This window comes from Collinsella sp. TM05-37 (genome assembly GCF_003436455.1).
GTDB lineage: Bacteria > Actinomycetota > Coriobacteriia > Coriobacteriales > Coriobacteriaceae > Collinsella.
Map to the genome: position 1 here is coordinate 20,381 of NZ_QSPN01000010.1, position 57,671 is coordinate 78,051.

The 57,671-nt window shown below is 61.2% G+C and carries 39 protein-coding genes (1 of these 39 cut by a window edge); 11 read left to right on the plus strand and 28 right to left on the minus strand.

Annotated elements, in window-relative coordinates:
* Positions 1–20: 20 nt before the first annotated feature.
* From queA to DXD48_RS06480, 3 genes are all read right to left on the minus strand, one after another.
* Positions 21–1,232 carry a tRNA preQ1(34) S-adenosylmethionine ribosyltransferase-isomerase QueA gene (gene queA / locus DXD48_RS06470; RefSeq protein WP_117564472.1) on the minus strand — a complete coding sequence of 404 codons (1,212 nt, stop codon included), beginning with the start codon at positions 1,230–1,232 and terminating at the stop codon, positions 21–23.
* Between the two features lie 70 nt (positions 1,233–1,302).
* Positions 1,303–1,878, minus strand: coding sequence for an epoxyqueuosine reductase QueH (locus tag DXD48_RS06475; protein WP_117564473.1), 576 nt, complete (start codon positions 1,876–1,878; stop codon positions 1,303–1,305).
* Between the two features lie 67 nt (positions 1,879–1,945).
* Positions 1,946–2,515, minus strand: coding sequence for a DUF3267 domain-containing protein (locus tag DXD48_RS06480; RefSeq protein WP_117564474.1), 570 nt, complete (start codon positions 2,513–2,515; stop codon positions 1,946–1,948).
* A 133-nt stretch (positions 2,516–2,648) separates the two neighbouring features.
* On the opposite strand from DXD48_RS06480, the gene DXD48_RS06485 reads away from it, so the two are divergent.
* Both DXD48_RS06485 and DXD48_RS06490 read left to right on the plus strand, forming a co-directional pair.
* Complete coding sequence (locus DXD48_RS06485) at positions 2,649–4,799, plus strand: methionine--tRNA ligase (protein WP_117564475.1); 2,151 nt, start codon at positions 2,649–2,651, stop codon at positions 4,797–4,799.
* A gap of 151 nt (positions 4,800–4,950) precedes the next feature.
* Positions 4,951–6,054 (plus strand): RsmB/NOP family class I SAM-dependent RNA methyltransferase, encoded by a 1,104-nt coding sequence (locus DXD48_RS06490; protein ID WP_117564476.1) that lies wholly within the window; start codon positions 4,951–4,953, stop codon positions 6,052–6,054.
* 24 nt (positions 6,055–6,078) lie between these two features.
* On the opposite strand, the gene DXD48_RS10100 is transcribed toward DXD48_RS06490, so the two are convergent.
* Positions 6,079–6,249, minus strand: coding sequence for a hypothetical protein (locus tag DXD48_RS10100; protein ID WP_158548946.1), 171 nt, complete (start codon positions 6,247–6,249; stop codon positions 6,079–6,081).
* A gap of 191 nt (positions 6,250–6,440) precedes the next feature.
* Here DXD48_RS10100 and DXD48_RS06495 point away from each other — a divergent pair, with 191 nt between their 5' ends.
* Positions 6,441–7,532, plus strand: coding sequence for a hypothetical protein (locus DXD48_RS06495; RefSeq protein WP_099431937.1), 1,092 nt, complete (start codon positions 6,441–6,443; stop codon positions 7,530–7,532).
* 81 nt (positions 7,533–7,613) lie between these two features.
* On the opposite strand, the gene DXD48_RS06500 is transcribed toward DXD48_RS06495, so the two are convergent.
* Entirely contained in the window at positions 7,614–8,504 is an 891-nt protein-coding gene (locus DXD48_RS06500) for a DegV family protein (RefSeq protein WP_117564477.1), read from the minus strand.
* Positions 8,505–8,822: 318 nt separating this feature from the next.
* Between DXD48_RS06500 and DXD48_RS06505 the strand changes: the two genes are divergently transcribed.
* From DXD48_RS06505 to DXD48_RS06515, 3 genes are all read left to right on the plus strand, one after another.
* Complete coding sequence (locus DXD48_RS06505) at positions 8,823–10,739, plus strand: fructose-1,6-bisphosphatase (protein ID WP_117564478.1); 1,917 nt, start codon at positions 8,823–8,825, stop codon at positions 10,737–10,739.
* A 78-nt stretch (positions 10,740–10,817) separates the two neighbouring features.
* Positions 10,818–11,213 carry a GtrA family protein gene (locus tag DXD48_RS06510; protein ID WP_117564479.1) on the plus strand — a complete coding sequence of 132 codons (396 nt, stop codon included), beginning with the start codon at positions 10,818–10,820 and terminating at the stop codon, positions 11,211–11,213.
* A 218-nt stretch (positions 11,214–11,431) separates the two neighbouring features.
* Entirely contained in the window at positions 11,432–11,839 is a 408-nt protein-coding gene (locus DXD48_RS06515) for a GtrA family protein (RefSeq protein WP_055250894.1), read from the plus strand.
* A 158-nt stretch (positions 11,840–11,997) separates the two neighbouring features.
* On the opposite strand, the gene DXD48_RS06520 is transcribed toward DXD48_RS06515, so the two are convergent.
* From DXD48_RS06520 to DXD48_RS06550, 7 genes are all read right to left on the minus strand, one after another.
* The gene (locus DXD48_RS06520; protein WP_233502362.1) at positions 11,998–12,885 is read right to left on the minus strand and encodes a DUF4430 domain-containing protein; all 888 of its coding nucleotides are present in this window, start codon (positions 12,883–12,885) and stop codon (positions 11,998–12,000) included.
* A gap of 9 nt (positions 12,886–12,894) precedes the next feature.
* Positions 12,895–16,689, minus strand: a complete 3,795-nt coding sequence (locus DXD48_RS06525) for a DUF4430 domain-containing protein (protein ID WP_158548947.1) — start codon at positions 16,687–16,689, stop codon at positions 12,895–12,897.
* A 428-nt stretch (positions 16,690–17,117) separates the two neighbouring features.
* Positions 17,118–18,881, minus strand: a complete 1,764-nt coding sequence (locus tag DXD48_RS06530) for an AarF/ABC1/UbiB kinase family protein (RefSeq protein ID WP_117564481.1) — start codon at positions 18,879–18,881, stop codon at positions 17,118–17,120.
* Between the two features lie 8 nt (positions 18,882–18,889).
* Positions 18,890–19,306 (minus strand): hypothetical protein, encoded by a 417-nt coding sequence (locus DXD48_RS06535; RefSeq protein WP_117564482.1) that lies wholly within the window; start codon positions 19,304–19,306, stop codon positions 18,890–18,892.
* Positions 19,307–19,405: 99 nt separating this feature from the next.
* Entirely contained in the window at positions 19,406–20,929 is a 1,524-nt protein-coding gene (locus DXD48_RS06540; RefSeq protein WP_117564483.1) for a C69 family dipeptidase, read from the minus strand.
* A 99-nt stretch (positions 20,930–21,028) separates the two neighbouring features.
* A complete protein-coding gene (locus tag DXD48_RS06545) occupies positions 21,029–21,883 on the minus strand; it encodes a bifunctional 5,10-methylenetetrahydrofolate dehydrogenase/5,10-methenyltetrahydrofolate cyclohydrolase (protein ID WP_117564484.1) in 855 nt (284 codons plus the stop codon).
* 2 nt (positions 21,884–21,885) lie between these two features.
* Positions 21,886–22,518 carry a cyclodeaminase/cyclohydrolase family protein gene (locus DXD48_RS06550; RefSeq protein ID WP_055250908.1) on the minus strand — a complete coding sequence of 211 codons (633 nt, stop codon included), beginning with the start codon at positions 22,516–22,518 and terminating at the stop codon, positions 21,886–21,888.
* Between the two features lie 377 nt (positions 22,519–22,895).
* Here DXD48_RS06550 and DXD48_RS06555 point away from each other — a divergent pair, with 377 nt between their 5' ends.
* The 3 genes from DXD48_RS06555 (at position 22,896) to DXD48_RS06565 (ending at position 27,138) form a co-directional block, all read left to right on the plus strand.
* The gene (locus DXD48_RS06555) at positions 22,896–23,498 is read left to right on the plus strand and encodes a hypothetical protein (RefSeq protein WP_147324152.1); all 603 of its coding nucleotides are present in this window, start codon (positions 22,896–22,898) and stop codon (positions 23,496–23,498) included.
* Positions 23,499–23,741: 243 nt separating this feature from the next.
* Positions 23,742–24,335: a hypothetical protein gene (locus DXD48_RS06560; RefSeq protein ID WP_117564486.1), complete on the plus strand. Its 594-nt coding sequence runs from the start codon at positions 23,742–23,744 to the stop codon at positions 24,333–24,335.
* 304 nt (positions 24,336–24,639) lie between these two features.
* Complete coding sequence (locus DXD48_RS06565) at positions 24,640–27,138, plus strand: phosphatidylinositol-specific phospholipase C (RefSeq protein WP_117564487.1); 2,499 nt, start codon at positions 24,640–24,642, stop codon at positions 27,136–27,138.
* A 94-nt stretch (positions 27,139–27,232) separates the two neighbouring features.
* On the opposite strand, the gene DXD48_RS06570 is transcribed toward DXD48_RS06565, so the two are convergent.
* Positions 27,233–27,502 (minus strand): hypothetical protein, encoded by a 270-nt coding sequence (locus tag DXD48_RS06570; protein ID WP_117564488.1) that lies wholly within the window; start codon positions 27,500–27,502, stop codon positions 27,233–27,235.
* A gap of 168 nt (positions 27,503–27,670) precedes the next feature.
* On the opposite strand from DXD48_RS06570, the gene DXD48_RS06575 reads away from it, so the two are divergent.
* Complete coding sequence (locus tag DXD48_RS06575; protein ID WP_117564489.1) at positions 27,671–28,720, plus strand: YhcG family protein; 1,050 nt, start codon at positions 27,671–27,673, stop codon at positions 28,718–28,720.
* A gap of 57 nt (positions 28,721–28,777) precedes the next feature.
* Here the strand turns inward: DXD48_RS06575 and DXD48_RS06580 are convergent, their stop codons facing one another.
* A complete protein-coding gene (locus DXD48_RS06580; protein ID WP_117564490.1) occupies positions 28,778–30,115 on the minus strand; it encodes a hypothetical protein in 1,338 nt (445 codons plus the stop codon).
* Between the two features lie 218 nt (positions 30,116–30,333).
* Between DXD48_RS06580 and DXD48_RS06585 the strand changes: the two genes are divergently transcribed.
* Complete coding sequence (locus DXD48_RS06585; RefSeq protein WP_117564491.1) at positions 30,334–31,530, plus strand: cation diffusion facilitator family transporter; 1,197 nt, start codon at positions 30,334–30,336, stop codon at positions 31,528–31,530.
* On the opposite strand, the gene DXD48_RS06590 is transcribed toward DXD48_RS06585, so the two are convergent.
* From DXD48_RS06590 to DXD48_RS06655, 14 genes are all read right to left on the minus strand, one after another.
* Entirely contained in the window at positions 31,527–32,516 is a 990-nt protein-coding gene (locus DXD48_RS06590; RefSeq protein WP_089572154.1) for a hypothetical protein, read from the minus strand. The genes DXD48_RS06585 and DXD48_RS06590 overlap by 4 nt on opposite strands.
* Positions 32,517–32,695: 179 nt before the next feature.
* Entirely contained in the window at positions 32,696–34,363 is a 1,668-nt protein-coding gene (locus DXD48_RS06595; protein ID WP_117564492.1) for a formate--tetrahydrofolate ligase, read from the minus strand.
* A 144-nt stretch (positions 34,364–34,507) separates the two neighbouring features.
* A complete protein-coding gene (gene ruvB / locus DXD48_RS06600; protein WP_022095140.1) occupies positions 34,508–35,575 on the minus strand; it encodes a Holliday junction branch migration DNA helicase RuvB in 1,068 nt (355 codons plus the stop codon).
* Entirely contained in the window at positions 35,575–36,195 is a 621-nt protein-coding gene (ruvA, locus tag DXD48_RS06605; protein ID WP_117564493.1) for a Holliday junction branch migration protein RuvA, read from the minus strand. Before ruvA ends, ruvB begins: the two co-directional genes overlap by 1 nt.
* Positions 36,195–36,716 carry a crossover junction endodeoxyribonuclease RuvC gene (gene ruvC, locus DXD48_RS06610; RefSeq protein WP_022095142.1) on the minus strand — a complete coding sequence of 174 codons (522 nt, stop codon included), beginning with the start codon at positions 36,714–36,716 and terminating at the stop codon, positions 36,195–36,197. Before ruvC ends, ruvA begins: the two co-directional genes overlap by 1 nt.
* Positions 36,717–37,010: 294 nt before the next feature.
* Positions 37,011–38,984, minus strand: a complete 1,974-nt coding sequence (locus tag DXD48_RS06615; RefSeq protein WP_117564494.1) for a hypothetical protein — start codon at positions 38,982–38,984, stop codon at positions 37,011–37,013.
* Between the two features lie 117 nt (positions 38,985–39,101).
* Positions 39,102–39,464 (minus strand): desulfoferrodoxin family protein, encoded by a 363-nt coding sequence (locus tag DXD48_RS06620; RefSeq protein WP_089572163.1) that lies wholly within the window; start codon positions 39,462–39,464, stop codon positions 39,102–39,104.
* Between the two features lie 150 nt (positions 39,465–39,614).
* Complete coding sequence (locus DXD48_RS06625; RefSeq protein WP_117564495.1) at positions 39,615–43,079, minus strand: SNF2-related protein; 3,465 nt, start codon at positions 43,077–43,079, stop codon at positions 39,615–39,617.
* A 28-nt stretch (positions 43,080–43,107) separates the two neighbouring features.
* Positions 43,108–46,911 carry a DNA polymerase III subunit alpha gene (gene dnaE / locus DXD48_RS06630; RefSeq protein WP_117564496.1) on the minus strand — a complete coding sequence of 1,268 codons (3,804 nt, stop codon included), beginning with the start codon at positions 46,909–46,911 and terminating at the stop codon, positions 43,108–43,110.
* A 198-nt stretch (positions 46,912–47,109) separates the two neighbouring features.
* Positions 47,110–48,531 (minus strand): 6-phospho-beta-glucosidase, encoded by a 1,422-nt coding sequence (locus DXD48_RS06635; protein ID WP_117564497.1) that lies wholly within the window; start codon positions 48,529–48,531, stop codon positions 47,110–47,112.
* Between the two features lie 127 nt (positions 48,532–48,658).
* Positions 48,659–50,089, minus strand: a complete 1,431-nt coding sequence (locus DXD48_RS06640; RefSeq protein ID WP_117564498.1) for a PTS transporter subunit EIIC — start codon at positions 50,087–50,089, stop codon at positions 48,659–48,661.
* A gap of 106 nt (positions 50,090–50,195) precedes the next feature.
* Positions 50,196–51,050, minus strand: a complete 855-nt coding sequence (locus DXD48_RS06645) for a PRD domain-containing protein (protein WP_117564499.1) — start codon at positions 51,048–51,050, stop codon at positions 50,196–50,198.
* Positions 51,051–51,448: 398 nt separating this feature from the next.
* On the minus strand, positions 51,449–55,072 hold the full coding sequence (locus tag DXD48_RS06650) for a UvrD-helicase domain-containing protein (protein WP_117564500.1): 3,624 nt from the start codon (positions 55,070–55,072) through the stop codon (positions 51,449–51,451).
* A 3-nt stretch (positions 55,073–55,075) separates the two neighbouring features.
* Positions 55,076–57,671: the 3' portion of a PD-(D/E)XK nuclease family protein gene (locus DXD48_RS06655; RefSeq protein WP_117564501.1), read on the minus strand. Its footprint extends 593 nt past the window's final position; 2,596 of the gene's 3,189 nt are visible here — the last part of the coding sequence; the start codon falls outside the window, past its right edge; the stop codon is at positions 55,076–55,078.

Sequence of the window (57,671 nt, forward strand, 5' to 3'; positions counted from 1 at the left end):
CGGTTCGTAGAACCGCGTAACTAACAAATGAGCATGGCGTCGCCAAAGCTGAAGAAGCGGTAGCGCTCCTCGATGGCGGCGGCATAGGCATCCATGATCTGGTCGCGGGTGGCAAGTGCGCTCACGAGCATCATGAGCGTGGAGCGCGGCACGTGGAAGTTCGTGATCAGCGCGTCGACCACGTGATAGGTCGAGCCGGGCATGAGGTAGAGCTGCGTCGTCGCGTTCTCGCGCACCACGATGTCGCCGCGGCCGAGCGTGTCGGCCCCATCCTCGCGGCCCTCAAAATAGCGCGCCGTCACGGCCGGATCAGACACCGGTGCCTCAGCGTCAAAGGCGCTCTCGAGCGAGCGTACTGCGGTGGTGCCGACGGCGATCACGCGGTGCCCCTCGGCCTTCGCCTTATGCACGGCGTCGACAACCTCCTGTGACACGTGGTAGCGCTCGGTGTGCATGACGTGCTGCGTGGGGTCGTCCTCCTCCACCAGACGGAAGGTATCAATACCCACCTCGAGCTCGACGGCGGCAAACTTCGCGCCCTTGGCCTCGATAGCGGCCATGAGCTCGGGGGTAAAGTGCAGACCCGCCGTAGGAGCGGCAGCCGAGTGCTCCTCCTTCATGGCGTAGACGGTCTGGTACTTCTCGGGATCGCCCTCGTAATCGGTAATGTAGGGCGGCAGCGGCACGTGACCGGCAGCATGAATGGCCTCGTCGAGCGTGCGCGGCTCGCCGGCGGCATTGCAGCCGGCCGGCTCAAAGCGCACCAGACGGCCTCCGCGGCTATCGGTGACAAAGTCGATGACCTCGGCCGTCAGCACCACGGGAGCCCCCTCGGGCGCATGGGCGCCACCGGCGCGATACTCAATCTGAGCACCGGGCTTCAGGCGCTTACCCGGCTTGACCAGGCACTCCCAAACGTGGCCCAGCGGGTCAACATCCTCACGGCGCTTGAGCAGCAGCGTCTCGACCACGCCACCCGAGCCGGCTTTGCGACCGATCAGGCGGGCCGGCATCACACGCGTCTTGTTGATGACGAGCACATCGCCCGGCTCGATATAGTCGATGATGTCGCGGAAGATGCGGTGCTCAACGGTACCGCCGTGCTCCAGCGGCTTCCCCGCCTGGGAGCCTTTGCGATCCACCACCAGCAGGCGGCAGGAGTCGCGCGGCTCGGCAGGAGCCTGGGCAATCAGTTCCTCAGGAAGGTTGTAGTCAAAATCATCGGTACGCATAGACACGTCGGATACTCCTTATATAGCTAAAGTCCGCTCTACATCCTAGCAGGCTGACGTCCCAAACGAACTACTTTTTGGCGGCTTTGCGCTCGTCGCGGATGCGGGCGCGGTCCATGGCCGCCTCGACAGCAGAAAAGCGGCAGCCGCAGTAGTTCTGTCGATACATGCCCAGTTCGCGCGAACGGCGCGTAGCCTCGGGATAATACGGGCGAAAATCGCGAATCACCGGGGTGAGCCCATGGGCGGCCGCCAAACGCTCAAGCACGTCATTGCAGGTGTCGAACAGCTGATACGGCGAGACGGCGAGCGTCGTACCCACATATTCAAACCTGCGCTCCTGGGCAACGCGGCATGCCTCGGCCAAGCGCAAGGCATAGCACGAGCGACAGCGACGGGGCCGATCGGCACCCAGCGGGGCCACGCCGGCCTCCCAGCGCTCGCGGTCCTCCCCCGCCTCGATGAGCTCGATGTCGCCATCGGCACACCACCGGCGCAGCTCGTCCAGACGCCGCCGCCATTCATCGCGCGGTTGAATATTGGGATTGGTCCAGCAAATCGTGGGCTCAAACCCCTCCTCGCGCAGCAGGCGAACCGGCTCAAGCGAGCATGGTGCACAGCACGCATGCAGCAACAACGACTTCATCGACATCCCCGTCCCAGAAAACTCACACCGACATCATGGCAGCTAAAATAGCCCCGTCCCAAAAAGACTACTTTGCGAAAAAGCGCACGCCAAAGGACGTATCCTCGCAGGCGACGATACGGCGGTCGCGCAGAATGGTCCGCACGTAATACCAATCACCCACACAGCCCGACAAGTGCAGACCAGCCGCCAGGTAGCACAGCAGCGGATAGTCCGAGAACGCAAACCCCAGGGCAAATGCTGTCGTCACAACAACCGTCGGCGCCAGGCAAACCGCCATGTACCGCCGGCGCGAATACACAACGCCCTCGGCGCAGGCATAGATCATCGCCGTCTCGCGATTCGCCCCAAAGGTCACCTGCGCGCCCGCAGGCGCCAGCAGCTTAAAAAACACCGCATGCACCAGCTCGTGCACGGCAAACGATGCCATTGAGACCGCAGCCAAGCCGACTATCCAGCCCACGACAGCCATCCAGCCGCCCGCCTCAGCCGCGTCCAAGTCCGCAGGCCCGCCCAACAGCATAAACACCGGCACCAGGCACACGGCAAACACCGCGATCACGGCCATCCCCCACACGAAGCAAGCGTGTAGAAAATCCTCGTCCTCAAACGCATGTATGTTGGAAATCTCATTCATAGCATCTTAGGATAGCGCCCCTGCCACGCACCCGCCCGCATGTGCGATAATGTCGAACGATATGCACGAATTGACCACCGCGCCGCCGAACCCCGTGCCCGGCCGCGCTCTTACCTATATGCGAAGGAGTCCCATGGCATCCAAATACTCCATGAACGACCGTCCCAGCTGGCCGCGCCGCGCCATCGTTACCGCCGGCGAGCCCTACGGCAACAAGGGTCTGCACTTTGGCCACGTCGGCGGCGTCTTTGTCCCGGCCGACTTCTTCGCCCGCTTCCTGCGCGACCGCCTGGGCCGCGAAAACGTCATCTTCACCTCGGGCACCGACTGCTACGGTTCGCCCATCATGGAGAGCTACCGCAAGCTCAAGGAGAACGAGGGCTACGACAAGTCCATCGGCGAGTATGTCGAGTCCAATCACTCCCGCCAGGCCGCGACCCTCAACAACTACAACATCAGCTGCGACATCTACGGCGGCTCGGGCCTTGAGCCGGCGGCCCAGATCCACAACGAGGTGACTGCCGAGATTATCGAGCGCCTGCACGAGCAGGGCACCATCTCCAAGCGCTCCACGCTGCAGTTCTACGATGCCAAGGCCGGCACGTTCCTCAACGGCCGCCAGGTCATCGGCCGCTGCCCCATCCAGGGCTGCAAGTCCGAGAAGGCTTATGCCGACGAGTGCGATCTGGGCCACCAGTTTGAGCCCGAGGAGCTCATCGCGCCCAAGAGCCAGCTCACCGGCGAGGTGCCCGAGCTGCGCCCGGTCGACAATCTCTACTTTGACCTGCCGGCCTACCTCGACTTTATGAAGACCTACACCGCCAAGCTCGCCCAGAACCCGCAGGTTCGCTCCGTGGTCTCCAAGACCATGGAGGAGTGGCTGCTGCCGGCTCAGCTCTACATCCAGAACAAGTTCCGCGAGGCCTTCGATGCCGTCGAGGACCAGCTCCCCGAGCACACCGTGCTGGAGCCCGAGGGCAACAAGAGCAGCTTTACCGTCACCTTCCCCAGCTGGAAGGAGCGCGACGACGCCCACGCGGTGCTCGCCAACGGTGGCGTGCGCTTCCGCAGCGGCAAGGCACTCGTGCCCTTCCGCATCACCGGCAACATCGACTGGGGCGTTCCGGTGCCCGAGGTCGACGGCGTGAACGACGTCACTTGCTGGTGCTGGCCCGAGAGCCTGTGGGCGCCCATCAGCTATACGCGTACCGTGCTCGCACGCGATGCCAAGGCAGCCGGCGTGACCGAGGGCGTCGCCGCCCAGGATGCCGCCCTCATGGGCGAGCCCGCCGCCGATTCCACGCAGGTCCCCGCGCCCACCTACCAGCACAGCTCGCTCGACTGGCGCGACTGGTGGTGCTCGGACGACGCGCAGATCTACCAGTTCATCGGTCAGGACAACATCTATTTCTACTGCATCGCGCAAACCGCCATGTGGGAGGCCCTGGGTTGGGACCTTACGCAGAGCACCGTCAGCGCCTGCTATCACCTGCTCTACATGGGCAAAAAGGCGAGCTCGTCCTCGCAGACCCCTCCCCCGCCGGCAGACGACCTGCTCAACCACTACACCTGCGAGCAGATGCGCGCGCACTGGCTGTCGCTCGGCCTATCCGAGAAGCCGGTGAGCTTTAGCCCCAAGGCATACGACACGCGTGTGACCGGCAAGGACAAGGACGGCAACGAGGTGCGTGCCTGCGACGACAAGCGCGTTATCGATCCGGCCCTTAAGGAGAGCGCCCTTTTGACCGGCGTCTTCAACCGCCTGGCCCGCAGCTGCTTCTACGGCGTCGCCATCAAGGAGGGCGACGAGAGCCCCTACCGCAACGGCTGCATCCCCGCCGGTGCCGCTTCTGACACCGTGGTCGAAGCCGCCGAGCAGGCAGCTCTCGCCTTTGAGCAAGCCATGTACAAGTTCGAGACGCACCGCGCGCTCGCCGTGTGCGACGACTACCTGCGTGCCGCCAACAAGCGCTGGAGCGACGCCTCTAAGGCCGCCAACAAGCTCGAGGGCGAGCCGGCAAACGCCGCAATGACGCAGGCCCTCGTCGACGCCTTTACCGAGCTGCGCGTGGCGACCGTGCTCATGCACGGCATCGTCCCTGCCGGCTGCGAGCTCATCTGCGAGTACTTCGACGTTGACCCGGTCGCCTTCTTTAGCTGGGATAACATCTTCGCCTCCACGGATGAGTTTGTGGAGAGCCTGGGCGAGAAGCCCGGCGAGCACCGCGTGAAGCCGCTACCCCCGCGCTTCGACTTCTTCAGCAAGCACGAGAGCCAGTACTAGGCAACAGCAACGCGCCCGGGAATGATTATTCTGGGACGGGGATTAAAAAATCATTCCCGGGCGACGCAAAGTAGTCTTTTTGGGACGGGGATCATTAAATGATTTTTTAATCCCCGTCCCAGAATAATCATTTAGGTGGAAGGAAAGACGGATGTCCAAGCCGCGTCGTCGTAAGCAGAAAAAGCAGGTCAAGGCCGAGCTCAAGCTCAGGCAGTTTGCCGCCACCGAGCTTTCCGACCAGCTTGCCGCCCTTCCCTGCGCCGCCGACCTGCCGCGCTTTATGGTCGACACGGTCGCCGGCGCCTATGCGCCCGCCGATGCCGAGCTTATGATCGAGGGCTTCGGCGCCGCGGCCACACGCCCGGTCACGCTGCGCGCCAACACGCTCAAGGCAACCGCCGAGGACATCGCCGCGGCGCTCGATGCCGCCGGCATCGCCCACCGCCCCGTCGCATGGTACCCGGACGCTTCCATCCTGCCCGAGGCCCAGGTTTCCGACCTGTGGGACCTCGACATCTACCGCGACGGCAAGATCTACTTGCAAAGTCTGTCGTCCATGATGCCGCCGTTGGTCTTGGGCGCCCAGGCCGGCGAGGACATCCTGGACATGTGCGCGGCCCCCGGCGGCAAGACGACGCAGATCGCCGCCCTCACCCAGGGCCAGGCACACCTCACCGCCTGCGAGATGAGCATTCCCCGCGCCGAGAAGCTCGAAGCCAACCTCCACCGCCAAGGCGCAAAAAACGTGCCCGTCATGCGCATCGACGCACGCGAGCTCGACGAGTTCTTCCGCTTTGACCGTATCCTGCTCGACGCTCCCTGCACCGGCACGGGCACAGTCGTCAGCGGCAACGAGAAGAGCCTGCGCGGCCTCACCGAGCAGTTGCTGAGCAGGTGCGCCCGCTCGCAGCGAGCACTTCTGGACCGCGCCATGGGAGCCCTCAAACCGGGCGGCACGCTCGTCTATTCGACTTGTTCGATCTTGCCGCAGGAAAACGAGGACGCCCTGCAAGAGGCCCTCGACAAGCACATGGACTGCGAGCTTATCCCCCTCGATGGCACGCCGAGCGAAAGTGAGGCACGCCGCGCCCAGGAAGCTGGTGAGGAGCCGCGCATCGAGTCCAACGCCCTGACCGAAGCCATTGCCGCGGGTCAGGTATCGGCCATCGCCAACGGCCTGCCCGGCACGCTCACCATTCCGCCCAGCCGCGACTTTGAGGGCTTCTACATTGCCCTGATCCGAAAACGCAGTTAGCGCACGGATCCAAAACTCAACAAGCTATCTCCGTGCGCGTTTGCCCTGCTGGTCGCGATGCTGTTTAGGCATCGTGCGCTCCTTGCGTTCGGCCCTTTTGCCCTTAATGGCCGTGACCACAAAGTAGATGACCGCGGCGGCAACAATTGCGCCCACACACAGGCCAATCGAGCCAAACATTGCTGTCAATTCCATACCGCGTCACCTCTCTTTTAAACGGGACTTTCAAGATAGCACCTCGATCCCCGCCACCACAGCTCCTTCACGTTCGCCGGCCCTTCGGTCTAACGAATTGCGTGGCGGGGAAAAATCAACTCGTCAAACGATTTAGCATTCGCAATTCCGGCTGCATCGCGCCGGCCGTCATCACATAGAATCGAGCTTCCATGGATACCCTCAACGATCTAAATGAGCGCGTCGACGCCTTCGTCGGCACCAGCTCTTTCGACACGCCTGCCGCGGCAAACGACCAAGCCCCCATCGATGTGCCCGCCGAGGTTCACGAGGACATTGTCGCCTCGGTCGATTTCTCCGAGGTCGAGCTCGCAGACGAGTTCACCGAGCCCCAGGTAGCCGTCACGCCCAACGGCCTGCTCCCTATGGAGCCCCTGCCCATCGACGGACGTCTGCGCAAGGCTGCCCTTCGCATGCCCGACGAGATCGAGGAGGCCAGCGGCTTCACGCTCTTCGGCCGCCGCATCAAGTCGCTCATTTACACCACCGATGTCGCGGTTATCCGCAACTCCAACGCCGATGCCGTCTTTGCCGTTTACCCCTTCACGCCGCAGCCCGCCATTACGCAGGCGCTGCTGACCGTCGCCGAGTGCCCGGTCTTTGTAGGTGTGGGCGGTGGCACCACCACCGGTAAGCGCTCCGTGCAGATGGCAGCCGTCTCCGAGATGCAGGGCGCGGCGGGATGCGTGGTCAACTCCCCCGCCACCGCCGAGATGGTCGAGCACATCACCAACATCGCCGACATCCCCGTCATCGCTACGGTCGTTCGCTGCGACGACGATGCCCACGCCAAGGTGCGCGCTGGAGCCAAGATTCTCAACATCGCCGCCGGCAAGAACACGCCCCAGGTCCTACGCGAGCTGCGCAAGCACTATCCCAACCTGCCGCTCATCGCGCCGGGCGGCAAGACGCCAGAGAGCATCCGTGAAACCATCGCCGCCGGCGCCAACGCCATCATCTGGACGCCGCCTTCGGCCCAGCAGCTACAGACCGACATGATGCAGCGTTATCGCAAGATGAAGGAAGACGCCACACCTGTCATCTCGCACGACGATGTGCCCATTATCGACCAGGTCTCCGCCGCCGAGGTCAGCCAGGTCGAGAACATGAATCCCGACGTGCCGATTCCCGACGAAGTCATCGAGCGCGTCGCTTCGATCCACGAGCGCGTCGAGGAGCATCGCGCCAACCGCGGCCTCAAGCCGTCACTGCACGGCTTCTTCTTCCGCGGAAAGAAACGCTAACCCCAACAGCAAGGCCCGCCCCACAAACGTGAGGCGGGCCGTTTTCGTTTGAGCAATCATGCAGCGATGTGATGGGGCAAACTAATCCACGCGCTTGTCGCCCATAAAGAAGAGCGCCACCGTACCAGGTCCGGTATGCGAGCCAATCAGAGTACCGATGTTATTGATCTCAATCTTGCCTTTAAGCTGCGGAATCTGTTCCTCGATCAGCGCCGCAACTGCCTCGGCATCCTCGCGGCACGCCGAGTGCGACATGACGCACTTACCCGAATAATCCGCACCGTCCTGCACGTGTGCCATCATGGTCTTGGCCATCTCGGAAATCGCGCGCTTCTTAGTGCGAATCTTCTCACGTGGCGACAGCTTGCCGTCGCAATCGACCGTCATAAGCGGGCAAATCTTAAGCGCCGTGCCGATGATCGCACTCGCAGCCGAAATGCGACCGCCGCGCAGGTAGCTCGACAGATCGGTCGAGAAGAACCAGTGGTGCAGGTTGAGCTTGTGCTCCTCGATCCAGGCAGCCGTCTCGTCGAGTGAAGCCCCGCTATCGCGCACATCGGCGGCATATTCCAGCAACAGGCCAAAGCCCGAAGACGCCCCCAGCGAATCGATGACGCGCACCTTGCCGCCCTGGGGATAGCGATCCGCGAGCATCTGCGCCGCAACGCAGGCCGATCCATACGTGCCCGAAATACCCGACGACAACGTCAGGTGCAGCACGTCTTTGCCCTCGGCAACAAGCGGCTCCCAAAACTCTTCGTACTCACCCACGCTCACCTGAGACGTCTTGGGCATGGCGCCCGCGGATATCTGGGCAAAAAACTCGTCCGGCGTAATCGACTGATACAGATCGTCCGTATAGACAACATCGTCGATCTCGTAATGAAAACACACGACAGGGATATTGCGCGATTCAAAGAACTCCCGAGTTCGATCGGCGGCGGATTCACAGGTCAGGACAAAATCACTCATATGAGGCTCCTTACGTATAGTTATAAAAATTATCGCACAGCAAGCATAAATACGGTACAAATGTCCACTATTTACCAAATAGAGCCAAAGGTGGTGAACATCTTTACCGTCATCATCTCTATCGATCCCGGAGGCATACGTCTGCAAAAACGACCCTACGTCTCCACTCAACCGCCATATCTACCTCAACTAAATCGATTTACCAAACCGTTCAGCCGACAATTCAGCCGCTGGCGCAAAATCGAAACAAAAGCGGCGCATACTGATAAACGTTTGACGCTGTTTATCAGTTTTACCAGCTCCATCGGAAGGTGTTTCATGGTCGCATTCGATCGCAATCCGCAAGACTTCAAGTATCTGCGTCTGCTGTCGAAACAATTTCCCACCGAGCAATCCGCGTTTACCGAGATCATCAATCTCTCGGCCATCCTCAACCTGCCCAAAGGCACCGAGCATTTTATGAGCGACGTGCATGGCGAGTACGAGGCCTTTATGCACATCCTCAACAACTGCTCGGGCGTCGTGCGCGAGCATGTCGACGAGATTTTTGGCGACACGCTCACCTTTGACGAAAAGGGCGAGCTGTGCACGCTCATCTACTACCCGCACGAGAAGATCGAGCTGGTCCGCAGCCAGCGCGAGGACTCGCCCACCTGGTACAAAACGATGCTTGACCAGCTCATCATGGTCGCTCGTTCGCTTTCAAGCCGCTACACCCGCTCCAAGGTTCGTAAGGCCATCCCACGCGATTACGCCTACATCATCGACGAGCTGCTACACACGCATCCGGATGAGAACAACTATCGTGTGCGCTATCACGAGCGCATCGTGGAGTCCATCCTGGAGACCGCAAGCGCCGACGACTTTATCGAGTCGCTCGCCTCGCTCATCAAGCGCCTGGCCGTCGACCACCTGCACCTGGTGGGCGACATCTTCGACCGCGGCGGCGGCGCGGCCAAGATTATGGACCGTCTGCTCACCTACCATTCACTCGACATCCAGTGGGGCAACCACGACCTGCTGTGGATGGGCGCTGCGGCCGGTGAGCCCGCCTGCATCGCCACGGTGCTGCGCAACAACCTACGCTACGACAACTACGAGATCCTGGAGAACGACTACGGCATCTCGCTGCGTGAGCTTGTCGCCTTTGCCGATGCCACCTACACCGCCGGTGAGTCCATCACCCCGCTGATCAAGGCCATCAACGTGCTGCTCTTTAAGCTCGAGGGCCAGATTATCCAGCGCCACCCCGAGTTCGATATGACCGACCGCCTGTTACTCGACAAAATCGATCACGACACCGGCACGGTCACGCTCGCCGACGGCAGCGTGTGGCCGCTCACGACCAATGACTTCCCCACCGTCGACCCGGCGGACCCCTATTCGCTCACGCCCCAAGAGCAGCACATCATCGACAAGCTCGTGTCCGAGTTTGTCACCGCCGATCACCTGCATCGCCATATCGATTTCCTCTATTCCCACGGCTCGATGTACAAGGTCGCCAACGGCAACCTGCTGTTCCATGGCTGCGTGCCGCTCAACGAAGACGGCACCTTTAGCAGCATGAACTGCCTGGGCACCTGGCACGCTGGCCGCGATTATCTCGATTTTTGCGACCACATCGCCCGCCGCGCCTGGCGCGTGGGCGACCGCGACGCTCTCGACTGGATGTGGTACCTGTGGATTGGCTTTAACTCACCCGCCAGCGGACGCCTGGTGCGTACCTTTGAGCGCGCCTATATCGCCGATAAGAGCACCTGGGTCGAGCCGATGGACCCGTACTTTACGCTTACCAAGTCGCCCTCGGTCTGCGACGACATCATGCGCGAGTTTGGCGTCGCGCCCATGGCATGCTCACCGACCGGTCACATCATCAACGGCCACACGCCCGTTAAAACCACCAAGGGCGAGCAGCCCATCCGCGCCGAGGGCAAGCTGCTGGTCATCGATGGCGGATTCTGCCGCGCTTACCATCCCAAGACGGGCATCGCCGGCTACACGCTTATCTCGAGCTCGCGAGGGTGCCGCCTCAAGTCGCACCAGGCCTTTACCACCGTTGCCGAGGCGCTCACCCGCAACATCGATATCGAAAGCGAGACCAACCGCTTTGACGAGGCCGACCGCCGCCGCATGGTGAGCGACACCGATACCGGCGCCCAGATCCGCAGCCAGATCCAGGACCTGCGCCAGCTGCTCGATGCATATAGAAACGGTGCTATCGAGGAGCGCGCCTAGCACCACCCGTGGGGATTGGCTAAACTTGCTGAGTTTGTCATCCCCGCGGCGCCCCGGCGCCACCATAAGGCAGGTACCATGCAAAAGCTCCTTGCGCAGATCATGAAGTTTGGCGTCGTCGGCGTCATTGCCACGGTCATCGACTTTGGCATTATGAATCTGCTCCACTACGGTCTGGGCCTCAACATCCTAATCGCCAACACCAGCGGCTTTATCATCTCACTCATCTTTAACTACCTCGCTAGCATGAAGTACGTGTTTGCGCACAAGGAGGGCATGAGCCGCCGCCGCGAGTTCATTATCTTTGTCGTGCTGTCTGTGATCGGTTTGGGACTCAACGACGGCATCGTGCTGGCGCTCAACGCCGGCCTGGGGCTCGAGGCCAATATCGCCAAGATTTGCGCCACCGCGCTTGTCATGGTCTACAACTTTGTGACCCGAAAGATCTTCCTGGAAGGCGACGAGACCAAGTAACTCGCAACCTTACAGCTTTACAATGCCCACAGATGACGCGCGTCGAGCGCTGTGTTGTTCGTGGGCATTGCTCGTTTACGGGCAAATTTTCAACGTTTGCGGATTAGCACTTGATAATTTGGCGAGTTCGTATAGTTCTTGGCAAAGACCTTACGTTTCCCTTGCAAAAGCTCTAAAGTATTCTCTGCTCGATTCATCAACGCATTGGATGTGATTACGTGCGCAAGGCACTGGCACAACCTCATACCAAGCAGTTCCTCAAGTTCGCTGTCGTGGGTCTTATCTCCTTTGGCATCGACTGGGGTATGCTCATTGCGCTCGTCGAGCTGTTTCACCTCGACTTTTTGATGAGCACCACGGTCTCGTTTACCACGTCCGTCGTGGTCAACTACTGGCTCAGCATGAAGTATGTGTTCGACCACCGCGAGGGCATGAGCCGCAAGCGCGAGTTCACGATCTTCACCATCCTGTCGGTGATCGGCCTGGGCCTCAACGACCTATACATGTTTGTGGGCGTCACGTTTTTGAGCATCGGCTACCAGGCCATGAAGGCCATCGCCACATTCCTCGTCACCTGGTACAACTACTTCAGCCGTCGCTTCTTCCTCGAGGGCGCACGGTCGTAGTCGATTCGCTATTTGCTTGAATGTATAACCGGTTGGAATTCCCATTCCAACCGGTTTTTTGTTTGCCGAGAGACCGGGCGGCCCGGTCCCATTCGCATGAAAACGGGCGGCCCGGATGTTTGTCCGAACCGCCCGTCTGGCGCGCTATGTCGAGGCCTCTAGCCTGTAACGTAATACCAGACCACGTTGTCGCCGTTGGAGAGAACGTAGTTGCTGCAGGCCGTCATGGGCGTTGTGCCGTTGACGGAGTACATCCAGCCGCTCGTACCGCCGTACTGTTTCTCCGCCAAACCACCAATCGCGGAGACATACGTGCCGTACGACGAGCCATGTGCGTTGACAGAAAGGCCCAGCGCGCACAGGGCATCGTAGACGGTAGCGCCTTCGTTAAAGGTAAAGGTGCCACCAGAAGACACAGGATTGCCCACAGCGCTCGATGTGACCGAAACCGTCACTGTTATGTAGCTGGACTCCTGCGAGCCGCTCTGGCCGCCCGAGGAGGCGTTTCCACCATTAGAGGATGAGGCTCCATCAGACGACTGGCCACCGCCAGACGCATTGGAAGTATCGCCGACTCCCGTATTTTGGGCAGCGGATTTATCGCCAGACTTCTTGCCGTCCTGACCATCGGACTTCTTGCTATCCGAGCTTTTATCCGATTCCTTGTCCGAAGACTCGGAATCGTCCTTGCCGTCGTTCGAACCCTTGGACTCGTCTTTTGCATCATTCGATGACTTGGAGTCCTCGGAACTGGCCTCGCCCGAAGCCATAGTCGAGCCAGACGCCTTGGTGTCCTTGGTGACGACGCTCTCCCCCGTCACGGCCTGAATGATCCAGTCGATGGACCAGGCGCCGCTCTCGGAAGGATGGACGAAGCCCAGCGAGACGACGATCAGAATGGTGCACGCGGCAGTCAAAACGCCAAGGAGCGCCTTGCGACGAGGGGCGGACGCCGCCGAAGCGGCGCCCTGTTGCTTTGTATCGTCGAACTGAATGAACGAGGAATCTGGTTGCTTGGGGTCAGCGTCCTTGGATTTATTGGACACAGCCCTCACCTACCGACGTTTGGTGAACACGAACACGCCGACGATGGCGAGACCGATGACGCCGGCGGCAACGCCAACAATGGCGAGCGGGTTGGTGCCAGCCTCCTGCTCGGAGGCACTAGAGGACTTCTTAGCAGTGGTCGTGGAAGCAGCACCCGTATCGGACTTGGAATCGGACTTCTTGTCGGACTTGCTGTCCTTCTTGTCAGACTTCTTGTCAGACTTCTTCTCGTCCTTCTTATCGGACTTATCGGAGTCCTTCTTGTCGGACTTGTTGTCCTTGGTCTCGGTCTTGGTCGACACCGTCGTCTTGGTCGCCGGCTTATGACCCGGGGCGACAACGCCGCCAGCCTGCTGGCCCTTCGTGCCAGAGCCGGAACCCGTGCCAGTGCCGGCACCAGCACCAGAACCGTTGCCAGCGCCACCGTTACCACCATTAGTGCCAGAACCGCCATTACCGCCAGGGTTAACAGCATTCTTGGTCCACTTGGCATACAGCGTCAGATCGGCCGTCACCGGCGTACTGAAGTCATACGCCTGCGTGCAAGCCTCATCGGTGAACCAACCGCCGAAAGTGTAGCCATCGCGCGTCGGATCGGCCGGCTTGACCAGCTTGCCGTCGGCCGTAGCAACGAACTTAGCGTCGCAAGCAGACCCGCCGTTGGAATTAAAGGCAACCGTCCAAGACTCGACAGCCCCCAGCTTGAACAGAGTACCCGAATCATTGATGTAGTAGAGGTTGCCAGAAGCATCGGCAATGACCGGAGAGTCACAGTACTGGTAATGGCCAGCCGCATCATAAATCTGCGTCGCCTCTGCGTCGCCAAGCGTATAGCGATACACGCCACCGCCAGCAGAGTAGTTGACGTAATCCTTGCTATCCGCGCTGTTCACGGTGAAGTACACATAGGTCTTGCCGCCCTGAACACTCACCAGCGGAGTAGCAGCAATACCGTTGAGGCCAGCCGGCAGCGCCTTGCCGTCGGCAGCAGCGACCATCGTGGTCTTACCCGTCTTCAGGTTATAGAGAACCAGAGCAGAGCCCGTAGCCGTCTGTCCGCCGACAATCAGATTGTCACCAGACACCGCTGGGGCGCTCAGATTATTCGTAAGGCCCAGATCAACCGTCTTCTGTTCACTCAGCACACCCTTCGCCGAAAGCGAAATCACATGGAGCTTTCCGTCGTGCGTCATCTGATAGAAGGTCGAACCATTGGACGGATCGGCAATGCAATCGGCATTTGCGACAGCGCCGAGCTTCATGGTCGAAACGACATCGCCCGTCGTCTTATCAATGCACTTAAGCGTGCCCGCGCTCGTAGGAACAATGGTGTACTTATCCGTCAGCGCAGCGCCAGTCCAATAATAGCCCTCGGAAGGGTCAATGTTCTGCCAAGAGACTTCGCCCGTGGCAATCTTGATACGCTTCAGGGAGCCGTTGCCGTAGGTCGCGTTGTAGTTCTCGTCATACGAAATATCGACCGTACCAACATAGACATACTCGCCGTCCGAAACGACGGTGCAGGAGCTCTGCGTCAAGTCCGTCAAACCAGGCGTCAGCCACTTGCAGATCAGCTTGTCTGCAGTAATCGCCTGGACCGCACCGCCGTTGAGCGGAACGATGATAAGGCCGTTGGTATAGATCGGACGAGAGGTATAGCTCACCTTGGAGGCAAGCGGCGCAGAGGCAACCTTTTTGCCCGTGGACGAATCGATCTTAATGAGCTCGTTCTCGGTCGCGATGTACACAAAGCCGTTAGCGATGACAGGTTCGCTGCAGTTGGCATACTGCTGACCAGACTCGGCCTTCCAATCGAAGGCCCACTTAAGACCGGCGGCCTGCGCAGGTGTCTTGGCATCCGTTACGGTCGAACCGTTGCCACCGTTGCCGTAGCCGGCCCACTCGGCATCCCAATCAGGAGTCGTTGCACTCGGGTCCACGACAATCTTGTCGGGATCGGGCATGGGCGATTTATCGGTGGTGTAGGCAAACGTAGCCTTGTCGCCGCTCTTGAGCGTGACCTGGTTGGCGCAGAGAGATGAGGGCTCTCCGTTGATAAACAGACGCCAATATTTCTTGGTCGCACCATCCCAGCCATACGGCTTGTGATCGAACGGCGAAGTAATGGAATTCAGGAACCAGTACTCACCACTCTGGGAGCCGTTGTACGTAACGCCCTTCGCCTTCAGAACCGTCTCAATAAGGTCCTGGGCCGTAGAGCCTTCGGGCAGGGAAACATTGCTTGCCGAGCCCCAGCGAGTATTGTTGCCGTTGACATCGGGACCGATAACATCGACGGACCCAAGAACCTGACCGGGGAGGGCATCGGCGTCAGCACCATACATAAAGGTGACGGCGTCACCCTCTTGGAGTTCGTAGTTGCCGGCCCCGACTTGGGCGAACTTGCCATTTACATAGAACTGCCAATAACTTTTGGTCGCAGGATCATACTCATAGGTCTTACCGTCAAGCGGCGAGGTAATGCCGCTGAGGTACCAACCCCAAGACTCTTCTTTAGCATCGAGGGTAAGACCAGTCTGCTCCAGCAAATCCTTAGCAGTGGAACCAGCCTTGAGACTCGTCTGGCCCGTCGAGGCCCAAACCTGCTGCTTGCCGTCCTTGTCCTTACCGAGGACCTGAACGGAGGCACGGACGGAATCAGAGGGCAACTGGTCGCCCCAGCCACCGTAGAACCACGTAACGGTATCGCCAGCATGAATGGTGACATTGTCTGCCGTGTAGTCGCTCGACTTGCCGTTGATGAACAGCTGCCAATAGGTCGAATAATCGAGCGGCGTACCCAGCTCAACGCCGTTGTACTTAAGGCTCAGAATGAAGGAGCCCGCAGCAACGGCGTCGATGTCATTCGCCTCGAGCGCGACCTTCGTAAGGTCAAGTGCGCTCGAGCCGGACGTCACCACATACTGCGCGTTATCGACCCAAGTCTGAGTCTTGCCCTGGGCATCGCGACCAATGACGGTCACATTTGCGGCAACCTGGTCCTTAACGACAGGGGACGCGCTACCAGCCGTATAGGCAAACTCAATCTTCTGCCCCTGGGTGAGCTTGATGCTGCTCGCGCCAACCGAGGAAGACGCGCCATCGACGAACAGCTGCCAGAAGGCATAAGTCGTCGGATCGTAGACAAGCGTGCGGCCATCGCTCGGGGATGTGATGCTTTTGAGGTAGAACCCGTATGCCGTGTTCGGATCGTAGTCCGCCTTGAAGCCCGTCTTCTCCTGCAGCTTAATAAAGGCATCCGCAGCCGTCGCGCCCTCGTCGAGCTTGAGCTGCGTAGGTGCCACCCAGGTCTGAGCCTTGCCGTCGGCATCGGTGCCGATAATCGAGAACGAGACCTCGACTTGCTTCTTGGCGACATCGCCAGTTTCCGTCGGGTTCTCTGCCTGGACGGCAGCCACGGCGGCAGATCCTGCTTGGCCAGCGGATGCCGTCGAAGACTGCTCGCTCGCGGCAGGGTTCTCCCCCGTCGCCGAGCCTTCGTCGCCAGCTGCCGCCCCTGTTGTGGCGGTACTAGCTGCAGGCGCGCTCCCAGAATCTGAAACCTCAACGTTGCCCTGGTCGGCAGCACCATCCGCAGGCGCTGCGTCCTCACTCGGCGTCGCAGCCTGAGCCACAGCCTCGGCAATGCCCTCGGCGCCCTCGGCCCACAGCTGAGCCGGCGTGGTGCCAAAGGCCATCGCGAAGGCCAGGAATGCCACCAGACCGCGCTTAGCTACACCGCGTGCAATCGCGCCACGGCGATGCAACGAGGCGCACTCACGCTCGTCCTCAAACATATCCATTTGTCCCCCATTGTCTGTACTTGGAGCGTTGCCTTGAGGCTGCCCCACGTCATCGCGCATGTTGCGCTCGAGTTCCCCCATCGGGGTCCCCCTTCCCTCCAGAGCCCTATGCACGCCGGCGGCATACGCCGCAGCCGCATGCAAGATGGGAGGCGATCCGACTTAACCTTAACGACTCGGGCACGTCGTCCGATCTGCGACGCGAACATCCCGAGCCAAGAGGAATTACGGTTACTGGTACAGCCGGGGACTTGCACCCCGATTCTCCCAAACGCGCAGGAAAACCGCGCATTCGTGCGTCTCCGCACCACCATCTATGCCATCGATTATTACCGTCAGTATGGTATCACGCAAAAGGGCCTCGCACGCAGGCGAAGCCCAAGGTAAAAGCTATTATTTGCGATAGGAAAATACGGTGACCGCAGCCCCTAGTGCTTGCCGCCGTGACTGTTGAGCCAGATATTGCGGCCCAGCATAAGCGCCAGCACCAACGCGCTCACGTAGCCCAAAAAGCCAATGACCGGAATGCCAAACACAACCGGCTCGATGCGCGCGTAGTACACCACCGACGAACCGATAAACAGACCGGCGATCACAATTGCCATCGACATGCGGTCGATAATTCCACCCAGCTGTCGCAGCGCCTTATCGCTGCTCATGATCTGCGTGTTCACCTTAAGCTGGCCGCGCGTGAGCATGCGCGAAGCCAGGCCCAGATACTCGGCCGCCTCGAGCGAGCCCTTCGCCGCGCGATAGCTGCTCGCGGCAAGATCGCGTCCCATGTCGCGCACGCGCGCATAGGTGCTCTTCTCGTTTTTGATGTGCGTCTGGATGATCTGGATCATGTTGACGTTGGGCATATACTCAGTCAGCAGGCCCTCGAGCGTCACCATGCCGCGGGCGAACATCGTTACCACGCTCGGCAGCTCAACGTCGTTTTTGCGCGCCAGGTTTAACAGCGAGGTCAAAAACTCGCCGATATCCAGATCCTTCAGGTCAAGGCCCGCAAAGTCTGCGACGATAAAGTCCAAATCGGACAAAAAGGCCGAATGATCGAGCTCAGCCGAGTCGCCGCGCGTCACGGCAAAGCGCATGAGCGAATCCTTGAGCTTGGGCACGTCACCCTCGGCCACGGCGAAAATCATGTCCTTGACGATACCGCGATCGTGACTCGACATGCGTCCGACCATGCCCAAGTCGATAAAGTAAACGATGCCGTCCTTGAGAATAATGTTTCCCGCATGCGGGTCGGCATGGAAAAAGCCGTCATCGAGCACCTGCGTCGAGTAATCCTCGACGATTGCGGCACCGATCTTTTCCAAGTCATAGCCCTCGGCCACCAAGCGTTCAGGATCGGCGATCGAAATGCCGTCGACGTAGTCCATAACCACCACGTGCTCGGTGCACAGGTCCAGATAGGATTTAGGGCACGTCACGCCATGAACGCTCTTATGGAACTCGTAGAAGTCGTTGAGGTTTTTGGCCTCGGCCAAAAAGTTGGTCTCCTCGCGAAACGAGGTCCACAGCTCCTCGACTACGCCGTGCAGGTCAACGAATTGATCGGTGTTGACGAACTTGGAAACGATACGCACCACCGAGCGGATGATATCGATGTCCTGTGCCATAACCTGCTGCGCACCGGGGCGCTGCACCTTGACGGCCACGTCCTCGCCCGTCACCAGACGAGCGCGGTGCACCTGCGCGAGCGATGCGCTACCAAGCGGATTGGGGTCGATCGCATCGAACATCTCTCCCAGGCGCAGGCCGTATTCTTCTTCCAGACAACTGAGTACGACCTCGTACGGCACCGGCTCCACGTCGGACCGCAGACGACGCAGCTCGTCGCAAAAGCGTTGCGGCAGAATCTCGGACCGGTTGGCCAGAATCTGCCCCATCTTGACGAACATGGGGCCGAGTTCCTCGAGCAGGCGGCGCAAACGAACCGGCGTGAGGTTATCCCACACGCGGTACTTTTTGACCAGGCGAACAATCTGCCCGATGCGCTCGCGGCGACCCGCCGGCGTGAGCTGGTATTCTTCATCCGGCGCCATCGCGTCGGGCTCCTCGGGGACCATATCGACAGCGCGCGGCTTCTTGCGAGCGCCCGAGACGGCGGCATCGACCTCATCGACAACCGCCGCCTCGTCACCCAAGGGGTCTAGATTGTTGTAATCGGTGGTGGAATCTGCCATCTGCGCTGCTACTCGGCCTCTTCGGTATCCTTCGCATCGTCGGGCTCAACGGACTCGACGGGCACCGAGGTCACGTTGTCCTCGACCGAATCGACGATGTCGCGCACATGGGCCAGGAAGGCCGTGCGCTCGAGGGCTGTCATGACGCGGACGCGAGCCAGAATGAGCTCGTCGAGCACGCGCTGGGCCGCGGTCTCGCCCTGCATGCCCAAGCGCTCGGTCAGATCGGAGATGGTACCGCCGGCCTGTTCGAACATGTCGGACACACTGCGGGCGATACCGGGGGCGCCTGCGTCCTTGCGCACCTGCTCGCCCTTGGTGTTAAGGTCGTCGAGAACCTTCTTGCTGCCCTCGACGGCAACGGCGGCGGCGCCGAAGCCCACGTTGATGGCGCCGTTAACAAGCTGATCGAGTTTCATAACCATGGTTGTCTCCAATCACAAACAACTGCATTGGCGTTCTTGTACCCAAGATTGAGTGAAAGCGACAAAGCGTTTAAGCGCTATTCGATCGACGGGAAATCCCTATCTCACGTTGTCGTTCATCGCGAAAGAGTTCTTCATGGCGCAGCTCGTGGTGTAGAGCACCTTGCCCAACAGGGCATCGGTCTCCACGCGCACGAGCTCGGCAAACTCCTCGTTGGCGCGTGCAAGCTCGGCAGGCACCTCGGCCTCGGGCAGAACGGCTACGGCAGCGTCGACGTCATGAATCTGCTTGTGGCCCATGCCGCCGACCTTCTCCTGATAATCCTCGACTGCGCGGCCGCACTCATGGAAGCGGACGTCGGCCAGCGCGCCGATCAGGCGGTTGGCCCAGTAGAAGTTTTCGGACGTCACGCGAGCCTGCGTGTCGGCAAAGTACTCGGGCATGGTCTCGACGTTGGCGTACAGCGGAACCAGCGCGTTAAACGAGTTGGAGCCAAAGGCCATCCACTGCACGGCGCGGTAGGCCGGATGCGCATAGGGGCGCAGCTGCAGCACAGCGAGCTGGCTGTTGCGGTTGATGCCGATGGGGCGATAGGCGCCACGCGTGGCGGGCGTGCCCTTGCTGCCGTAGCAGTCGTACTCCGTGCCCTGGTAGTGGCTCGAGAGTACGTACTTGATGTCCTCGATGGTCACCTTGCGCTCGGGCACGCGGCTCCAGGGAATATCGTCGCTCTCGGGCGTGTAGTCGGCCTCGGGACCGTCCCACACATCGCTGGGGTTAAGGCAGCGCTGCATATACCAGGCGCGCGGCGTGTTGTAAACGTGGTCGCTGTCGCTGTGCGAGCCAAAGGCCTCGCGCGGGTTAAAGACCGCGGCCGGACCGTCGCCCTCAACGCCCAGCGTCAAGTCCAGATGCCACTCGGCCATCCAAGCGCGCAGGTCGGCGGAGCACATGTGATCGGCCTGGGCGCCCTCGGCGTCATCCAGGTCAAAGCTGTCGATACCCAGCTGGTTGGGCATGGTCACATAGGCGTCATCGGGCACGCGCTTGGCGATCCAGTGGTGACCGCCGATGGTCTCGAGCCACCAGATCTCGTCCACGTCGCTAAAGGCGATGCCGTTGTTCTCGTAGGTGCCATAGCGCTCGAGCAGGTCACCCAGAATGCGTACGCCGTCGCGGGCGGATTTGGCATATGGCAGCACCAGGGTCACCATGTCCTCCTCGCCCAGACCGCCGGGCTGCGCCGGAACATAGCCGTCCTCGTCCTCGTTGCCCTTGGCGGGCACGTAGTCGACGAGCGGGTCGGCGCCGCGAACGCGCTCGTTGGTGGTGAGCGTCTCGGTTGCGGACATGCCCACATTGAGCTCGTTGAAACCGGCCTCGGCCCAGATGCCGTGGCCCGGGACAACATCGGGGACGCTCGTGTAGCGCATGGGGTTATCGGGCAGTTCAACGGTCAGGTGACTCAGGACGCTCGTGTAGACGCGCGGCTGCTCGTCGGGATGCACCACGCGCATACGCTTGGGCTCAAACACCCCGTTGGACGAGTCCTCGTTGCGGGCAACCAACGTCGACCCGTCGTAGCTCGCGTTCTTACCAACCAAAATCGTTGTGCACGGCATGCGCATCCTCCTTGAGCGAAGAAATCAAACGATAACAGTGTATCGCTTCGGCGCAAAAAGGGCGAAACCACGGCCTCGGCAGCCCTTGTGGTCAAAAACCTATTTCGATGCGCGCTCGGCCGCCTCGATCACGTGTTTGGCGAGGATCGCCGTCGTCACAGCGCCCACGCCGCCCGGCACGGGCGTGATGGCGTTAACGACCGGCTCCGCAGCATCAGAATCGACGTCACCCACCAACTTGCCAGCGGCCTCGTCCCAATTAATGCCAACATCAATGATCGTCTGGCCCTCTCGAACCGCATCCACGTCAATCGTACGCGCGCGTCCAACGGCGGCAACCACAATGTCGGCAGCACGGCACTCGGCAGCAAGGTCGTGCGTATGCGTATGGCACGTCGTCACTGTGGCATTGCGAGCCGTAAGCATGGCGGCAACGGGACGGCCAATCACCAGCGACCGACCAACGACCGCGACCTTGGCCCCATCCAGCTCAACGCCGTAATGATCCAGCAAAGCAAGCACGGCTTCGGCTGTGCAGGGGGCAAAACCCTCGCCGCGCCCCGAAAGCGTGGTGAGCAGCGAAGCCGGCGTCATGGAGTCAACGTCCTTGGCAGGATCGAGTGCCGCGGCAACCGCGTCCTCGTCAAGGCCGGCGGGCAGCGGGCGGAACATCAGGCAGCCATGAACAGACGAATCGGTATTGATGTCCTCGATGGCCGCCAACAGCTCGTCCTGCGAAACATCGGCGGGAAGCAAAACGCGGCGAGCCTCAATGCCAACCTTTTCGCAGCGCTTGAGCGCACCGCGCTCGTAGGATAGGTCGTCCTCGCGTTCACCCACGCGCACGATAGCCAGCGTCGGCACAACGCCGCGCTCGCGCAAAGCCACGCAGCGAGCAGCAAGTTCCTCAGTCAAAGCGCGAGCAACGGGGGCACCCTTCAGCAGTTCAGCCATGGCTATCCCCTCTTCCTTGCGGCGTCGGCGGCGCGGCGCGCCAGCGCATCGGCGCGCGGCAACCACATGTCGAGCAACTCATCACACGCCGTCTCGAGCTCCTCAGCACGAGCGCGATCCTTCATAGACGTGGTGTTCGCAAAGAGCGTCAAGCTCGCGCCCTGCATAGCGGAACGGCAGAACACGGCGCCGCACGCCACATCGGACAGCAGCTGACGCGAACCCTTGTCGGCCATGTCCTCGAGCAGCGCCAGTGCACGCCCGCAGGCATCCATAATGCGATACGGCGGCATAGCGGCCACATGCAGCGCATCCTGAATCGCGGTCGCTCGAGCCGGATCGCCACGCGGAATACCGTACGCCGCGGACACCTGCCCATATGCACGAACGTCCTCGGCAACCAACTCGACAAGCTCCTGGGCCAACTCATCTGCCTGGGCAAATGCGCGCGTCAGGTCATCCGCGCGATCGGCAAGCGCAGGATTGGTCGCACCATAACGAGCGACCATTCCACAAAGCGAGGCGCCCAGCGCGCCCACAAAGGCGCTCGCGCTGCCACCGCCGGGAACCGGCTCGCGTGCGGCAAGTGCCTCGGCAAACTCTCGACAGGTTTTATCCATCATCTCTTGGCTCATACGCACGCACCTTCAAGTCATATACATCGGTCAGGCGGCAACCGCCGACCAACCGCATCGAACACGTAATGGTGCTAAGTCTAGCCCATAAGCACATGGGCGTCAGCGCACCTGGCCATCGCGGATTTCTATGACGAACGATAGGCCATGCCAACGCAAACATGGGACACATGGCCCACGTTTCGAGACTCCCGGGCAGCGGCAACTGGGGCATACATATAGGTAAGGAGCCCCATGTTGGGGCAACGCTCATCACGGCACCGGACGACGAATGGAGGAATCACCGCACAGCAAACAAAGTCATCATGTGCACGCGCAACCGCCGCCCCAGCGATCCGCGGCACACGATGTCCCTGGCAGACAAGGAGGACGCCACCATGAAGAAAAAGACCCTATCAATCCTTTCCCTTTGCATCGCCCTCTTTGCCGCATTTGCCCTTGTCGGCTGCGGCGGGAACGCATCGGGCGGGGGCAGCAGCGCATCCAAGAGCGAGGGCAAGGAAAAGGCCCCCGTCGCCAAGAAGACCGACTTTATCTGGTTTAAGGTCGAGATGCCCGAGGGCGTCGGCGTAAGCGACTCCGCCGGCAAGAATGCCGACAGGGTCCAGCTCACCTTCCCCGAAGACGAGAACGCCTCGGCCGATCGCTTTATCCCCGTTTGGAAAAAAGCGATGACAGCCGAGGAATCCCACGCCGACCAGGCAGAAAAGAAGGGGGATACGTTCCAGTGGAAGGATGGCGGGTCCGTCGAGTATAACGGCAGGACGTGGCTCGTCGGAACATACGAGGACAACAGCGGCATCTCAACCATGCTTTTTACCGACGTTGAGCCGGGAAGCGTCTACGTCCTCATCTCGAACTTCGACCAGCACAAGAAAGAAGCCGAGACGCTCCTCAACTCCATCGAGTTCCCCGATGACATGGCAGAGGCAGTTTCCGAGGCGCGCGAAGTCGAGATTTCGAGCATCGAGCTCAAGTAACGGGACACCCGCACGCGCCTACGCGCACCTGCGCACATGCGCCCCATTAAAGCAACGGGCACCCAACCCCGGGGAGGGCCGACAGGCATCGGCCCTCCCCTCTTTTGGACCCGCGCATATTGCCACTTGTCGGCGCAAATCCGGCCCTCAGAATGGGACACATGGCCCACCCTAGCGAGCCGTCCACGCGTACAGTAAAGGCAGGTAATCCATGGGCGGTTACAGATCGAGGAGGACACGACCATGAAAAAGAAGGCCTTTGCGATTCTCACACTCTGCATCAGTCTCCTTGCCGCGGTTGCCCTGGTGGGTTGCGGCGGAAGCGGCGGCGCTACCGGCAGTGGCGGTGGCGGCGGCGCAGAAAAGCCAGCCGTGGATATGAGGACCGACTTCATTTGGTTTAAGGTCGAGGTGCCCGAGGGCGTCGAGATCACCGACGTTGCCGGCGACACCGCCGACAGGGCCCAGTTTAAGTTCACCGAGAGCGAGCACGCCAGCGATCGCTTCATCCCTGTCTTCGACTCTGACAAGAACGCTGACGAGCTGTTCGGCTACGAGGCCAAATGGAAGGCCAACTTTGAGTGGACCGAGAATGATCCCGTCAAGTACAACGGCAAGACTTGGCGCAACGCTTCCTATACACACTCGGGCGGCGTAACGACTGAGTACTTCACCGAAGCAGGCGGCGGCAGCGTTTACGTGAGCATCGACAATGTCGAGGAGCACAAGGACGCCGTCGAGACCATGATGAAGTCTCTGGAGTTTGCCGATGACATTGCCAAGGCCAAGACCGAGGCCATGGACGTCAAGCTCGACGATATCGAGATCAAGCGCTAAGCGACTGGCGAGCGCAACGGGAAACACGGTCGCAGAGCAAACAAGCGACGGTACCCCAGCGCTTCGTACCCAGGGAGGGCCGGTAAACCGACCCTCCTTTTCTTATGCCGATAGCCGGCGAACGCGAGGGTGCCGGGCGGCAAAACCACCCCCAGCGCGGTAGCAGCACAAATAGACAAGCGCCCCAACGCGTCCGCCCGCCGATTTATGGCGCCACGCAGACAATTAAGCCAACACGTTTAGACATCCGGGCAGTATAGTGAACAAAATGAGTGCATAACCGCACCCTGCGAACGGAGGAGTTATGACCGAACACCACGCCATCAGCCGTCGAGCATTCACGTTGGGCCTAGGACTCGCAGCATTGTCGCCATTTGTAAGCCTGCCCGAAACCGCGGGATTGGGCCTTCCCGTGCGCGCGGCATTTGCAGAAGACGCTGCCACAGCGTCAGTCAGCCTCGACAATTTCGTCATTCGCCTTCGCCCCGCGGGCTATTTTCGCACCGCGAGCGTCAACCAAGACGGCAACGTTCGCGGCAACGTCTGCCACCTGTTTAACGACGGCACGTCCAGCAAGCTCATCCTTGAGAACGTAACGACCAAGAATGACGATACAAACTGGTATGCTATCCGCACCTTGCTCAATTTCGAAGAGCATAAAAAGACGGGCTACAGCATTTGGTCGGTCGACGACGACTCTGACAAAGATGGAAAGGTCATCCACGTATGGGGCGGCGAGTATGACAACAAGCCCAGCCGCGCTTTTGCGTTCGAGCGTCAATCAAACGGAACCTATATCATCCGAGACCGCACGGTCGAGAAAGAAACCGAGAAAAAAGACATTAAGTACCTGGCAATAGAATCGAACGGCGAAGACCAGGACAACAATAAGATCTGCCATAAGAGTAAGAGCATTCCGTGGGAGCTCGAACTTATCGGTTACGACATGAAAAAGAACGATGCCACGGTTAGCAGCCTCGACTGGATCACGTACAGCAGCTACGTCGATGGGCCATGTTGGATGAAATACGTCGACGACAACAAGTTCCTCGACGAGCTGAGCATCCCGGGTACGCACGATTCGGGCACCTGCAGCGTGGACAACGACACTGAGCCCCAATCCTCGCAAGTAAAATGCCAGCAGGATTACATTCCCACGCAGTTGCTCGAAGGCATTCGCTATTTTGATATCCGGCTCGGAAAGGGCGACGACCCCGGTATCGACCACGGGGATTACTACCTGCTCAAAAAAGACGCGTACTTTATGCATCTTTCCGATGTCATAGGCTACTTCAAAACGTTTTTGAACGAAAACCCGACAGAAGCGCTCATCATGCTTGTATCACGAGGCAACGACGAGGCTACCGACGAAAGTGTTACGACGGCTTTCGCCAAGGTTTTGGACGACAACCCCAAACTGTTCTATACGTCGAGCCGAATCCCCGCGCTACACGAGGTGCGCGGAAAGATCGTTCTGCTGCGTCGATTTAGGCTCGCCGGCAACAGTGTAAGCGGCCACACGTGGGGCCTCGACCTTACCGAATGGGATGACAAGATCAAGGCTCACTCCGACAGCGCCACTATGTGTCTCGTCCAAGACGCGCGGGGCTTTGAAGCCGCGGGGGAAACAGGCGACAAAGAGCCCTATTGCACCAAGGTATACGCCCAGGACAAGTACAAACTCACGGGAACCGACAAGCTCAGCTGGGTCGATAATGCGCTGAAGGAAACGACCGGGCGCACGCGCAACGAGGTAGATGTCGAGGACGATAACGGGGCCAAGGAGCAAGTCCTGGAGCGCTGCTGGTCTATCAACTACACCAGCTGCACGGGCTTGTCGCACGGAGGCAATCCTTTTACCTCGGCACGAGTAGTCAACGAGCATCCGTATAAGAGCCCGTACATCAACCCCAGCGGCACCGAGGATACAAAGTCAGATTACCTCAAGCACATTGGCATCATCGCATCCGACTTTGTTGATGCGGCGCTGGCCCGGAGCATCTACCAGCGCAATTACGATACGGAGCACAAGCAGACGGCTTCGTACTATCTCCCGTACTATCTCCCGACCCGCATGCGCATGACGTACGGCGACTCGCTGAGCGATGCCTCATTCCAGGATGGCAAGACCGTTGGCGAGGGTCATTTCCGCCTTGCTGACAGCAGCAACGCGCTCAACGCGACAGCTTCGGGCCATGCGTTTGCCATTGAATACGTGGATGTCGACGCCCTGGGCAACGAGACCGTTACGGGGCTGCAGGGCTCTGTGCCCATCGATATCGATCCACGCGCGCTGACGCCCCATTTTGAGGGACTCGAAGGCCTTAAGGCCGGCGAAGACGTGCGCGCCAAGATTGCGGCATCACTCGAGGGCAAGCTCGAAACCGATGCCTGCACGGCCCAGCTCGAGTTTGTGCACGACGCGGACGGCGCTCCGGGCACGGCAATGGCCGAGGGCGAAACATTTGCCGCAGGAACGTACTGGGTGCGCGTGAACGGTCTCTTGGGCGACGCGGCGCAGAACTACACGCTCGCCAGCGACGGAGCCGCAAGCTTTACCGTAGCGGCCTCGGGCAGTGCGGGCGGCACCGGCAGCGACACGGGTTCCAACGCAGGCGGCGCCGACAAGAACGGCAAGAGCAACAAGAGAGGCCAGGGCAAGGGCTCGGGCGGAAAGCTCGCCGACACGGGCGACAGCTCTGGCGTTGCCGCCGGGCTCGCTGCCGCCGCCGTGGCGACAACGGTCGCAGGTGCAGCAATGCTTGCCAGTGACCGCGACAACGCTGGGGACGACAGCGAGTAGGCAAGCCCGCCTTTTAGACACATCGACTCAATCGGGGGCGCAGGACACCGTTCTGTGCCCCCGATTTTTACCTTGGCCCGAACGCCGCCATGGGCTACATCACCATGTTCAGCGCGTTAACAAACTCCTGGGCCTTCGCACGACTGCTCAGACTAAAGACGCAAGCGGTTAACAGTCGATTGCGCAGGAAAACGTCGCGACCCTTGATCCTGTTGACCCCAGTGATGTCCTTAAGGTAAACAATCTCGGTGTGCTTGCCACCAAACGTGCCCTTCTTGAGCACCTCAATACGGTTAGGGTAGATCTTGACGTCTTTAAACCTACCCGAACCTTTATCCTGGAATAGCAGCGTGTTCTTGTCCATGCATGTCACTCCCGTGGGGTTCGCTAAAACTGCCTTTATGGTCACATTTTAGTCACCGCAAGGCTCCCATGCGAAGGTGCCAGACAGCACAGCAATTCGTGTCCGCGCGAGGCTTTAAACTAGATGCGATAAAGATGCATTCCACAAGAGGAAAGTGGGGCGACAGTGATGGGCGAACTGGTAAACCGTGGAGAATCGGCAATCGTGCCCGAAGGTTTTTACAAGCAGGTTTCCTCGATTCTCAACGCCGCTCGCGACAAGGCCTATACCGCCGTTAACTTTGCGATGGTTGAGGCGTATTGGGAGATCGGCAAGAGCATAGTTGATGAGCAGGGCGGAGAGGAGCGCGCCAAGTATGGAGAGGCGCTGCTCAAGGCCCTCGCAATCAGACTTACCAAGGATTTTGGTAAAGGTTTTGGAGCAAGAGAGCTGCGCAAAATGCGTCAGTTCTATCTTGCATTTCCAATTCGGGACTCACTGCGTCCCGAATTGAGCTGGACACATTACCGCAGGTTAATACGCATTCCTGACCCCGAAGCTCGCACCTGGTACATGAACGAATGCGCCGACTCTCGCTGGAGCACGCGCCAGCTCGAACGCCAGATCAACACCATGTTCCGCGAGCGCCTACTTGCCAGCAAAGACAAGGAGGCTGTCACCCAAGAAATCCAAAAGAGCGCCCCAGCTCGTCGCCCCGAGGATATCATCCGCGATCCATATGTACTGGAGTTTTTAGGTTTCTCGGACGATACTGCGTTTCGCGAGAGCGATCTAGAGCAGGCGCTCATCACACATCTTCAGAAGTTCCTGCTGGAGCTTGGCCGTGGCTTCGCTTTCGAGGCGCGCCAAAAGCGCATCACCTTTGATGGGCGCCATTTCTATATTGACCTTGTTTTTTACAACTATCTGATGCGCTGCTTCGTGCTCATCGACCTTAAGACCGATGACCTTACGCATCAGGACCTGGGCCAGATGCAAATGTATGTGAACTACTACACGCGTGAGCTCATGAACGAAGGCGACAATCCGCCCATAGGCATCGTGCTCTGCGCGGACAAAAGCGATTCGATCGTCGAGTACACGCTGCCCGAAGACAACGACCAAGTGTTTGCCGCCAAATACCTGCCGTATCTTCCAAGCAAGGAAGAGCTGGCGCGCGAGCTGAGTGCCGAGTACCGCGCCATCAACGAAGCGACCAATGGCGAAACGCAAGGGTAGCAGCACGTTGCGACCGAAACGCCCGCACGCCTGTGAGCCGTCCCGCGCTGCGCTTCCCTACTTCCCAAAGATCGCAGCGAGCAAGCCCTTGCGTTTGGGCTTTTCTTCTCGGTAGGAACCCTCGACGGCGGCTGCAACCTGGCGCGGTTGCTCGCCGCCTCCACGGCGCACGATCTGGTACAGAAACGGCGACTTAACGTATTTGACCTCGATGGGCGTGGCGTGCACGGTGCTCTCGCCGGACAGATGAAGGCTCAGGTTGAGCGGCGCCACGATATGCGTCTCGCGCTTGTCGCTAAACACCACCGCGGCCGCGCGGCCCGTCTGGCCGTTCACGGCGATGCGCACCTGCTCGCCGTCGCGGCTATCCGTCGCCGGACGATCGACAAAGTAGACCGGCACCATCACCAGACCGTCCTTTTGCTTGCGGGCCTTGCGCGCCCACATGCGAATGCTCTTTTTATTGAGCCCCAGTACCGCCTCGGCATCGTTGCCGGCAATGTCGAGCGCCAGCTTATCAATGACCACCTGGTCCTTGGTAGATGCATCGACGGAGACAACGCGAAAGTCGCCCTCCTGCATGGCAGGATCGAACGGCCCCACCTTGCCAAAGTCCCACGGCTCCAAAATGCCCATAAGACGAACGTCCAGGTAGTTTGCCCGCGGATACGCCCAATCGAGTACCTCGTAGTACACCAAGGTCTCCTTGCTCAGGCCCTTGCCCGGGAAGCTCGCCATCATACGCAGGTCCGCCAGCGCCATGGGGAAATAGAAGAGCATCATGTCGTTTTGGATCGCGTCTTCCACGTCGTGCCCGGCAAAGGCATCCGGGTACTGGCGCACCAGCTGCAGCGCGTTGGCACGTGCCTGCTGCGGTGAGATTTCGCAGGGAATACCCTGCTCCGGCACATACTCCGCACCCACGCCCATGGTCAGACGTTTGCTAAACGTACCGGGCTTGAGCAGGTCGGCAATGCCGATCTTGTTGCCGCAGGACGGGCACTCAAACACACGCTGCGTTGACTCGCCCTCAAAGGACGCGCCGCAGAAGGGGCAGGGAATGCTCACGTGCGTGGCTTCTTGGAACTCCTGCGCCGTGCCGCGGTCTTCCCACAGCAGATGCTCCAGAACCGACTGATTGCGCCAGTGCTCATTAAAGAAATACCAGTCGGGGTCCACCGGGCGCTCGAGCTGCGACACATGCGTGAGCTTAAGCAGCCCATCGACAACCGTCAGTGGCGTATGGCGAATGCCCAGGGCGCTCTTGGGCTCCCCCGCATCGGCCTGCCACGGAACGACCGTGCCGCAATAGGCGCACTCAAAGCTGCGTTTAGCCTGGTGTGAGTACATAGGGCCGCCGCAGTTTTGGCATTTAATGGCAAACATCTCGTCCATGAATACGTCCTCCTTTGCACTGGGGCTGTCGACATTAAGTATGTTGGGCAGGTAAGCACGTGCCCATACCCATGTGGCCCAAAATGGACCACCCAGGCAGACGAGAAGGCTCGCTCGTTAGCACCGGCAGACTATTGCTGCATTTTCTGAGTATCGGTGCACGGCGCCCCCGCGCGAGCTACACTATCCCCTTAAACATGATTGTGAGGACGACCGCTATGCTATTTGTAAATCGGCTGGTACATACGCTTGTTCCCGGCAGCGAGGGCGAGCCGGTCGATACCTCCCGCCGCACCAACGCGGGCTTCGCCGCAAGCCTCATCTGCATTGGCCTCAACATCACCTTGTGCCTGGCCAAGGGCATCGCGGGCCTGCTCGCTGGCTCCGTCTCCCTCATCGCCGACGCTTTCAACAACCTCTCCGATGCCTCGAGCAACATCGTGAGCCTGCTCGGGTTCCGCCTCGCCAGCCGCCCGGCAGACGAAGGCCACCCCTATGGCCACGGCCGCTACGAGTACCTCGCCGGCTTGTTTGTCGCCGTCCTGGTTTGCGCCGTCGGCATCAACCTGATCCTCGAGTCGGTCACCAAGATCATCAAGCCTTCCCCCACCGCTTACACGCTCGTTTCCCTTGCGGCACTGGCTACATCCATGCTCGTTAAGCTCTGGATGGCCGCATTCAACCGCGCGCTGGGCAACCGTATCGATTCCGAAACACTCATTGCCACAGCACAGGACTCCAAAAACGACGTCATCACCTCGGGCTCGGTCTTGGTGGCGGCGCTTATTTCGCAGACGACCGGCTTTGACCTCGATGGCTGGGCAGGCCTGGGTGTGGGCATCTTCATCTGCATCAGCGGCATGGGCCTAGTGCGCGACGCCATCAGCCCGTTGCTGGGGCAAGCGCCCGACCCCAAGCTCGTCCAGGCAATCCGCGACAAGATCATGTCCTATCCGCAGGTCTTGGGCACACACGACCTGATGGTGCACGACTACGGCCCCGGTCGTCAGTTTGCCAGCGCTCACGTGGAGATGCCCGGCGAGGGCGACGCATTTGAGCACCACGAGATCCTGGACACCATCGAGCACGACATCAAGCGCCAGATGGGCATTGGCATCACGCTGCACTGCGACCCCATCGCGACAACCGGCGATGATTTGCGCGGCTGGGTCAAGCGCGGCGTTATGCAGATCGACCCCGCGCTCTCCATCCACGACCTGCACGAGCACGACGGGTTCGTTTCGTTTGACCTGGTGCGCCCCGACGGCTTTGACATATCCGACGAGGAGCTGCTGGAGCTCGTCACGCGCATCGTGCACGAGCGCCGACCCAATGCCTCATGCGTCGTTACGTTTGACTCGGGCTTTAGCTCGCCCGACCGTCGGCTGAACAGCTGTAGCCCGCTTAACAGCTAGTTTCCCTGCGCGCCCGAGATGCCGTTTTGCAGTGCATTCCAGGCACCCGTCGCCATGTCGCCCAAGTTCTGCGCGGTGTCGCCCAGGTTTTGTGCCGTATCGCCCAGCTCTTGCGCCTTGTCTCCCAACTCCTGTGCCTTGTTGCTCAAGTCCTCCAGCGTATTGGAACTCGAGCTGTCGGTACCGCTTTGGCCGTCGGGCGAGTTGCCCGAGCTATTCTTGTGCGTGAGTTGAATTTCGAGGTTGCCGCTGTCGTTATAGTAAGCAGAAGTAACGACCCAGTTGGCATCGATGACGGGCGTTGAGCCATCATCAGTCAGGACCACGGCATTCGAAAGATTGGCGCCGCGCGACTTGAGAAGTTTCTTGGCGTTGGACCAGTACTGCCCCGGGATATCGCTCAGATCGACGGTGCTAGACGAGGCGGACTCGGTTTGCTCGGCAGCGGTATCGGCCGTTGAACTCCCTCGCTTGTTGAGCATGCCCGACACAATGGCAAACACAACCGACAGCGCAAAGAAGATCGCCAGCACGATGAGGATCTTCTTGATCACGCTCGACGAACGCGACGGCTTCTTCTCCTCGTCCTCGCCATATTGCGGAATCGACTTGGGGTACTCGCGATACGGCTCGCGCGACTCGTAGCGAGACTGCGCCGTGCGAGGCATATACGTCGTCTGCTGAGGCTGCGGAATGGGATTTTGCGGCAGGTCATCATAGGGATTCGGCGTCGAGGCGGCATAAGAATCCTGCGGCGCGTAATCAAACGGGTCCGGAGCTGCGTTGCCATAGGGGCCTTGCGAAGATACAGCATAAGAATCCCGCGCTGTGTCGCCATAGCCCATAACCCGGGTTGGCTCGGCAGAAGGCTGCGTCGCGGCGGGGTCGGTATAACCGGGGTTGGGAACAACGCGGGTCGCATCGGCGCTATCGCCAGCCTGCGCAGAACCGTAGCCGCCCATCACGGTTGTCTTGTCCTGATCCATGCAACGATTCCTTTCCGTCGCGCGTGAGCCTCAAGTTATCCATGCATTCTACCCGCGCAAAAGCCTATGATGGGCAGAGCCCGTCGGTATCTACAAGACATGCGCGGGCCTAAGGATAAAAAAGCCACGCCGGGCCTTGCGGGCACGGCGGGGCGGGCTAGCAGCTATGGACAGCAGACTTAGAACAGGCCGGTAATGTTGCCGTCGTTGTCGACGTCGATGTTCTCGGCCGCGGGGACCTTGGGCAGGCCCGGCATGGTCAGAACACTGCCAGTCAGCGCGACCACAAAGTGGGCACCGGCGGAAACCTTGAGCTCACGCACCGTGATGCGGAAGTTCTCGGGAGCGCCCAGGGCCTTGGCGTTGTCGCTAAAGCTGTACTGCGTCTTGGCCACGCACACCGGCAGGTTGCCAAAGCCGTTCTCGCGCAGCTCGGCGAGCTGGCGCTTGGCGGCCGGCGTAAAGTCAACGCCGTCGGCGCGGTAGACCTTGGTGGCAATGGCCTCAAGAGCGTCGGCCACATCGGCGCCGTCCTCATAGGCAAACTTGAGCTCGCTCGGCTGCTCAATCAGACGCATGACCTCATCGGCAAGCTCGAGCGCGCCCTCGCCGCCCTTGGCCCAGACCTCGGAAAGCTTAACGTTGACACCGAGCTTCTGACACTCGGACTCGATGAGCGCAAGCTCGGCCTCGGTGTCCGTCGGGAAGCGGTTGATGGCGACTACGCAGGGCAGACCATAAACGTTCTGGATGTTGTCGACGTGACGCAGCAGGTTGGGCATGCCGGCCTTGAGTGCCTCGAGGTTCTCCTCGTTGAGGTCGGCCTTGGCGACGCCACCGTTGTACTTCAGCGCACGAGCGGTGGCGACGACCACGACGGCGCTGGGGCGAACGCCCGTCATGCGGCACTTGATGTCGAGGAACTTCTCGGCACCCAGATCGGCACCGAAGCCGGCCTCGGTAATGGCGACATCGCCAAAGCGCATCGCCATACGCGTGGCCATGATGGAGTTGCAGCCGTGGGCAATATTGGCGAAGGGACCGCCGTGGACAAACGCGGGCGTGCCCTCGAGCGTCTGCACCAGATTGGGCTTGAGCGCATCCTTGAGCAGGGCCGCCATGGCACCCTGAGCCTTAAGGTCACGGGCGCGAACGGGCTCGCCGGCATAGCTGTAGCCGACAACAATCTCGCCCAGGCGCTCCTTGAGGTCATTGATGCTCGTGGACAGGCACAGGATTGCCATGACCTCGGAGGCAACGGTGATATCGAAGCCGTCCTCGCGCGGCACGCCCTGGGCCTTGCCGCCAATACCGTCGATGACATGGCGCAGCTGACGGTCGTTCATGTCGACGACGCGCTTCCAGGTGATGCGCTTAACATCGATACCGAGCTGGTTGCCCTGCTGAATATGGTTGTCGAGCATGGCGGCCAGCAGGTTGTTGGCAGCACCGATGGCATGGAAGTCGCCGGTAAAGTGCAGGTTGATATCCTCCATGGGGATCACCTGAGCCCAGCCGCCGCCGGCAGCACCGCCCTTAACACCAAAGACGGGGCCGAGCGAAGGCTCGCGCAGGGCCACGGCACTCTTGACGCCGCGACGACGCAGGCCATCGGCCAGACCGATGGTCGTGGTGGTCTTGCCCTCGCCCGCAGGCGTTGGGTTGATAGCGGTCACGAGGACGAGCTTGGCCTGGTGATCGGTCGGCTCGTTGAGCAGCGAATAGTCGACCTTAGCCTTGTCGAAGCCGTACGGAATAAGGTGCTTAACGTCGACGCCGGCGTTCTTGGCCACCTCGGTAATAGGCAGCGGCGTGACAGAACGTGCGATTTCGATGTCAGTAGGCATGGGCGGTCCTTTCGTTACCGAATGAGAAAAAGACCAATTCAGCATAGCACGGGCGCGCAATAGTAAAACACCCATAACCGATGAACGGCGATATGTTTACCCGATGCCCAGCGATAGCCCAACAGCCCGCCAAAACAAAGCGCCCTAAACGGTAGGTTCAATCCCCAGGTGCTCAAAGGTGCGAAGGGTTGCCTGACGGCCCTGCGGCGTACGAATCATCAACCCGCACTGCAGCAGATACGGCTCATAGACATCCTCGAGCGTGCCCGGGTCCTCGCCCACCGCGCTGGCAAGGGTCGTAAGTCCCACGGCACGACCGGAGAACGTCTTAGCGAGCGTCTCCAAAATGCGAATATCCATCCAGTCCAGACCGAGCTCATCGATCTCGAAGAACTCGAGCGCCTGGCGACAGATATCGAGCTCGATGGGGCCGTTGCCGCGCACCTGTGCGTAATCGCGCACGCGCTTGAGCAGGCGGTTGGCAAGACGTGGCGTGCCGCGCGAACGCGAGCCGATCTCGAGTGCACTGGGATGGTCGATCGTCACGCCCAGGATAGTCGCCGAGCGCGTAACAATCTGCGCGAGTTCCTCGACCGTGTAGTAATCCAGGCGATATGAAATGCCAAAGCGGTCGCGCAACGGGCCGGTCAACATGCCTGAGCGGGTCGTTGCCGCCACCAGCGTAAACTTGGGAATATCCAGGCGAATCGAGCGCGCCGCCGGACCCTTGCCAATCACGATATCGAGGGCAAAGTCCTCCATCGCGGGGTACAGGACCTCCTCGACCGAACGGTTGAGGCGGTGGATCTCGTCGATAAACAGCACATCACCCGGCTGCAAGTTAGTAAGGATGGCTGCCAGGTCGCCGGTGCGCGCGATGGCAGGGCCACTCGTGGTCTTGATCTGAGCGCCCAGCTCGTTGGCGATAACCGTAGCCAGCGTGGTCTTGCCCAGACCCGGAGGGCCCGAGAAGATCACGTGGTCGAGCGTCTCGCCACGGCTCTGCGCCGCTTCGATCAACACGCGCAGGCTCTGCTTGATATGCTCCTGGCCGCAGTAATCGTCCAGGCGCTGGGGGCGCAAAGTGCGATCGACATCGAGGTCCTCGGCCGTCAGCTCCGAGCCCACCATGCGCTCGCCGTGCGCCATGGATGCCGCCGGCGAGTTGCCGGGCGTCGCCCACAGGTCCTGAGAGTCATCGGCTTCCCACATCACGCATCCATTCCGAGTCGCTTAAGCGCCGCGCCGAGCAAATCCTCGACACGCATATCCTGCCCATCATACCCGCTCAGAGCGACATCGGTCTCCTGCGGGCTAAAGCCCATGGAAAGGAGTGCCGCACGGGCGTCATCGATCGCCGAAGGAGCGGCGGCGGGCACGGGCATCGCAACCTGACCGGGGATCGCATCGACCGGCACAAAGCCCTTGTCCTTGGCAAAGGTGCTCTTGAGCTCCAAGATGAGGCGCTGGGCGGTCTTTTTGCCCACGCCGGGCACCTTGGCCATGCCCTTGTCGTCCTCGGCCATCACCAGGGAATACAGCTGTCCCACGGTATAGGTGGAAAGTACGGCGAGCGCCAAGCGCGGGCCAACGCCCGAGACGGACACGAGCCGGTCGAACATCGTGCGCTCATCCTTTGAAGAAAAACCGAAAAGTGTCATGGCGTCCTCGCGCACCTGCATACGCGTGTAGAGGCGGACCTCGCCGCCGGGCGTCGGCAACGTGGCCGCAGTGCTGCCCGAGATGCCGAGTTCAAAGCCAACGCCCGACACGTCGACGACGGCCGAGCTCATCGTGGCCTCGACAAGCGTTCCATGGAGCTGGGAAATCATCAGTATCCGGTTCCTCTCTGTTGATAGAACTCGCCACCGGTAAGGGCACGGGTGCGGCTGAGGTTTACGTGGCAGATGGCGCAAGCCAGGGCATCGGCGGCATGGTCGGGATGCGGGTCGTGGTCGAGCTGCGTGAGCGTACGAACCATATACGCGACCTGCCGTTTGTCCGCGGCTCCGGTGCCCACAACAGCCTGCTTAATCTGCATAGGCGTGTACTCGCCGATCTCGAGCGCGCACTCCGAAAGCGCCACAAGCGCAGCGCCGCGGGCATGTGCCGTGGGGATGGCCGAACGAACGTTGGCGCCAAAGTAGATGCTCTCGACAGCAGCCGTGTCGGGTCGATAACGCTCGACGACATCCTTAAGGTCATGGGCGATATGCGACAGGCGCACCGCGAGCGGGCTGCCCGCGCTGGTCTCGATACAACCGTAGGCACGGCAGCGAACCTCGCCACGTCGCTCCTCGATAATCCCCCAGCCCGTATGGGCCAAACCGGGGTCGATACCCAAAATGACCAAGCCAACCTCCCCTCGTCACAAATACAGCACAAGGCAAGGCCCCGAGCATCATTCACGAACGTCTGTTCTAGAATAACACAACAGAGACCGTATCTAGCAAGCAAGGTTGAACCATAGGTTGAGCATAAGTCAGCGAGCGAGTCCCTGCCGTGGCAAGGTGTCGCGAAAGAGGAGCGCCGCGTACTTCTGTACGCAAGCGACGGTTTGAGCGGCAGATTGACCGGCAGGGGCTCGCGCAGCGTCGACTCGTTACGCGGTTTGGCAAAACCGCGTAACCTTGCCCCTATCCCATAGTTAATTTTGAGAGAAAAAGGGGAACTGTCGGGGATCAACCGGCGGATGCGGCATCGGGCCACCCTGCGGGCCACCCTGGCCGCCCATCATCTTATCGATGGCGTCCTGGACCTCGCCCTCAAACTTCTTCATACCCTCGTGCAGGCGGCGCTGGCCGTCCTCGGAGCGCAGCTCCTCCATCTGCTCGGGCGAAATACCCAGTAGCTCGCCCAGCACGCCCATCATCTCGTTTCGCACGCGCTCGCTCGTATCCTCGTCAGCAAAACGGCGCACCTCGGCGCGCGCCAGCGAATCGACCGTCATACGCTCCTTGCCGTTAAGCCCCAGGTCGGACCACGCGAGCATGTACGGCCAGGCGCGCTCGACAAACGAACGGGCTGAGACGATCGACGCCGTCGGCAGCATGCGGCGGGCGGCCTCGCCCTGACGCACGAGCATCAGCAGCAGCGAGCAGGCCTCAGGCTTGCCAGCGGCCATCGGGATGTCGTCGAAAGATCGATTGCGGTCCACGTGCGCCTCGAGCGCGCCATCGACCTCACCCGGCTCAAGCCCGCCGAGCAGCTGTGCCGCGCGGTCGAGCATATCGACCGGACCGTCGAGCGTCGAGAGCGCCTGCGCCAGCACTCGCTCCATACAATCTTCCACCGCGTTGAGCGTCACGAGCTCTTGGGGCACCACGGCAGACGTGCGGTTGCGCACACGCGCCACAAACTCAAGCGTCGACAGGTACACATCGCCAAAGGGCGCGTAATCGCCCTGGTAGCCGCCGCAAAGCGCCGGCGCCGCCAGCGCGTACTCGGTTTTGGACAGCGGGCTCAGCGCCATCGCACCCAGCTCGAGCGCCGTGTCCTCCAGCATGAGGCCCAGCGTGCGCGAGCGCAGACGCTCGGCATCGCCCGCCGACACGTCGCGATCGAGCACACGCGCCGCATCCGGTGCATCGCGCTCGACGGTGCGAATGTGCAGACGCTCGGCGATGGCGCGGACGGCGGCACAGCGGGCAGCCTCGGCCTCTTCCTGCGCCGGCGTAAAGATACGGTTGCGCCCCAGCACCAGGCCAATCACATTACGCGGGCCCAGAGCGTCGACGGTCAGCGCCGCCAGCAGGGACGACGGCAAGTCGCCCTCGAGTGCCACCACAGCACGCGACGCACCGTGGGCTCGGGCGTTGTCGCGCACGGCGAGCACCAGCGCCTGCCACAGCCACTCCTCGGAACGGAACTCGGGCAGTTCGTGATCTTCCAGGGCATCGAGCATCACGCCGCGCTGAATCTCCTGAACCAGCAGGCTCTCCTCAAAACACGGCGCCTGGGCCACCACGCGACCACAGTCGTCGAGCACAAACGAACCGCCGGTATACACCGACTCGTCATAGGCACCGACCGGCGCCATGCAGGCAAACCACACGCTGCGCTTGGATGCGATCTTGCGGTAGGCGCCGCTGCGTACGGCGGCAATGGCGGCAGTCTCGCGGTCGGTCATGTCAAACGCGTTGAATTGGAAATACGCAATGAGGTCAACACCGGTCGGCAACATCTCGAGTTCGCGGTCCAAGTCAAAAATCACGGCGATGCGCACGCCGTCCACGTCGAACACCGGCGGCGCCCAACGCGTGTCGTTGTTCTCACCACGCTGCAGGGCAATGCTCGAACGCGCCGGCACCACATGACCGTCCTTGAGCATCATGTAGTCGAGCAGCGGCTGGCCCTCAAACGAAACCGCCGCGGGCACGATGCAAATCATGTCAAGCTCCTGGATACGCTCGGCGACACCAGTCAAGCCGGCAAGCATGTCGTGCTCAAAGTCGGCAGTGCCCACCAGGCCCCCGGGCATGGCGCCCATAAAGAGCGGAGCCGGAACGCACAGCACGCGCGCCCCGCGCTCGTGGGCCAGACGAGCCTGGTCCTCGATGCGGCCGCAAATGCCCTCAATATCACCCAGGCGCATATCGATCTGTGCAAGCGCGAGCTTCATGGCTCAGCCCTTTCCGTCGTAAACCATCGAAATCGTAGTAAAAGCGCCGGCCGCATGATGCAGTCGGCGCTCGCATGTGCATATGCTAGCTATGATACCCCGAGCGGGGGCGCGCTCCTAGAATGTCGCGGACCACAGCCCGTGCAGGTTGCAGTAGGCATAGACGGTACCGGTCTTGGAACCGCCGGCAAAAAACGTCGCGGGCTTCATGCCGGGCTCAAGGTAATGGACCTCTAAGCGGCCCTCGGCCTCAAGGGCGATCCACTCAATATAGTGCTCGGGCAGGCTGGGGTGCTCGACCGAGCCAACGCGTGCGCGAATCACGTGACCGTCGCGCTCGGTCTCGACAACAGGCACGTGCTTCTCGTGCGCCGCGTCCTCAGTGTTTGCGGTCAGTTCCGTGCAACCGGCAGGGGTTGCAACGTCGTTGCCAAGGGCGGCAATGAGCTTACCGTCGGGGTCCTTAAAGAATTTCGCCATGATGTTCTCCTTTGCTGACGTGCCAATGTTCTTGATGGTTCTTATGCCCAAAGGCAGACAAACCATCCACGGCATTGCAAATGAACACATAACGGGCGGGGACGATGGGGCAGCGTGCGCTATCCGCCCTGGCGGCCCCACCCGAGCGGGTTAGCGCCCGTCGCCGCCCAGCAGCGCCAGAACATCTTCGCGGGTAAACAGCGCCGAGGAGATGCCGTCGCCGCCGAGCACGCTGTTGACCAGGTCGCGTTTGGACTCCTGCATCTGCATGATGCGCTCCTCGATCGTGTCCTTGGCGATGAGCTTGTACACGGTCACGGTATGTTGCTGGCCAATACGATGCGCGCGGTCGGTCGCTTGGTCCTGCGCCGCCACGTTCCACCACGGGTCGTAGTGGATGACCACGTCGGCCGCCGTCAGGTTAAGGCCCACGCCGCCCGCCTTGAGCGAAATCAAAAAGACCGGAACCTCGCCCGCTTGGAACTGCGCGACCATCTTGGCGCGGCTCTCCTTAGACGAAGCGCCCGTGAGCTTAAGGAAGGCGATGTCCTCCTTGGCCAAGCGCTTACCGATGATATCGAGCATACCTGTAAACTGGCTGAACAACAGGATGCGATGCCCGCCGTCGAGTGCGCCGTGCACGAGCTCCATACACGTATCGAGCTTGGCGCTCCCCGCCTTGTAATCCTCGTAGTGTAGACGCGGGTCGCAGCAGATCTGGCGCAGCTTGGTGAGCTCGGCGAGCACCTTGAGCTTGTCCTTCTTAAACTCCCCAGCCTCGCGGTGCTGCACCTGCTGGGCGATGCGGTCCTGGTTGGCCAGGTAGAGCTTGCGTTGCTCGCCGGTAAGCTGTGCCATGACGGTGTCCTCGATCTTCTCGGGCAGGTCGGCCACCACGTCTTCCTTAACACGGCGCAGCACAAACGGCGACACGAGCGCCTGCAGGCGAGCGGCGCTATCGCCCTCGGCATGCTCGACGGGGCTCTCAAAGCGCTTGGCAAACGACTCGCGCGTCCCCAAAAGGCCCGGCATCAAAAAGTCGAAGATGCTCCAAAGCTCGGACAAGCGGTTTTCGATGGGCGTGCCCGTCAGGGCAAAGCGCACGCCGGCAGGCAGGCGCTTTGCGGCGCGCGCCACCTGCGTGAGCGGGTTTTTAATGTACTGGGCCTCATCGAGCACCACGCGGGCAAAATCCTGCTCGACGTACTCGTCGATATCGCGCCGCATAAGATCATACGACGTCACAACCACGCTATGCTCGGCCACGCCGGCAATCTGTACACGACGTTGAGCTTTGGCGCCCACGATGGCGCACACATCGAGCGACGGGGCAAAGCGCTCCAGCTCGGCGGTCCAGTTGTACACGAGTGAGGCCGGGCATACCACGAGCGTGGGCTTGGTGTCCCCCGCCTCCACGCGCGCCAGAATATGCGCAATCATCTGGAGCGTTTTGCCCAGGCCCATGTCGTCGGCCAAGATGCCGCCAAGGCCCAGGTGTTCGAGCGAGCCGAGCCACTGGTATCCGTCGACCTGGTAGCCGCGCATCGTTGCCTTGAGCGAGGCGGGTACCGTAAAGTCCATCTTGCCGAGCGTGTCCAGGCGCTCGACGGTGCGGCGGAACGCGGCGTCGCGATCGGCCTCGAGCGCCGGCGTGCGCGCGAGCATGCTATCGACAAAAAGGGTGCTCGACGCGGGAAGCGACACGCCGTCGAGCAGGTCGACGGCATCGACACCCAGATCTTCGGCAAGGCCAAACGCGGCGCGCGCTCCCTCATCCAGGCGCACGATGTCGCCGGACGTCAGGCGCGCAAACGTCTGGTGGCGCTTGTACGAATCGAGATAGACGGCAAGGTCCGCGGCCGAAAGCCCGCTCGCGCCCAGCTCGACGTCGAGCAGGTTACTCTTGACGGTCGCACGCACCGAAAGCTTGGGCGCAGGGCGGACCGAGACCTGGCGCAGACGGTCACTGAGCATGACCTCACCCAGCTCGGACAGGGCGGACAGACCCTCGGTCAGCAGACAGAACAGGCTCTCATCATCGCGCTCCTCAAACGCCAGACCGCCCTTGTAGAAATCGAAGTACAGGGCCGCTGTATCCATAACGCGAAACTCCGCCACCTCGTCGCGAGGTGGCACACCGGGGCGCTGCTCTTCGAAGGGGCTGCCCGGAGCGCCCAGGCTAAAGAGATCCGCCGACCAATCGCCGTAGGTAACCGTAATTATGCAGGTCACGAGCCCATCGTCGACACCGATCGCCATAGCAAAGCTCGGCTCGGGTGCCACGGTATCGAGCGCGGCGGGCGCGGTGAGGTCGGTGTAGTCGCGCAAAATGGGCAGCGCCATACGGCAGAACTCACCCACCTGCTCGGCGGCAATATGGGCGGGCGTGCGGCACGGCAGCAAGCGCGACAAAAAAGGTGCGGCATGCTGAGCAAATGCAGCGTCGGTACGGCGCGCGCGGCGCGTGTCAACCAAGTAGGCGGCATCGCCCGACGCAAAGCAGTACATATCGGCGGGCAGGCGCAGGTCATAGCTACCACCAGCCGCCGGCGCGATTTTGGCGGCAAGCAGCGGTGGGCGCTTAGCGGATGCCTCGTCCTCCCCTTGCGGAGACAGCTCAACCGCCACGTCGTAGGTGCGATGCGTCGTCATCCCCCGCGACCAGGCGGGCTCAAAGGAGATGGTCTGGCCGCGCAGCAGGTCCAGCACATATACGATGCTATGCTCGGACAGCGGCAACTGACGCTCGGCAACAAAACCGCTGCGGGCAAAGTCGTACGACGCCGAACGCGAGCTTGTGATGTCATCGAGATAGGCAACTGTCGTCACAACAAGGTTGAGCAGCTTTGCCGATGTTTCGTCAAAGGCCTCAGGTGAATGGACAAACGTGAGCTTCTTGCCATAGGAGAACGTGCCGCCGCGCACGTAGGCATCGGCCATGCCGTCGATGTCCTTGACCACGTAGGAGACCGATCCACAGCGAATGCGGAACTCGAGCGCCCAGCTAAAGCGGTCAGCGAACAGCGGATTGTAGTACGGCACCAACGAGGGCTCCAATGCCGCTTTGGGGGCGTCGGGATCAACGGCACCGGCAAGCTTGCGGCGCATGCTCGCCAGCTCATCCATGCGCGCGTCCGAAAGATCGGAAAGCGCCGCCACAAGGCTCGGGCTCGTGGGGACGGGCGCCGGGAAGGGAAAGTTGGGGTTGACGGCCGGCGCGGCGGACGCGGCGCGCGCGGGCTGTTTCGGCTGCGCCGTAAACGTGCGAACCGGCGTGCGCAAACCTTCGACGGGCTCGGCGCCGCTGGCATCCAAATACGCCAGCGCCGTGGCAATAGCGTGCTTACACATACCGGGATAGCGGTATGCGGCGGGGCAGTCGCAGTCGTAGTCGATAACCTCGTGCTCGTCCATGTCGAGCGCCACGTGCGTCTTGTACAGGTCGCCGCGCGAGCCGCGCACCGAGCCCTCAACCGTCACGTTTTTGGAGAAGCGCGAGCCGCTGTCCTCGATCGACAGCACGGCGCCGTTAAGCATGAGCGAACGCCCCTTCATAAAGGTGCCGCTCAACGCCGCCTCTTTGCGAAGCGCCTGCACAAACGTCCCCTGCGCCATCACTTCCTCCAATCTCACCCGGGGTAGCTTAGATCACCGTCACGCGGCCTTGGTTACCCACGATGGCCTTAGCCTCGGCCAGCAGCGGAATCGAGCGCGCGTTGACCTTGGCAGGCACCTCGGCGCGCAGCACGCGCCCGTCCACCTGCTCGATAAAGATCTCCACGCGATCGCCACCCGGGTTAGCGGTGAGCACCGTGGCCAGGCGCGCCATATTGCCCTGGCTAAAGCGGCTGTTGGGCACCATGACCTCAAACACCTTGGGCTTGTTATTCTCCTCGTTGAGCTCCAGCGGCACAATCTCCTGCGCGATGATCTGGTCACCGCGGTCCGAGCGCTCGAGCTTGCCCTTGATGCGCACAAAGGCGTCGGACAGCTGCGCGCCTGTCTCGGGATCGACCTCGCCGTACAGGTACCCCTCGGCCTCCTTGTAGGTCTTGGGGAACACCACGACGGTGGCCTCTCCTTCCATGTCCTCGAGCTGCACGATGCCCATGGGGTCGCCGTTTTTGGTCACGCGCTTGGACACGCTCGAGACCATACCGGCCCACCACAGCGCCTTGCCCTCGGGAATCTCCTGGTTGATGGTGCCGCCCGTAGGATTCTGAACTTCGTAGCCGGTATCGATCTGCGAGAACGAGAAGTCGCGCGCCTTGGCTAGTGCATACTCAAACGGGCGCAGCGGGTGGTCCGAAACATAGATGCCCAGAACCTCTTTCTCCTGGCTCAGCTTGAGGTGGCGGTCCCATTCCTGGCCGTCCGGATCTGGCACGCTCACCTCGAAGCCCGAGCCCTCAACGTCGCCAAACATATCGAAGAACGAGGTCTGGCCGCTCGCGCGGTCCTTCTGGCGCTTTATCGCGGCATCGATGATGTTCTCGGGGTTGTTCTTATCCACAAAGTGCATCATCTGGCGACGCGGATACCCCGTGGAGTCGAAGGCGCCTGCCTTGATCAGCGATTCGATTACGCGACGGTTGGCCTGGCTCGAGTCCACGCGCTCGACAAAGTCGTGCAGCGTCTTAAACGGGCCGCCCGCCTCGCGCTCGGTGATAATCGCCTGCGCCACGCCGGTACCCACGCCGCGGATGCCGGCCAGACCAAAGCGCACGCCCTCCTTGGTAGCCGTGAACTCGGTGCCGGACTCGTTGACATCTGGCGACAGCACGGGGATGCCGTCGTGACGGCATGCCGAGACGTAGTGCACGATTTTGTCGGTCTTACCCGTATAGGACGTCAGAACGGCCGCCATGTACTCGTGCGGATAGTGCGCCTTGAGCCACGCCGTCTGCATAACCAGGATGGCGTAGCCGGCAGAGTGCGACTTGTTAAAGGCGTAAGACGCGAACTCGAGAACATCGTCCCAAATCTTCTGGGCGACCTCGCGCGTGTAGTTGTTCTTGATAGCGCCGTTCATCCAGTGGTCGTAGGTGGTCTCGTCCGAGCCATCCTCCCAGTGCAGCACCGTCGACGTGAGCAGTTTGATCTTCTTCTTAGCCACGGGCTTACGGATACGCGAGTCCGATTCGCCCTTGGAGAAGCCGCACATCTCGACGGAGATGAGCATAACCTGCTCCTGGTAGACCATGGTGCCGTAGGTTTCGCCCAGGATGTCGTCCAGGCGGTCGTCGTAGGAGACGGCCGGCTCCTTGCCGTTCATACGGTTGATGTAGGACGAAACCATGCCGGCGCCCAGCGGGCCCGGGCGGTACAGGGCGATCAATGCCACGACGTGCTTGTACTCGGTGGGCTTCATGTTCTTGATCGTGGCCGTCATGCCGGCGGACTCGACCTGGAAGACGCCGGCGGTATGGCCGGAGCCCATGAGCTTAAAGATCTCGGGGTCGTCAAAGGGGATCTCTTCCTCTTTGATGTCGATGCCGAAGTTCTTTTTGATGTTTGCCTTGGCCTTGGAGATAACCGTCAGCGTGCGCAGGCCCAAGAAGTCCATCTTGAGCAGGCCCATGTCGGCAACGGTATGACCTTCGTACTGGGTAATCTCGACGCCGCCCTTGGTGTCGAGCTTGGTGGGCACGTGCTCGTTGACGGGGTCGCGGCAGATCAGAACGGCGCACGCGTGCACACCCTCGCCACGGGTAAGGCCCTCAATCGAGAGCGCCGTGTCGATGATGCGGCGGGCGTCGTCGTCCTTTTTATAGGCCTCGGCAAAATCGGGGTTAAACAGATCCTCTTTGCCGGGTTGCTTTTCGAGCACCTGCTTGAGCTTGACCTTGGGGTCGCTCGAGACCATCTTGGACAGACGCTGGCCCATGTAGACCGGGTAGTCCAGGACGCGCGCAGCGTCGTTGATGGCCTGCTTGGCCTTAATGGTCGAGTAGGTGATGACGTGGGTGACCTTCTCGGGGCCGTAGAGCTGGCGAACGTGCTCCACGACCTCGAGGCGCCGCTCATCGTCGAAGTCCATATCGATATCGGGCATCTCGGTACGCTGCGGGGACAGGAACCTCTCGAACATCAGACCGTTCTCGAGCGGGTCGAACGCGGTGATGTTCATGGCGTAGGCGACGATAGCGCCGGCGGCCGAGCCACGGCCGGGGCCGACGCCGATGCCGTTGTCCTTGGCCCATTGCACGTACTCGGCAACAATCAAGAAGTAGGCGGCAAAGCCCTTGTCGCAGATGACTTTGTATTCGTACTCAAAGCGCTCTTTGATGTTGACGCCACCAATCTCGCGCGTGGCCCAGTCGTCGCCGTAGTGCTGGCGCAGGCCCTTCTCGCACTCGCGGCGGAACTGGCTCTCGTGCGTCTCGCCGGGATCGAGCAGCGGGAAGCGCGGCAGGATGATGGAGTCCCAGTCCAGCTCAACGTAGCACTTGTCGGCGATCTCGAGCGTGTTGTCGCAGGCCTCGGGGCAATACGGGAACATCGCCCGCATCTCCTCCTCGGTCTTCATGTAAAACTCCGAGCCAGTCATGCGCATGCGGTTAGGGTCGTCGACCTTGGCGTTCATGCCAATGCACATGATGACGTCCTGCACGGGCGCGTCCTCGCGGCGCAGGTAGTGGAAGTCGTTGGTGGCGATGACCTTGACGCCCACCTGCTTGGCGATATCGATGAGCGTACGGTCCATCTGCTCGTCGGTCAGACCATTGTCGGTAGTGATGCCGTGTTCCTGGATCTCGATGTAAAAGTCGCCGGGTTCGAAGGTATCGCGGAAGGTCTCGGCCCACTTGATGGCGCCCTCCATGTCACCGCGGTCGATGTATTTGGGGATGATGCCCGCGATGCAGGCGCTCGTGCAGATCATGCCCTTGGCGTGGCGGCGCAGGTTGTCGAGCGTCACGCGCGGCTTATAGTAAAAGCCCTGCACGGCGGCCTCGGAGACCGTCTGCATCAGGTTGACGTATCCCTCCTGGTCCTTGGCCAGAAGGATCATGTGGTAGAGCTCGGGCTTATGGTCGCGGGCAAGCGTCTCGTCCGGCGTAAAGTAGACCTCGCAGCCAAAGATGGGCTTGATGACCAGAGGCGGCTTGAGCTCGTCGATGTTGCCCTTCTCGTCCCACATGGCCATGTCCTTCACATACTGGGCATGCTCGCGCGGGCTGGACTCGGGATCGGGCTCCACCAGCTCGTCGCGGCGGTCCTTTTCCAAGAAGGCCTTGTCGTGGCTCCAGGTTTTGTACTCGGGCGTGTTGTGGTTGACGGCGTCGCAGGCCAGCGCCAGGTCGGGTACGCCATACATGTAGCCGTGGTCGGTAATGGCCACGGCGGGCATGCCCAGCTCAACGGCACGATTGACCATATCCTGGATACGGGTTGCGCCGTCGAGCATGGAGAAAACAGTGTGATTGTGCAGATGGACGAATGCCATGTGATGAGCTCCGATGCGGGTTCGTGTTCTGACTGAACGATTTTACCCCACGGCACGGACAGCGCCCGAACCTAGCCAAACCCACACGGGCAGTCTTTTTGGGACGTGTCTTTTTTAGCTGCTTTGACCTGATTGCTTCATTCGTCGCAAAGGGGCCGGACCGCGACCCCATGTCGCGGTCCGGCCCCTGAGGAAAGCTCAGCTCAGGTCCTCGCCGTTTGAGGCAATTACCTTGCGATACCACTCGAACGATCTTTTCTTGCTGCGCCGACGTGTGCCGTGTCCTTCGTCATCGAGGTCGACATAAATGAAACCGTAGCGCTTGCGCATCTGGCCCGTTGCGACCGAAACCAGATCGATCGGTCCCCAGCACGTGTAGCCCAGGAGGTCCACCCCGTCGATTTCGACGGCGTCCTTCATAGCCTGGATGTGCTCGCGCAGGTAATCGATACGGTATCCATCATCCACAAAGCCGTTCTGATCCGGCTCATCCGGGGCTCCGAGACCGTTCTCCACGATAAAGAGCGGCTTTTCGTACCGGTCGTATATGTCGTTCATGGTGATGCGCAGCCCTGCGGGATCGATGAATCTGCCCCATGGCTCCATCTTGAGGTAAGGGTTGGGGGCACTCTTGAGTAGATTGGAGTCGAACTGCCCCTCGGTGTTTGCCTGCGCCACGCGCGTCGAGTAGTAAGAGAAGCCCACGAAGTCCACCGGATTCTGCGCAAGGACCTCCTCATCGCCCTCCGCCCAAGGAATCGCGAACCCTTGACGCTCATACTCCGTGAGCATGTAGCACGGATAGTGGCCGCGCACCTGCACGTCGGTGAACATGTAGTGCTTGCGATTCTCGTCCTGAGCCGTTTTAACGTCGGCAGGGTTGCAGGTAGCAGGATAGAAAATACCCGCATTGAGCATGCAGCCGATTTGCGCACCAGGGATGATCTCATGGCAGGCGCGCACCGCGCAAGCACTCGCCACGAGCACGTGATGCACCGCGTTATGAACGGAGACGTAGCGGTCCTCCCCCTCATCAAACACGATGCCTGCCGCCATGAAGCACGCAGAGGTCATGATGTTGATCTCGTTGAACGTGAGCCAAGAGCGCACTTGATTGCGGTAACGTGCGAACACAGTGCGAGCGAAGCGCTCAAACATGCCCACGAGAGCGCGGTTGCGCCAACCGCCGTATGCCGTAACAAGATGCATGGGCACGTCATAGTGGTTGAGCGTCACCACCGGCTCGATGCCCTGTTCGAGGCAGGCGCGAAACACATCCTCATAGAACGCGAGGCCCTGCTCGTTGGGTTCGGAGTCATCCCCGTTGGGGAATATACGGCTCCATGCGATGGAGAGGCGCAGAGCCTTGAAGCCCATCTCGCCGAAGAGCGCGATGTCCTCGCGGTAATGATGATAGAAATCGATGGCCTGTTGGGCCGGGTAGTAATGGTCGGACAGCGGCTCGAGCGGAACGTCGTCACCCCTGATGACGGCGAGACGGTCCCGCCCGTACGGCAGAAGATCCGCGTTGGCGAGCCCCCGCCCGCCCTCGTCCCAGGCACCCTCACACTGGTTGGCGGAAAGCGCGCCGCCCCAGAGGAAATCAGAACGCAATGGCATGGGAGTCCTCCTTATCTTGCTTTTAGTGCGAACGGGCACCACCATGCAGCGGTGCCCGTCCGGGTTCATGGGGCCCCAGTTCCGAGAAGAGACTCGTTGCGCTAAGGCACCCTTCTAGATGCAGCGCTTAAGCCTCAAGGGCCTCCTCGGCTTCCTTCTCGCCCGATTCGCGATTGTCGAAGCCAAAGACCATGCAGAGGGCGAATGTCACCGCAAAGCCAATCGCGCAGCTGATGGCGCCCGGAATGATGTCCTGGCTGAACTTGATGACGTTCATCCACGGGAAGCCGACTCCCGAGAAGACGAAGATGCGCGCGTTGAGCAGACCGCATGCAAGGCCGCCGGCCGCGCCGCCGATCATCGACCAAGCGAGCGCCTTCTTATCGCGCAAGAGGATGCCGTAAATGATGGGCTCGGATACGCGGCCGAGCGCATAGGTAGCGAAGGTAGTCCAACCGAGCTGACGGTTAGCCTTGCCCTTTGCACGGATGCCGTAGGCGAGCGCGACCGCAAGCGTCACGTAAACAACCACCGTCGTACCCGGAGTGCACACGGCGTCATAGCCCACCTCAAGCCAGCCGGGCATCATAGCGGTGAGAATCGGCACATGCATGCCGGTAGCGATCACGAGGTTCCACGTCGCACCGACCACCAGACCGCACAGCGGACCGGCGTTCGCGCCGAGCCAGATGATGATATCGGCGATGATGCCCATAATGAAGGAGACGGCGGGGCCGAAGACGCAGAGTGCAAGCGGCAGCATGATGAGCATGGTCCCCACTGGAATCACGAGGATGCGCAGCATGTCAGGGCAATGCTTCTTGATAAGCCCCTCTACGTAGGACTGAATCCACACGATGAGGATGATGGGAAGCACCGACTGTGTGTAATTCACCAGCGTCATGGGGATGCCGTAGACGTCGAACGGAGCGCCCTCCTCGACGATAGCGAGCATGCTCGGATGAATCATAATAGCAGCCGTCATGAGCGCGAGCACAGGACTCGTCTGGAACTTCTTGGCCGCCGCATAGGCACCGAAGATCGGCAGGAAGTAATATGCCGCGTCTCCCACCAAGGTGAAGAGCCGGTACATGCTGCCCTCCGCGGCTAGAAGGCCCGCGCCTTCCGGACCAAGCAAAATGGTGAACATGCGGAAGATACCCGCGATGCAGAACACGGGCAGAATGGGAGCGATAGAGCCGCTCACCGCATCGAGAATCAGATTGCCGATGCGCTTCGGAGCGAACCGCTCCTTCCAGGGAAGCCTCTCTGCTGCGTCCAGATCTTCATCAATCGCCGTCTGGACTTCAAAGCCGCCTTCCCTGCATACCGCGTCGTAGACCTTGTCGACGGTCGGCCCGATTACGAGCTGCACCTGGCCGCCAGCGTGCACCACGCTAATCACTTCGGGAATCGCATTGAGCTTGGCGTCATCTGCAAGCCCCTCGTCCTTAAGAACGAGGCGCAGACGCGTCATGCAATGCGTCGCGCTTGAAACATTCGCCTTGCCGCCCACCTCTTCGATGATTCTTTGGGCGAGTTTTTGATAGTTAGTCATCATTCCTCCTTTTACGCCACGAATCGTCGTGGCACGAGATGGTTCTCGTACTTTCGGAGGTCATGCCCTGCCCTAACACAGGTTACAATCCTTCTGGCCTGGGTTGTCAGCGTCCGGCTGTGCCGGATTCCGCCTTCGTACAGATACGGTTGACATGGAGCATGAAGTAAAGCTTCTCCTCGTCGGTGAGCTCCGTATGCCATTCCCGCTTCATATAGGTACAGATGTGGTCGATGCATTGCGCAAGCTCGGGAAACTCCTCGCGCGAATTCGCATAAAGCGGCAAATTGGCGCTGCTGAGGCTATCGTTACCCTTGATACGCTTGAACAGATACTGCACGTGTGTCGCAAACCGTGAGAACTCAAAAGACTCCCGATCGATGATGGTACGGAAATCGTACTCGACGATATCAGTGACATCGTTGAGCAGGCGCTCAAACGATTGGGCGCGATCGCTTGCCACAGTAACCTCTGCCCCAGTCTTTGCATTGACCAAATTCATGGCGATGCTTGCCACCTCTTCGCGCGGCAGCTCGACGCCCAACTCCTGCCGCACGCGCGCGGTAATGTAGCGGCCGATTTTGTATTCCAGCGGATAAAGCTGCTGCACATCATAGGTAAGGGGCATATCAAAACGAATGCCCTTCCTCTGCCGCGCAATCGCAAAGGCGATATGGTCGGCCATGATGAGCACGGCGTTGGGACTGAGTTCGTAAGGCAGCTCGTTCTCTACAATATCCATGATCTTTGCCGTAAACAGCACCACATCGGCAGGAAGATCCTGCATGATACGCTGCCCCTCGGCATCGATGCTATAGAACGTGCGCTCGATATGGTCCATCGCGAGCTCCCGGGGGAAGTCACCACCGAAGCCGACACCCTTGCCGAGCGCCACGACCTCGCGACCGCGACTATCTCGACAAATCACGGCGTTATTGTTGAGCTTTCTGATCGCCAGCATATCGATGCACCTCCTCTCTTGATGATAGGGCACTCATTCGGAGCTGAACAAAAAGGGCATGACCTCGGCAGAAAGCAGCACCCTACTTGCCTACGGTCATGCCCTAAAGTGACACCCGAATATATGTGCAATTGAATAACGAACGGAATCCGGATGGCCATGCTCCCCAAAGGGATAACAACCCATCACATGTATTTATAGGCCCACCCGAGATGAACGTCAAGTGTAAATTTGCGTAATCCGCACCCTTGATTGGCAACTTCATCCGCGTAATCCGCACCCCCGACTGATTCTGAGTTGCGGTGAAATAGTTCCTGATGGAGCCAGCTGGGCCGTAAAACAGGAACTATTTCACCGCAAGTTATGGGGAGACTGGGCGTGCGGACGGCCCTGGTGAGCTAGAGGTTGTAGGTGACCACCTGGGACTCGGCGGGGTTGGAGGGATCGGACTGCTCCACGCGGACGAACTTGACCGTCACCGTCTTAAAGCCCGCCTTGTGCAGAACATCCGAATAGACGCGCGCCTGCAGGGCGTGCTTCTCGAACAGCTGGTCGGGTGTCTCATCCGGCGTGCCACCCGTCTTGTAGTCGATGGCCAGTGCGCGTGACGGATCGGCCGGGTCGGTCGCCAGTGCATCGATGGCGCCCTCGGCATATGCACCGTAGCGGGCAATGTCCTTGTCCTCGCAGCCCAGCGAAAAGAACGGCACCTCGGCGCGAACGCACGGCCAGGCAAGCAGCTCGGCACGGACCGCCGACTTGAGCCAGCGGTCCAGGGCAACGTCGAAGCGCTCGCGCTGCTCCGGCGTCAGGCGCCACAGACGCGCCAGCGCATCGACACGCGCGGCGGGCAGCTCATCGGCACCCATCTCGATCAGCCACTGGCAGGCAGCATGGAACGCCGAGCCCAGCGCCATGGGGTTGCCGGCGGGCTCGACAGCAGCCACGTCCGCATCCGTCATCTCGGAACCATCCGACTCCGCATCATCGCCGGCCTCGTCCATGGGCACGTGTGCCTCGGCGGCACGGTCCTCGGACTCGGCATGCAGCGCCGCGGCAATTGACGAGTAGCTGTACGAATCGCGCGCCGGATACGGGCAGGTGCCCATGCGCACGCCCACCGCCTGGGGATACACGAGCTCAAACGCATCGGGCTCGGGGTCGGCAGGACCGGGAACGGCGGCGCGGGCATCCGCACCGGCACCCTCCGGCTCCGCATCGCCGCGGACAAGCCTGCCTTCGGCATCAAGCGAAGCATTGGCCTCAAACGACTGCTCGCCAAAAGCAAAGTTAGCCAGCGAGATGAGCTCGTAGTCGCCCGGCTGGGAGTTGTCGAACACCAAACGGTCGGCATCGAGCTGCGGCATGTCCAGGCCGTCCGTCGGCAGAATACGACGCAGCACGTCGTAGGTCAGATCGGTCTCGACATCGAAGGTCGGCGCGCACAGCTTGCCGCGGCTCACGCCGGCATCCATCGCCAGAATGACCAACTCGCGCGCTCGCGTCATGGCGACATAGAGCAGACGAGCCCGCTCCTCGAGCGAAAGCTGCAGGTCGGCGTTGCGCAGGCGGGCAAACGCCTCGGCGGGAGAGCCCGTCGCGCAGACGTCCTCCATAAGCTCCGGCGGCAGCCACAGCGACGTGCCCTTGCCCTTAAACGCGTGCTCAAACTGCTTTTTGACGTCATCGCCCTTTACGAACGTGCCGTCCGCGAGTTTAACGCCGTCGAAGCGTGCAGGCAGTGCCACGACCTGCGCTCCGCCCTCGACGCGACCCATCTGTGCCGCACCGGACGATTTGCGCACGCCAAAGCACTCCGCAACCGCCACGACCGGATACTCCAGGCCCTTGGACGCATGCACGGTCATGATGCGTACCGCGCCGTCACCCTCCTCGTTGAGCGCGCCCGGGGCTTCCTTGCCCGCCAGGAAGCGGTCAAAGGCCAGCGCAATGGAGCGCGGCGAGTTACCGAACTCGGCCTCGGCCTCAACCACAGCATCGAGCGCCTTGAGCACGTTGGCGGCAATGGCCTTGCCCTCGGGACCACGCTGTGCCAGACGCACAAACCAGCCCGAAGCGTTGACCACGTCGCGCGCGATCGCCGCGAACGAATCGCGGCCCACACGACGAAGCGCATAGCATAGCACCTCGCGGGCGCGCGTCACGAGCGGCAGGCTCTGCAAGCCCGGCACATCGGAATCGCTCATGATGCCCGCGTCGATGTTGCGGCGCGAGGTCTCCCCCGTCTGGTCGTCCAGCTTGGTCGCCAGCGCCAGGAACTCCTGGGCGCCGAGCGCAAACATCGGCGAGGCCAGCAGCGGCATAAGGCCCTGCGCCGTATCGGCCGGATTGGCGAGCGCGCAGACTAGGGCGCGCACCGTCTGCACCTCGGCTGCCTGGGCAAAGACCGAGCCACCCGCGATCACGCAGTCGAGTCCTTGGTCGCGGAAAGCCTGGGCATAGACGTCGGCGTTGGTCATGCGGCCCAGCAGCAGCACCATGCCGCCCTGGGGCTGACCGGCATCGGCAAGCGCGCGGAACCGCTCTGCGATCGCGCGGGCCTTGGCCTGTGTGCGCTCCTGCGTACTGCCGCCGGCAACAAAGAGGGCCTGACGACGCGAGGCGTCTGCCACCAGCGTGTCCTTGCGGCCGTCGCTCGCCTCAAGATCCAAAAAGCCCTGCATCAGGCCGCCGTCGTCGCCGTCGAAGACGCGAGCCACATAGCGTAGCACCTCGTCGTGGCTGCGGAAGTTGCGCACGAGCTTAACGAGCTCGCCAGCAGGGGCGTCGGCCGCGGCAGTCGCCTCGGGCGCGGCAGACGAGCCCACCTTGCGCTCCTGGCGACGGAACACCTCGACCTCCGCCCCGCGGAAGCGGTAGATCGACTGCTGTGCATCGCCTACGGTACACAACGCGCGCTCCCCCGCACCCGTCAGGTAACGGATCAGGTCGACCTGCATCTGATCGGTATCCTGGAACTCATCGATCATGACCATCTTAAAGCGACCCTCGTATGCCGCTCGGATGGCCGGGTAATCGCGCAGGGCCTCGTAGGCCATGCGCAGCAGATCGTTGTTGTCGAGGGCAGACTGGCCGGCCTTGAGCGCGCGGTACTCAGCCTCTACAGCACGGGCAAGCCCCACCAGCGCCTCGAGCGCGGGACCGCCGCAGGCCAGCACGATATTGATAAACGCATCGGCGGCCTCTGCCTTGAGTAGCTCCACCTGCTCCTTAGGGAATGCCTTGCTCGCGCGCGGCATGGTGCACGACATCATGAGTCGCGCCGCATCGGCCATGGTCTTGCCGCTCGCCTCGAACGCGTCGATGGCATCGAGCGCCGTCTGCGCTTTTTCGGTCGCGGCCTTGCTTGCGCCCAACGCCGATCGATAGGCATCGGCAAGGGCCGAGGTGTCGGCCTGGCCGCGCGCCACGCGCACGTCGTCCATACCGCCCGGCAGCTGGCTCGAGAGCTCCAGCAGGTCGCGCACCAGACCCTTGATGGTCGTGCCGGCGCCAAAGGGACCGCCCTCGCCCGCCATGGGATACCAGGCGTAGAGGGCCTTGAGCGATGCCGCGAGCTCGGGGGCGGCATCGGGCGCCGTCGCGCGGGCCAGCACATGCTCAACAGCCTGATCCATAAGCTCATCGGTATCGGTAAGCACCGTGAACTCGGGATCGATGCCCAGCTCCAACGCATGCGCGCGCAGGATGCGCGAACACATACCGTGAATGGTCGAGATCCAAGCGTCGTCGACGGTCAGGGCCTCCTCGTCCATACCCTCTTCGATAAGCGCGCGACGCACGCGGTCGCGAATCTCGGCCGCGGCATCTTTGGTAAAGGTAATGGCGAGCACCTGGTCCAGATGCTCAACGAACGGACCGGATTCGGGCGAGAGCGCGTAGACGATGCGGCGCGTGAGGGTAAAGGTCTTGCCCGAACCGGCACCCGCCGAGACAAACAGCGGACGGTCGAGCGTTTTGACGATCTGCAGCTGTTGCGGCATCAAAGTCGAAAGATCCATGGTCTACACGTCCCTCCTTACAAACGTTCCTTCGTGGTTATACGAGCAGCGCGCATGCGCGGCCTGAGCCGACGTCGGGTCGACGGCGGCAACGTCGCCTGCCTCGAGTTCGTGCAGGCGCTCGGCGATGCCGGCCTCCACGCGATCGAGCAGGGCGTCGAAGTCCATGCTGCCACCCTCGCCGGGAAAGCCCTTCTTAAGCCCCGGGATGCGGCCGTCACCACGCTCCTCCTCGAGCAGCTCGGCACTCGCGGCGCCGCGCAGCGCCGGTTTGCCGCCCTTGGTCGAAAAATAGAGCGCCGCACGGGCATCCAGATCCAGCGCCCGGCGCATGGCCTGCGCATAGATAAGCGTCTGGGTATGGGGCGGCAGCCACCGCGGGTCGTCGATGGCGGCCTCGCCCGATTCCTCGTCGCGCACCGTGGGGTCGGCGAGTTTAAACTCCTCAACGCCCGTGCGATGCTTGTAGTCGATTACCACGGCGCGATTCTCGGCATCCACATCCACGCGGTCGATGCGCCCGCCGAGCGGCCAGCCGGCATACTCGACCTGGAGCTCGTTGAACGCAAACTCCAGGTAGCGCGGCGCGAAGGGCGCGAGCGCCTCGGACTCGTAGGCAAGAACGCCCTCCAGCTGCGGCAAAATCTCGGCCACCTGGCGCTCCTCCACCGGGGAGAGCGGCACGAGCGGGCCCTCGGTACCGCGCTTGCCCGCATGCTCGGCCAAGGTCTCGTCAAAGACCTCGCGCAGCAGCTCCTTCGCGCGTGGCAGATTCATGGGTGTCACGCGCTCCATGCCCTCCTGGGGCAGACGGGCATGCAAGTGTTCCAGCACGTCGTGGACAAAGTTGCCCTTCTCCATGTTGCCAAAGCCCGCATCGATGGACTGGGGCTTGACGCGATACGACACGAACCAGCACAGCGGGCAGGTGGAATAGGCCTCGATCTGCGAGGCGGACGTCAGACGCGGCACGAGCGGCGCGTCCTCGTCCTCGCCGTCACGACGGCGCAGGACCAAATACGGCACGGCCTCGGCACTCAGATGCTGAGGGGCTTCACAGGTCACGCGCTCGCGCTTGAGACCTTCGCCTGCCGCGGGATCGAAGTCCCTTACGATATCGCCCTCACCCACGCACTTCGCCTTGTCGGCGTCAGCGGCCTTAGCGTCGTCAGCGGCCTTGGCATCGTCAGCGGTCTTGTCGGCGTCAGCGGCCTTGTCGGCGTCAGCGGCCTTAGCAGCGTCAGCGGCCTCGGCGTGCGCCCGCAGCTCGGTCCACACGGCGGCTGGATAGCACTCGCGTGCCTGGCGATCGTGCGTCACGCGGGCAAGCACAACCGGACCGCGTGCCGTCTGCATCGCGTGGCCAAAGCGCACGCGCAGCAAAGCCGCGGGCTCAAGCGTCACGCCCTCGCGACCAAGGCTCGCCGTCAGCGTGGCCAGCGGCCCCTCCTCGTGTGAAAGCGGATAGCTGTCCAGATCGACATCGGCAAACAGCACGGCATCGTAGCTGCCGGGGCGCAGGGCCGCCGCATCGGCAAGCGAAGCAAAGCGAACCTGGGCGCGTGGCGCACGGTCAACCTCGTAGGTCTCGTAATCGTAGGCGGCGCTACGCTTGTCCACCTTGGTTCGAATGTCATCGAGCACGGGCACGGTCGCGGCCTGCGACACGTCGAGCGCACGGGCGCCATTCATAAGGATGTCGATGACGTGGCGCAGCAGGGCCACCTCCGCCTGGCGACGGGCCTGACCGTCGAGACCGCCAAGTGCGCGATCGGGCAGTGCCTCGGCAACGGCAAGCATGGCCTTGAGCGCCGTCACGGGTTTGTCGCGCCACAGCGCCTGGAACACGTCCGAGATCACGCACGGCACGCTCTTAAACCAGTTCTCGTCGCTCGCCGCTTTACGCGCACCCCTCACCTGGCCCTGCACGCTCTGCAGCAGGCTCTTGACGCCCGCAGTGGTCTTGCTGCGCGACAGTCGCATATTCTTGTCGAACGTGCGCGCGCTGGCGGCGTCGGCACCCGAAAGCGGGCTGTAAATCCAGTCGGTAAGCTCCGGAGCGGGCCACCACTCAGTCTTAGAAGCTGCCCCTTCGTCGGCGGCCTTCATACGCTCGATCAGGTTGGCGAGCGCCGTGAACTGCCTGCCCGCAATGGATTGGGAAAACGCCGTGAACTCGGCCGTCTCGGCAGCAACGTGGCGCGCCGCCAAACGAGCGGCAAGCTCGCCGAACAGCTGGGGTGCCCGGGCGGACACCACGAGTACGCGCACGGGATCGACGGGTGCGGAGGCGGCATCGTTGACCTTGGACTCCTTGCGCGCTTTCACCATCTTATCGATGACGTCCGCATAGACACGGGCACGGGCATGGGGCCCGGCGACTTCCACAAAGGCAGGACGTACGACGGACTTTGGAGCAATCGCGGGAGCGCCGGCATCCTCGTCCAGCGGCGCGATCTCAAACAGCACACCGCGGACATCAAATGCCGCGGCAAGCTCCTCGCGCATCGCCGCTTGCTCGCGGGCAAGCAGCACGACAACCTCTCCCCCGTTGTTTGCCACGGCGGACAGCAGCTCGAGCAGGCTATACGTAAATGAC

Coding starts and splice junctions, on each gene's coding strand:
- DXD48_RS06475 (WP_117564473.1), bottom strand. CDS start 1,878: ATGAAGTCGTTGTTGCTGCATGCGTGCTGTGCACCATGCTCGCTTGAG.
- DXD48_RS06565 (WP_117564487.1), top strand. CDS start 24,640: ATGACCGAACACCACGCCATCAGCCGTCGAGCATTCACGTTGGGCCTA.
- DXD48_RS06640 (WP_117564498.1), bottom strand. CDS start 50,089: ATGACTAACTATCAAAAACTCGCCCAAAGAATCATCGAAGAGGTGGGC.
- DXD48_RS06580 (WP_117564490.1), bottom strand. CDS start 30,115: ATGGACGAGATGTTTGCCATTAAATGCCAAAACTGCGGCGGCCCTATG.
- DXD48_RS06585 (WP_117564491.1), top strand. CDS start 30,334: ATGCTATTTGTAAATCGGCTGGTACATACGCTTGTTCCCGGCAGCGAG.
- DXD48_RS06535 (WP_117564482.1), bottom strand. CDS start 19,306: ATGGTTATGAAACTCGATCAGCTTGTTAACGGCGCCATCAACGTGGGC.
- dnaE (WP_117564496.1), bottom strand. CDS start 46,911: ATGGCATTCGTCCATCTGCACAATCACACTGTTTTCTCCATGCTCGAC.
- DXD48_RS06540 (WP_117564483.1), bottom strand. CDS start 20,929: ATGCCGTGCACAACGATTTTGGTTGGTAAGAACGCGAGCTACGACGGG.
- DXD48_RS06550 (WP_055250908.1), bottom strand. CDS start 22,518: ATGAGCCAAGAGATGATGGATAAAACCTGTCGAGAGTTTGCCGAGGCA.
- ruvB (WP_022095140.1), bottom strand. CDS start 35,575: ATGTGGGAAGCCGATGACTCTCAGGACCTGTGGGCGACGCCCGGCAAC.
- DXD48_RS06480 (WP_117564474.1), bottom strand. CDS start 2,515: ATGAATGAGATTTCCAACATACATGCGTTTGAGGACGAGGATTTTCTA.
- DXD48_RS06595 (WP_117564492.1), bottom strand. CDS start 34,363: ATGCCTACTGACATCGAAATCGCACGTTCTGTCACGCCGCTGCCTATT.
- DXD48_RS06485 (WP_117564475.1), top strand. CDS start 2,649: ATGGCATCCAAATACTCCATGAACGACCGTCCCAGCTGGCCGCGCCGC.
- DXD48_RS06635 (WP_117564497.1), bottom strand. CDS start 48,531: ATGCCATTGCGTTCTGATTTCCTCTGGGGCGGCGCGCTTTCCGCCAAC.
- DXD48_RS06490 (WP_117564476.1), top strand. CDS start 4,951: ATGTCCAAGCCGCGTCGTCGTAAGCAGAAAAAGCAGGTCAAGGCCGAG.
- ruvA (WP_117564493.1), bottom strand. CDS start 36,195: ATGATTTCCCAGCTCCATGGAACGCTTGTCGAGGCCACGATGAGCTCG.
- DXD48_RS06505 (WP_117564478.1), top strand. CDS start 8,823: ATGGTCGCATTCGATCGCAATCCGCAAGACTTCAAGTATCTGCGTCTG.
- DXD48_RS06510 (WP_117564479.1), top strand. CDS start 10,818: ATGCAAAAGCTCCTTGCGCAGATCATGAAGTTTGGCGTCGTCGGCGTC.
- DXD48_RS06650 (WP_117564500.1), bottom strand. CDS start 55,072: ATGGATCTTTCGACTTTGATGCCGCAACAGCTGCAGATCGTCAAAACG.
- DXD48_RS06495 (WP_099431937.1), top strand. CDS start 6,441: ATGGATACCCTCAACGATCTAAATGAGCGCGTCGACGCCTTCGTCGGC.
- DXD48_RS06575 (WP_117564489.1), top strand. CDS start 27,671: ATGGGCGAACTGGTAAACCGTGGAGAATCGGCAATCGTGCCCGAAGGT.
- DXD48_RS06615 (WP_117564494.1), bottom strand. CDS start 38,984: ATGAAGCTCGCGCTTGCACAGATCGATATGCGCCTGGGTGATATTGAG.
- DXD48_RS06555 (WP_147324152.1), top strand. CDS start 22,896: ATGAAGAAAAAGACCCTATCAATCCTTTCCCTTTGCATCGCCCTCTTT.
- DXD48_RS06500 (WP_117564477.1), bottom strand. CDS start 8,504: ATGAGTGATTTTGTCCTGACCTGTGAATCCGCCGCCGATCGAACTCGG.
- DXD48_RS06620 (WP_089572163.1), bottom strand. CDS start 39,464: ATGGCGAAATTCTTTAAGGACCCCGACGGTAAGCTCATTGCCGCCCTT.
- DXD48_RS06645 (WP_117564499.1), bottom strand. CDS start 51,050: ATGCTGGCGATCAGAAAGCTCAACAATAACGCCGTGATTTGTCGAGAT.
- DXD48_RS06625 (WP_117564495.1), bottom strand. CDS start 43,079: ATGGCGCAGGGGACGTTTGTGCAGGCGCTTCGCAAAGAGGCGGCGTTG.
- DXD48_RS10100 (WP_158548946.1), bottom strand. CDS start 6,249: ATGGAATTGACAGCAATGTTTGGCTCGATTGGCCTGTGTGTGGGCGCA.
- DXD48_RS06590 (WP_089572154.1), bottom strand. CDS start 32,516: ATGGATCAGGACAAGACAACCGTGATGGGCGGCTACGGTTCTGCGCAG.
- DXD48_RS06525 (WP_158548947.1), bottom strand. CDS start 16,689: ATGGATATGTTTGAGGACGAGCGTGAGTGCGCCTCGTTGCATCGCCGT.
- DXD48_RS06570 (WP_117564488.1), bottom strand. CDS start 27,502: ATGGACAAGAACACGCTGCTATTCCAGGATAAAGGTTCGGGTAGGTTT.
- queA (WP_117564472.1), bottom strand. CDS start 1,232: ATGCGTACCGATGATTTTGACTACAACCTTCCTGAGGAACTGATTGCC.
- DXD48_RS06545 (WP_117564484.1), bottom strand. CDS start 21,883: ATGGCTGAACTGCTGAAGGGTGCCCCCGTTGCTCGCGCTTTGACTGAG.
- DXD48_RS06560 (WP_117564486.1), top strand. CDS start 23,742: ATGAAAAAGAAGGCCTTTGCGATTCTCACACTCTGCATCAGTCTCCTT.
- DXD48_RS06530 (WP_117564481.1), bottom strand. CDS start 18,881: ATGGCAGATTCCACCACCGATTACAACAATCTAGACCCCTTGGGTGAC.